Consider the following 57,671-nt stretch of genomic DNA (forward strand, 5'->3'; position numbering starts at 1 on the left):
TCCGTGCCGAGCAAGTCATCGACTACATCCGTTACTCCATCGACGACCTGATCAACCGAACCTTCTTCGCCTAGCAGACTTTCTGTGGTATCACCCAAATCAGCCTCACCGGTCAGCAGATCTTCAATATCATTCGTCAATTCGTCGACCGGTTCGTCAAGTGCTCCCAGATCCGTGCCGAGCAAGTCATCGACTACATCCGTTACTCCATCGACGACCTGATCAACCGAACCTTCTTCGCCTAGCAGACTTTCTGTGGTATCACCCAAATCAGCCTCACCGGTCAGCAGATCTTCAACATCGTTCGTCAATTCGTCGACCGGCTCGTCAAGTGCACCGAGATCGGTTCCCAAAGCACCGTCAACGATATCCGTTACATCATCGACAATGCCATCCACGACTCCGTCAGGCCCTAAGAGCGTCTGTTCTCCATCGCCGAGTAGTCCGTCAACAATCGAGGAGGCTTTTTCAGCCAGGGAACCTCGTCCCACAAGGGTTTCGGCCCCAATTCCACCTGTTTCGACCGGAAGCCGGTACCCTGAATCGACCGCACCGTCATACGCCAGACGATCAACAATTAAACCGGTTGCCGAGCCGCTACCGACGAGATCATCCTCACCGGCATTCGTAACATCAAGGTCATTAACATCCTCAATGTTCAATGCTCCCTGAGGCGTCATTTCGGCCACGTTTATATTTGCGATTTCAGGCACGGAAGAAGTAAAAAGATTATTTAAGTCCAGTTCAGCGTAGTTGCCGAGAGAAACGTTTTCTCCATTGGCCATCCCGAGAGTCAGACTTCCAAGCTGAGTTTGCAGAATTTCTCCGCTAAACACTTGGTCCCCGACGTTTAATGTTCTTAGCTCGCCTGTAACTGGGTTCAGGGCCTGAACCAGCCCTTCAACTGATGTGATTTCACCGACTTGTTGGTTCATTATGTCCTCCAACACATTTCATTGATTTTAAGATTGCAATCCAAACCCATTGCTACAGGCTTGACTTAACTAAGGTTAACGGCCAAAAACTTAGAGCCTTAAGACAAAAAACCAACAATTAACGAAAGGAAGAAAAATGAGGAAAAATAAGGAGTTATAGACAAAAAAATAGCCCCATAAAGGGGCTATTAAGCATCATGGATAATGAATATTTATTTATGGGTTATTGTTACCGTTATCACCTAAAAGGTTCAGGTTCAGGATATCCAGACCACTCAACAGACCTTCTCCGCCGGAACTTGGTGGAGGATTCGCAGCTGAATCCACACCATCAACAGCATTATCAACCGCATCTGTAGCCTGGTCTGCAAGCAGGTCTACCGCTTGAGTAATATCGTTAGCGCCAAGAATACCGTCCAGAGCATCAGTAACTTCAAAGACCACTTCGTCAACAGTATCGGTTAGCTGACCAACCTGTGTTACTTGATCCAAACCGTTAGTGACTTCATCAACAAGCTGATCAACAACATCAGTCAATGGCGCTGTATCGATACCAAGTGCATCGTTTGCAAACAGGTCAACCGCATCAGTTGCGCTGGTAACGAAAGTATCCAATTCACCTTCAAGACCTGGACCGCTATTGATCAACAGAGCATCAACCGCATCGGTGGTACTATCAACCAAAACAGTCAAAGGATCAGTGATTTGCTGCAATCCTAGTGCATCACCAAGACCGCCAACCAATTGGTCAACAAGCGTATCAACAGTATCAGTCAAACCGCCGCCTGCACCGTTAGGACCTGTAACAAGATCATCAACACCTTGAGTCAATTGCTCAACGGTATCATCAACCATTTGCGTCAAAGGAGTCGAATCGATACCAAGTCCGGCTGCAAGATAATCAACGCCATCGGTTACATCATCAACCAATTCGTCAGCAGTATCAGTCAACCCACTTCCGCTGTCACCTTCAGAAGGCACAGGATCAAGCGTTGTAGAACCACCACCTGCCAACAGGTCTCCTACAACAGGAATTTCACCAAGCAGACCACCAACGATAGGAATGCCTCCAAGTAGACTTCCTAGTCCTCCGGCGCTTCCGCCAAGCAAATCAGAAACCGCTGTAGTGACTTGATCAACGACATCATCCAATGGAGTCAAATCTGCACCACCAAGAAGGTCACCGAGCGTATCTGTCAAACCGTCAACAACCTGGTCGACAGATCCATTATCACCAAGAAGGTCAACAACGGTTGTTCCCAAATCATCCTGACCAGTTAGAAGTTCTTCAACATCAGTAGTCAGATGATCTACAGGCGTATCAATCGCACCAACATTGGTACCCAACAAGTCATCAACTGCAGTTGTCACACCGTCAACAACCTGGTCAGCCGAACCGACCGGACCTAGAAGGCTGGTAAGCGTTTCGCCAAGACCGGCTTGACCGGTTAGCAGATCTTGAACATCTGTAGTCAATTCGTCAACAGGCTGGTCAACTGCACCCAAGTCTGTTCCCAGCAAGTCATCGGCTACCGTTGTTACACCGTCGACAACCTGATCAACTGAACCGACAGGCCCTAGCAGGCTGGTAACGGTTTCGCCCAAATCCGCTTGCCCGGTCAACAAATCTTGAATATCTGTAGTCAACTCATCTTCAGGATTGTCTAAAGCACCAAGGTTGGTACCAAGCAGATCATCCACAACGGTTGTTACGCCATCCACAACCTGATCAACCGAACCGACTGGCCCTAGAAGAGTTGTGACAGTCTCACCCAGATCCGCATTACCGTTCAACAGATCATCAATAGCGGTTGTCAAATCATCGACAGGTGCGTCCAAAGCGCCGGTATTGGTACCAAGAAGATCATCGACCGTATCAGTCAATCCACCAACGACTTGGTCAACAGAACCGTTATCACCTAACAGGTTATCCACTGTACCGATCAAATCTTCTTTACCGGTTAACAGGTCTTCCAAATCAGTAGTCAATTGATCCGTAGGATCATCCAATGCACCCAAGTTCGTTCCTAGCAGATCGTCAACCAGTGTCGTTACGTTATCAATCAGCTCATCCGCATAACCGTAAGGACCAAGCAAAGTACGATCACCATCGGTCGGAGTAGTTGTAGGAGGAGTGACAGAACCAATCGTTCCGGTATCACCGCCTAAAGAATTACGGGCAACAATAAATTGTCCACCGATACCGCCATTTTCCGACAAACCGAAACCTGAAGTAACATTCCCTTCCGCACCGGTACGATCAATAACATAACCGTAACCTGCAGCGCTGCTTCCCGCTACACCGGCATCACCAGCCGCAGTCGCATCCAACTCATTAATATCCGTAGTTCCCAGCGCTTCACTCATGCTTTCAGTTCCAGCGGCAGCATCGGTCGGGTCCATCAATTTAGCAACGGAGGTTACATCTCCATCTAAACGCATTTTAGTGTTGCCTCCCAAGTTCAGCTCATCACCGTTAGCCATGCTGACTGTGACTTTACCGTCAAGAGTTTGCAACATTTCACCACTAAAAACCTGACTACCTACACCCAGTACTCTTACTTCACCGGTTGTAGGGTTTATAGCCTGTACAACGCCTTCAAGGCTTGTTACTTCTCCAACTGCAGTAGACATATCGTTCTCCAAATATTGTTAGGCTGTAAATTGAATCTTTTTAAATTTAACTTAAGTTTATCCAAGCGACCGAAGATGCACTAGTGTACCAATGGACAGTATTTACAATTTTTTTGAAAAAAATATACAAAAACAAATACTTTCCAATTCTGACTTCAAACCTTCAGAGACAAAAAAGGACACGCGAAGGTGTCCTTTTTTACTTTTAAAAAATCGCTTATTAAGCCCAACCTAAGCCAGACCTAATTCGATTAGCCTAGAAGGCCATCCAATAGACCGGTAACCGGAGCAAGGATACCTAGCAAACCTGCATCACCACTGCTTGAAGCAGAAGCAGACGCACCGCTATCGCCAGCAGAGGCGTCAGCAGAAGCAGAACCTTCCGCACCGTTTGGATCAATACCCAGAAGCGTATTCAATAGACCACCGATCAAACCGTCGTCAGCCAATAGATCTTGAATATCAAGTGCATTTGCACCGTTATCAATCAGTTCACCAACGATTGGAAGACCACCTAGAGGACTACCATCACCTAGTAATGCACCGCCAAGGCCGCTTTCACCCAATAATTGAGTTAGTACACCTTCGTCACCCAAAACAACGCCAACCAACTGACCAGCCAGACCTTCTGCACCTAGAAGACCGTCAACACCAGCAATTTGGTGAACGATGCCAGTTGTTCCTAGAATATCACCAACGATTGGCAGATCACCTAAAGAACCAAGAAGATCACCCACCACCGGCAAGCCGATCAATAGGCTGCCATTGTCATTACCTAGGAAGTCACCAACGACAGGAAGACCTGCCAAAAGGCTTCCGCCGCCTAGCAAGTCACCAACGATTGGAAGGTTACCAAGAAGACCGCCGACAAGACCGTCTTCAGCGAACAAAGCGCCGACGACTGGTAAGCTGCCAAGAATTGGAATAGAGCCACCATCGAAAATGCCATCAACAATGTATGAGATTTCTGTTAGAAGGTTACCTGCTGGAATGGTTTCATGTAGATAATCAGTTAGCTCGGTGATCAACGGACTTGCATCTCGCAACTCACCAATCAGTGGTTTGACAATTAGAGCAGAAACATCGCTAACAACAGGAATGGAATCCAAAAGAGTGAAAGTACCGGCAACGCCGTCACCTTGCAACAATCCACCTCCCAAGTGCAACATATCACCGAACATCAGACCTGCATCAACAAACTCTCCAACGACAGGAATGCTGCTTAGAGTTGTAATCATTGGCTCAATACCGGCACCGATTACTGGAATGTTATAACCAACTTCACGCAGGTCAGTAACTGTACCTGTTCCCATGAAAGGCTCTACAGCTGTATTCAGTTCTTGAATAATTGGTGAAGCCGCTAGCTTGTCTGCAATCGGCTGGATAATAGAAGCACCTGGAAGGGCCGCATGTAAAGTAGCTGTTAAGAATTGTGCATCTTCACCAAGATATGGAAGCATTGAAGAACCACCAACTAATAACTTAGCGTTATCAGGACCTAGTAGTGGCAGTTCACTTAGAAGATTCATGGTTGCCGCCATTCCATCATCTGGGTGAGCATTTGTATTAGGGTGAACATTTAAAAAACTTGTTAACATGATTCTGCTCCGATTTTTATATAATTTCTAAAAGATAGAATTTTTTACTAAAGGTTTTCCAATTTCTGCCGATATTTGTTCTTTATGGGCTTTTCATTGGTGTATTTTTCCACTTGTGATGCCATATTACCGAAGTCAAATCTGCATAACTACTGTACTGTGGTACAGTCTATATAGACCTTATATGTTTTAAGAGTCGAAAAAACCACATATATCGTTGATAAATAAAGACTAATGTACAAAATATTGTGTAAAATTTTTGTGCCAAAAATATTTCTAATACTCTATAAATAAAATCTTTCAGTCTTTATCTATTTTATTTATAGTAAAGCTCTCGGCCGTCTTACAGAGAACCATGCATAGCAAAGCGGCCTCTTGACGAAAATTTTTCCGACTTGGTAAAACCGCTCTCACATTTTTATACCTATCTACTTGAATAGGTTTGATTTTTCAATATAGATAAAATAAACTTATCTATACATAAGAAATTAAAAGTTTCTCCATACTTCTTCAATTTTTTGTAATTGACCGCCTATCTGGGCAGGAGTAAACTAAACCCGTGCTTAAATAATTCAGATTGAATTTCAGATTTATCTAAGTCGGACTTTTCTTATAGTCTATTTGTTTTCTTCCTCCCAAGAGGAAAACATTGCTCCTCAGCTTAAAAGCGTAGTAAGACCAAGTACTACGCTTTTTTTATTTCTACCTTTCGATTTGTTATCCTCAAATTTCTAATACCAAAGAAGGCTTTGCGATGTCTAACGAAAATCCAAATAACCGTCCCTATAAATTCGGCCGAGGCACCGACGAACAACATCGTCAGGATCAAGCCCTTTTCAGTACCCTGTTGGAACACCACCAGCAACTTAAACGTGAAACCGAAAAACTTCCAAACGGCATCCGCAGCTGTACCACCTCTGAGAATCCCGAACTGGCGCGAATCATCCAGGAACACGTTATAGGTATGGAAAAACGCTTTGCCGGGGGACGTGCAATCCGTTCGTGGGATCCTCTATTCGCCGCACTGTTTGAATATAAAGACCAGATCGACATGCAATACAATATGATTGACGGAGGTGTCGAAGCAGTTCTAACGAGCGATGATCCGAAATTGATCGAATTGATTCACTGCCATGACGATACCCTGCACGGCTTCGTAGAACGCGGCTTTGCCGCGGGCGGGGAAGAAAGTCCGAAACCGGGTTGGCTGGAATAAAACGCTCAGAAAAATCTTGGCCGCTTGAAAAACACCTGCACGACTCTATATACAAAATAAAATAGAGACAAGGAGATTGGTAAGATGATTACAATGTGTCCTCACTGCGGCGGCTTGAATCGAATTGCGGAGGGTCAAGAGACTTCCAAAGCCACCTGCGGAAAATGCAAGCAACCTTTGTTTACCGGCAAACCGGTTGAAATGAATGCCGAACAGTTCCAACGCGCTTTAAACAAAAGCGATCAACTGCTGGTCGTCGACTTTTGGGCGCCATGGTGCGGGCCATGCAAAGGGTTTGCTCCGGTATTTGCGCAAGCAGCTGCACAATTTGAACCCAAGGCCCGCTTTGTGAAGATCAATACCGAAAACGAACAGATGCTGGCTTCGCAGTACGGCATTCGCTCCATTCCGACCTTGGCGATTTTCCAAAATGGCAAAGAGATTACTCGCGTTTCCGGCGCAATGGATTTACAGAACTTCAGTCGCTGGCTACAGCCGTACTTGTAAAGCGGATAAATTGTTAGAAGGATTTAAAATATGGAAATCGGCTCGCAAGCCCACAAAGAATTGCTGCTCAAAAGCATTGTTAAAGTCGCGGTTAAAACCGCCTCAATTGGGCTTTTTATCGGTGGCTTGCTTCTGATTCCCGCAATTTTTCGCGAGAACGATTTTTCTACAGGGTTGGCCTATGCCGGGAGTGCGATTATTTTCGGTTCTCTGGGTTACTCGCTATGGATCGCCTACGGAAAATATCGCCGCTTGATCAAACCTTTCAAAGCCCATAACTGAGCGATAAAAAACCTCACGCGCTCAACAAGCAAATTCCACAAACCGGTTCTGCGGCACCACTTTTCGGCCAATAAACGCAAGTCTTCCATCCGATCTTGCGTTTTCTGTGCATAAAACACTCTGTTCAGAGCGGCATTTAATTCATCTAACTCCAGTGTTTTACCGGTGATTTTCTGCGTCAAGGCATACCACTGCATCAACGACAACTGAGTACAATCGACTTTTTCACCTGTCATGCGGCATGGCCAGGTTTTCAGCAAAGCCCACAAAGCCTCTGCTGATCCGGCCCGACCAATTCGATGCAAAAACCACTTTTTCTGCAGCCATAAATACAGACCGATCCACAACAATACAATCGCCAATATAGCGAACAATCCCAATAAAAAATCGATGACGAGCCAGCTCCAAAACGGCAACACCCAAAAACGTTGCTCTTCGGATGCAATGCGCTCCAGCTTACCGCTATCGGGATCAAAATAAGTTAAATACATCTGCGGTAGACTTTCGCTACCGGATTCTCGGAACCTTAACGGCCACTCGACCAGCAGACTGCCGACTCCATCACGATACTCACTGCGATAAGAGGGAGAAAACCACTCTATCGACTCCGTATTGCGTTGCGCATCCAGTTGCAACTGAAGCCCCTGCTGCAGGGTTTGCGGATCAATCTGCTGCGAGCTTAGCCTCCAGCGCAGATGCAAAAGATCGCCTTTTGTGACCAGGCGTCCTAAAGGTTCCCGATACCACTGCAGATCACCGATCCATACCGATGACGGCAGGAAACTCGGCAAGGGCTGAATCGATACCTTTCTTGGACGATCAAAAAATTTCCACGGCTGTATCGCCTGATGCAAAACCGCTAGTTGCGGTGAAAATAATTTAATCGACGGTTCAGAACCGGATTGCAAATCCTCGCGCCAATGATAGGCCGCACTGAAGACTGCCGCCTGACCAGAACCGACCAGGAAATTCTCCTGCGGCAATTGCACTTCGATCTGCGAAAGATTCACAAACTGCAGACCACCTTGATATGCAGCAAACTCAGCTCTGTAAGCCGGATTGAGTAATTTAACTTTGGCCTTCCATAATGCATTCTGTCCTTCATATACCCGCTCTGCCGGCGCTTGCCATTGAATATCCACTTCGGGATTCGGTCGCACAAAAATTTCGGTTTCCGGCAGATGAAAATTGGCAAACTTCTGTTCATGTAGCAACAGCGGACCAGCCCGGTAGGGATAGAGATGCAAACGCAAGACCTTCTCAGACTCGGACACCACCTCGACGGCAAACTGATCTTCGATCTCCTGCCAGTTGAAACGCTGAATCAGCGCCTGCAAGTGATCGCTTTTCAAAACCATTTTGACCGGTTCACCCATCATCAGATGATTCGGCTGAACACCCACTTCTGCGGCCTGAACCGACCAGGAAAGAACGCTAAACAGGCATAGAAACAACAGACGTCTTACCATGGCTGTACTCCGGGAATTTCGTGGGCAGTCTTCTGATCAGCGTGAAAACCGGCTTCACGTTCAAACAGACGTTTTAGCAGATAGCTTTGGTCATCCTGCAATTGGCGGATTTTCCCCGCGAATTGCTGTGCCTGCTTTAATTGCTGCTGTTGCAACTCGATTTTCTGCGCGACATTACCTTCTTGCGAAGAATTTAATGAAATCGTTTTTTGGACGCCGTTTAACCCATAATCGGTCATCTCACTCTCGTCAGGCAGAGGACCTTGCTTTCCGCTGCGCTCGCCCTCCGGCGCATCGCCGTCGGCACCGAAACCAGCCTCATCACTACTGGATTTCGGCTTCTGGCCACCATAAAAAGCCCCTTCCTGACTGCGACCCTTGCCTTTTTGATCTTCGCCCTTGGCATCGTCCCCAGCTTTAGGCGCTATCTGCTGGCGTTTCATCGCCTCGGCCACCGCCAGATTGTGCAACGCCTTGTCATAACCGGGTTGATAGAGCAATGCCTGGCGGTAAGATTCAACGGCCAGCGCACCTAAATTCGCCCGGTAATAACTGTTTCCAAGGTTATATAATGCCTTGGCACGGGCCTGATCGTCAGGTGCCTGCCATGCTGCTTGACGGAAATACAGCACAGCAGCCGCCAAATCTTCATTTTTGTAGGCCGCCGCCCCGGCACCGAACCAGCCGTTGTAGTCACCGGCACTTTCATATAAGGATTCTGCCTGTTCGTAGTCTTTCTGCTGATAGGCCTGAAAAGCTTGTCGAAGCTCCTCCGCGCCCTGCGCCATGGATTGCGGACTATAGGAAACCGTCGTCGCAAGCACAAAACCAACTCCGAAAAAAGCACTCTTAATCGCCAACACCCGCCTGCCACGCCAGGTACCATACAGATAAAACGCTATCAGCAAGTTCGCTAGAGCCAGAAGAATAAAGGGACGTTCATAACCGATCCAAATCTGTGACTGGGTATTCGATACCCGTTCAACGGCCGGCACCTGCAACGCTTGAAGTAGCGTTTGCATAAAACCGGCACTACCGTTCCCATGCAAATACACCCCGCCATGACTTTCGGCCCACTGGCGCAAGGACGATTCCTGCAGACGGGTTTTGACCAGAAGACCGTTAGCATGCAATTCACCACTCTTATCCTCTTTATCGACAATCGTTACCGGGGTGCTTCCACCAATGCCGACCACCACTAAACGGATCTTTCGACCTTGCTGCTGGTAGCGTTGTAATAAAGCTTCCGCCTCCGGATAGACCGGCGGCTTCCAGAAGGGCGGCGCACCATTGGTAAAGACCACCAAAACTTTCGCCCCTCCTTCGACACCCTCAAAAAACGCCATTGCCCGTGCCCACGCCAATTCCAGCCAGGTGCCTTTTAGCGGCAACATACCCGGCTGCAAAGCCTGCAACTGACTGGAAAGAAGCTGTCGATCAAAGCTCAAAGGCGCAACAATATGCGCATCACCGGCAAAAGCCATTAAACCCAGGCGATCTTTCTGCGGCAGCCCCTTGGCAAGCGATTCCAATAAGGTTTTGGCAAAACCGAAGCGACTCGGAAGTTCGTCATTCGCAGTCATGGATAACGACAGATCGATTGCAGAAAGAATATCCACCCCTGCCGTCTGTTCCGAGTTCTCCTGCCAATCAAAACTGCGCGGTCCGGCCAGAGCAATCATCAACGCCATCCAGGCAACTCCCAAAAAGCGCAAGGGAGTCCATTGCCACAACCAGACGCGAACGGATCCCGCAGGTGTTTGCGAGGCCTCCAGCCATGGCCACAAAGCTTCATCGGCATAACGGCGCCGTTGTACCCGGCGTCGCAGTCCTAACAACCCCGCGGCTACAAACGGCAACACGAGCCCCCACAACCATAAAGATTCACGCCATTGCAGACTTTCCCAGATCATGCCTGCGCCTCCGTAAAGTCTTGACGTTTAAGCAGCCACAGCAGCAGCGCGTAAACCGCAAATAACACGACAGCCATCAGCAATAACCAATGCGTTAAATCCTGCCAATGACGCTCTACTTCGGCTTGTGGAACGGCCACGCCTTCCAACTTATCGATTGATTGCAGTACCTGCTGCAAGCCTTCTCCGCTTTCAACCTTAAAGTAGCGGCCGCCGGTCTGCGCCGCTATCTGCTGCAACACTTCGGCCTGTAACGGCTGATACAGCAAACCTGAAAACTGGCGCAAATCCGCTGCCGATGAATTGGAGCCCACACCGACGGTATAGACCGGCACTTTTAACACTTGGGCATAATTGACCGCCTCGTCCATCGGCACTCGACTCGGCCGGTTCATTCCGTCACTGATCAGGACCACGACCCGCTTGCGCGCCGAATCCTGCAAATCACTCACCGTCTGCATATCGGCCCGCTGCTTATCGGCTTCGCGTAACGCCAGCCCAAGCGCCTCGCCGCTCGCCTCGTCGGTTCGACCGGCCAGATAAGGCTTCAGACGTTGAAGATAAGCTTGCGCCGCCTGCTGATCGGCCGTCAGAGGCATCAAGGTAAACGCTTGATCGGCATAGATCACCACTGCAAAACGGTTGCCGTCCAACGCCGCCATAAAATTCTGCAAGACGAGTTTTACCGCATCCATCCGCGTTTGATCATGTCCTTTAAAACGGTAATCCGGCAACAGAAACGAAGCAGAACTCTCGACCACAAACACCAGATCACGTACCGTTTTCGGGTTTGGCTGCGCTTCCGGCGGTAAAGGTTTTTGCGGCTGAGCCAGAGCGGCGGCTAAACAGATGATCAAGGCACCACGCAAACATTCCAATAGCAGCCAGGAAACGGAAAAACGCCATGTTCCTTGTGGTGTTTCTCCACCTTGACCGGCCTGTCTCTGCTGCATTCGCGAGACCAGAATGTGCCGCGCGGATAAACGCCCGCTCTGCGACAAAGCCTGACGATCATCCCAAACCGCCCGCCAACGTGACCAGACCCATAAAACCGGCCACAGAACAATCAACCAGAAAAACTCGGCATGCTGCCATTGAATTTCCGCCCAGGAAAACGACTGCCAAAGCGCCATCATGAGCGTTTCTCTCGCGAGGTAGTTCGTTTCGAAAACCGATTTAGCAAAGGAATAGAAAGATAGCTACTCACCGACAACGCCTTATCCAGCTGATTGAGATACAAGTGAAAAGTTTCACGTGAAACTTCCACCTTCTGAGCCGATGCCGCCTCGGCTAAACTTGTACCCAAGGCTCGCCATTGCGCCGTTTGATAGGCAGAGCTCTGTTTGAATTTTCGATCCAGACACTGCCAAATATCGAATGCCTGCCATAGATGCTGTTCATCCACCTCTTGCTCACGCAACCACTGCAAACGCTTGCGTAAACAAACTTTTGAACGGCGACGAAGTAGCCAGAAAAGCGCCGTTGCGGCCAGTACCAGTAGTAAAATCATACCGACAGAACTGAAACCCGCATCGGGTTTCGGTGGCACACTCGGCGCTTCGATATCCAACAACACCTGCGAAGAAGTTAAATTCTGTTGCGTCGTTTCAGGCATCTACAGCTCCAATTGGTGGAGTAACCGCGACATAAAGTCTTCGACTTCGTCGGTACTTTCGATAAAACTCATCTCAACCCCGGCTTGGCGCAAGCGGCACTCTCCGGCGGAGAAATACGCCTGAGCCCAAGCTTGATAAGCTTCCAGCTGCTGACGGTTTTGGATATGCAACGCTTTCGACCCGGCAGAGTGCAGACTCATTCCCGATATATCCGGCAAAGCATTTTCAACTGGGTCTCTCAGCCAAATGGCATGCAGATTTAAACATTCGGAAAGCGCATAAATCAGTTGAAGACTATGGTCGGAAAGGTCGTAAAAATCACTGAGAATCCACAGGCGGTCGCCGCCCCTGAATTGCGGTAACAGATGGTTCAACGCCGCTTCCAGGCCCGGCCAGTTAGCGCCCTCTTTCGGCGGGCAGGCTTGCGAGGAAAATTTCATGGTTTGCGAGAACAAATCTCGCCCGAAAAGCGTTGGTAAAGAGCTTAACTCCTCATCTAAACGCAACAAGTTAAGACGCAACCCTTCGCTCTGTGCCATCCATGCCAAGGCACCACTTAAACGTGCGGCTTGCGTGGCTTTCAAACGCTTACGGGTGCCAAAACGCATACTTTCACGACAATCGAGCAAAATCCACCACTGCGACTGACGCGTCTCTTCAAAGCGTTTACTGAAGGCCTCACCTGTCCGCGCCATCAGCCGCCAGTTTATATGTCGCAGCTCATCGCCGGGCAGATAAGGACGACTCTCCTCATATTCCATGCCGGAGCCGCGAAAACGGCTGGACTGCCGTCCCTGACGCATCGCCTGACTCAAGCGCTCTTTCCAGGCACCTTTAGAACGCCAGCTTTCCAGAGATTCCGCTAAAACGGCTATCTCCTCATCGGATAGCAAAGGCATGGCATCAGCACGCTTTGCTACCGCCCTAAAACGCTGCCTGACTGCCTGCCAACCGCTGACGAAATTCGACAACAACGCTTAAGCCTCGACCGGAACCGGCACCAGATCCAACAAACGCTGAATCACTCGGTCGGCGCTCCATTGTTGAGAACGCCCGACAAAACTCACCGCCAGACGATGACGCAAAATATCCGGCAACATCGCTTTAACATCTTCCGGCGTCACAAAATCCCGATTTTGCAGCCATGCCCAGGCACTCGTGGCATGCAATAACGCAATCGAAGCACGCGGCGAAGCGCCAATCTCCAAAACCTTTGCCATTTCAGGATCATACTTTTCCAGCTTTCGAGTCGCGGTTACCAGTGCCACCATATAACGCTCCACCGGTTCGGCAACATGCATCTCGGCGATTTGGCGACGTGCGGCCAATACCGTCTCAGGTGCCAAAGACCCTTTGACTTTCTCACGGTCTTCTCCGAAATGGTGACTACGGTCACGGCGTAAGATTTCCAACTCCTCGCTCTCATCCGGATAATCCAGCAACAGATGTAACATAAAACGGTCCAACTGCGCTTCCGGCAAAGGATAAGTCCCGCTCTGCTCCAACGGGTTCTGCGTCGCCAACACCAAAAACAACGCCGGAAGCGAACGCGTCTGGCCACCGGCCGTCACCTGTTTCTCCGCCATCGCTTCCAACAGCGCCGACTGCACCTTCGGCGGCGCACGATTGATTTCATCAGCCAACACTATCTCGTTAAAGATCGGCCCCTGAACAAAACTCAAACGTCCCGTCGTCGGATCAAGCACTTCCGAGCCCATCACATCCCCAGGCATCAGATCGGGAGTAAACTGAATACGTTGAAAGCTCGCGTGTACGCCATCGGCCAAAGCCTTAACCGCCGTTGTCTTCGCCAGACCAGGCGGGCCTTCCAAAAGAACATGCCCACCGGTCAGCAACGCCACCATCAATTTATCCAGCAACGCCTCTTGACCGACAATCACACCCTGTAAATACTGCTTTAAAAGCGCAAACTCACCACGCATCACCGACTCCCAGAAAAATCCAAGCTAATATTGTGACAGACATAAGCAACGCTTAATAAAAAAATACTTAATCCATGTATAAAACTAAAGGCCTAATCATCTAAGTCAGCGATTCAACAGCATGCCTCTTGATGTAACTTTTTCCACTGACACCATTACTATTAAGCTGCCTGTGCGGCAGTGAACTGCTTAACGGCTTGCGCTAGTTCTGGTTGGCCCTATTAGGCTGCCTGTGCGGCAGTGAACCGAGCCTTAATTACATCATCAATGACGTTTAACTTCTAAGCTGCCTGTGCGGCAGTGAACGTAAAAAAACAAGCTGAAGCAATTCAAGCATTCTTCTAAGCTGCCTGTGCGGCAGTGAACCGGTAAGGCCGAGCCGGTGGATATGGCCGTCTCTTCTAAGCTGCCTGTGCGGCAGTGAACCACGGCCTGAAACTCTTCCAGCGTGCTTGCCTCTTCTAAGCTGCCTGTGCGGCAGTGAACTCCAAGAAGAACTTTCCCTGCGAGGATTTAGCCTTCTAAGCTGCCTGTGCGGCAGTGAACAAGCTCTAATTCTGCTTCAAGGGCTTCAATTCCTTCTAAGCTGCCTGTGCGGCAGTGAACGACCGATTGTGTCGTCTTGCTCATCATCCGAACTTCTAAGCTGCCTGTGCGGCAGTGAACTCGGCATCAATGAGATCGCCGGGGTAGTGCATCTTCTAAGCTGCCTGTGCGGCAGTGAACGTTCCCTTAGATACTTTTGCTTGTTCCACAATCTTCTAAGCTGCCTGTGCGGCAGTGAACTACGTGCAGCGCAACGTGAAGCAGAAATTTTACTTCTAAGCTGCCTGTGCGGCAGTGAACACAGCTTGATGGGTTATATGCCGAAATTAACCCTTCTAAGCTGCCTGTGCGGCAGTGAACTTGAGTCGAAGTATTAAATCAATGTTAGACGACTTCTAAGCTGCCTGTGCGGCAGTGAACTGCGCTTATAACTGGAACAGAGCAAAGCAAGCCTTCTAAGCTGCCTGTGCGGCAGTGAACTGGTTCTGGTATGTAATTGCAGGCGCGGTTATCTTCTAAGCTGCCTGTGCGGCAGTGAACGCACTGATCAACCGATTAATTACATCGTCATCCTTCTAAGCTGCCTGTGCGGCAGTGAACTTCACTAGAGAGAATGAAATGCTGCTTACAATCTTCTAAGCTGCCTGTGCGGCAGTGAACAAAGCTGACAATATTGGACTTGACTATCTCAACTTCTAAGCTGCCTGTGCGGCAGTGAACGGACGCATGGAATTCGTCAGTTTCAATTTTTCCTTCTAAGCTGCCTGTGCGGCAGTGAACGGCAGTTTCCGTTTATTTCAATGTAGCGGTTCCTTCTAAGCTGCCTGTGCGGCAGTGAACTTTGTGACGCGCCGGAGTCGGAAAAAAGTGACCTTCTAAGCTGCCTGTGCGGCAGTGAACTGAGTAATAAATTGCATTTTTTACGAATTAAACTTCTAAGCTGCCTGTGCGGCAGTGAACAAAAGATGAATTAAGAACGAATGAAGGTCAGCCTTCTAAGCTGCCTGTGCGGCAGTGAACAAGACGAGCAGGACAGAATCGAAGAATTGGCCTTCTAAGCTGCCTGTGCGGCAGTGAACGGGCAGCCACGCAGATCAGTCCCATATCGCCACTTCTAAGCTGCCTGTGCGGCAGTGAACCATTGTTCGTCTGATCAAAAAATGCGACTGTTCTTCTAAGCTGCCTGTGCGGCAGTGAACCTATCTGCGATTAGTCCTGTCAACTCAGCAGACTTCTAAGCTGCCTGTGCGGCAGTGAACTTTGGAGGATTAGTAGCGCGCGATTTATTTTTCTTCTAAGCTGCCTGTGCGGCAGTGAACGCTCAACAACTGCAACGTATGTAGATCGGTATCTTCTAAGCTGCCTGTGCGGCAGTGAACTCCGGAAATGCCTGCCTGCTTCTCCAAGATATCTTCTAAGCTGCCTGTGCGGCAGTGAACAATACAGATCAAGACGGTGATCCATCACCCGACTTCTAAGCTGCCTGTGCGGCAGTGAACTCTGTTCCTAAATTTAGGTACAATAGAACACACTTCTAAGCTGCCTGTGCGGCAGTGAACTTCGGCATCCTCTGCATACAGCAGTGCAAACTCTTCTAAGCTGCCTGTGCGGCAGTGAACATAGTTTGCATCTTTTTCAATCTGATGGTTACCTTCTAAGCTGCCTGTGCGGCAGTGAACTTAGATCATCAATGACATTGTCTTCTGGATCGCTTCTAAGCTGCCTGTGCGGCAGTGAACCGCGTTTCCCAGCTGCCGCCGGTAATACCCGTCTTCTAAGCTGCCTGTGCGGCAGTGAACATCTGCGTGAAATTCTGACGGAATCAATTACCCTTCTAAGCTGCCTGTGCGGCAGTGAACAGCAAAACAACCCGGCCTGCTCAAACTGGACACTTCTAAGCTGCCTGTGCGGCAGTGAACGACACAACATGATCATCGCTGCAAAATTATCTCTTCTAAGCTGCCTGTGCGGCAGTGAACAAAAGGTTCGGATAGTGACGTTCTGCTTTTTTCTTCTAAGCTGCCTGTGCGGCAGTGAACCCGATGCTTTGGCGATGACCAGACCGCAATAACTTCTAAGCTGCCTGTGCGGCAGTGAACTCAGCTTGGCGTTCATAAAAGCGATGTCCGTCCTTCTAAGCTGCCTGTGCGGCAGTGAACCGTAGAGCAGGCGCTTGTAGTCATCTGACAGCCTTCTAAGCTGCCTGTGCGGCAGTGAACTCTTTCCGGCTCAATGATCAGCGCACCAGTTGCTTCTAAGCTGCCTGTGCGGCAGTGAACTGGTCACTTTAGCAAACAAGGAGCCTGGTAATCTTCTAAGCTGCCTGTGCGGCAGTGAACCAGGATCAACGTAAAGATCTACATCAAGATTACTTCTAAGCTGCCTGTGCGGCAGTGAACTTGACAGAACGGCCGAACCCATTCCCATTTGTCTTCTAAGCTGCCTGTGCGGCAGTGAACATCGTCAACAATTATATCGACGGATCACATGACTTCTAAGCTGCCTGTGCGGCAGTGAACGGTTGAAGACGGTCGCTTTGTCTCAAAGTATGCTTCTAAGCTGCCTGTGCGGCAGTGAACTGAAGAGCCGGGAATCGACGGCGGAACAAAATCTTCTAAGCTGCCTGTGCGGCAGTGAACATCGATGCCGCATTAAACAGCGACATTGATCCCTTCTAAGCTGCCTGTGCGGCAGTGAACATTTAGATATGGGTGTAATTGACTCACTGAAACTTCTAAGCTGCCTGTGCGGCAGTGAACGCAAACTCTTCTGCAATCGGCTTGGTAGTAAACTTCTAAGCTGCCTGTGCGGCAGTGAACCCAGACGGCAGCCTGCAGAATAGAATATCGTCCTTCTAAGCTGCCTGTGCGGCAGTGAACAACGGAATCCCTAAAGCAATTCTTACTTACGACTTCTAAGCTGCCTGTGCGGCAGTGAACTACTGGCTGCCTGGGTCTGCGTCGATTGGTACCTTCTAAGCTGCCTGTGCGGCAGTGAACTGGTCCAGTTCCTTAACGAATGCTGCATAACTCTTCTAAGCTGCCTGTGCGGCAGTGAACATCGCCCAGGGCCTTAGCGCTGGCGATCCGCACTTCTAAGCTGCCTGTGCGGCAGTGAACGCCGCCAATACCCCCTGCGGGTCTTTTTCTGGCTTCTAAGCTGCCTGTGCGGCAGTGAACGATAATGTCTCTAAAAAAGAGACTATGTATAACTTCTAAGCTGCCTGTGCGGCAGTGAACAGTGGGACGGCGGCGGCTTTCTGATTTACAACCTTCTAAGCTGCCTGTGCGGCAGTGAACTGAATTTTAAGACATAAAAAAACAGTTACAACAATAAGTTAGTGAAATTCGGATTAAAAAACCATCTATTCCTTCTAACGTTGTAACTGTTTGATTTTATTAAATTTAATTTTTAACTGAAAATTATTGGTTAAAACCAAGGTATTGTGGCTGTTTTACTTAAGCCAAAGTGATCAAACACACCATCAACTGGCTGACCTTGCAAATCCCCTATTGCAATATAGCGTCTGTGTTTATGGCCGTTGGAAGCACTTTCCAATTCTATGTAAGCTTCAGATAAACCTTGTGAATACATTTTTATTCTGTATTGTTTTGCTTCTTGTTCAGTAATTGAACCCCTTTTGGTTAGACGTTTCAACTTTGCATTGGTCATATTTTGCTGTTTTCTTGAAACAGTTCGATACTCCACAACATCAGGAATTTTCTGAATATCTGTTATAGCGCAATATCCAGAAAGACCACCTAGCCAATTTGCCGCATTAAGTTCCTGAAGTCTATTTTCAGAACCATGCAGCCGTATTTTATTGCCTAACAGCGTCTTATAATTCGGAAAACTAATACCAATATCGTTCGCGTTCATTTCAAATAAAGCTTTGTGGAATTTAGTAACAACTTTGTTTAGTAAAACATTGATACGAAACTCCGCATCAGGTTTTAATTGAATGTCAATGTAATAATCCATTTAGACCACTCCCTTATACTCTGATACTGGTGACATAAGCCAAGCCTTTTTTGCCTAAATAAAAGCTTGATACACCTGCATTATCGATCAAACTACTAAGTTCTTTAGCCGCCTCTTTAGAAATATCAAGAGTGATAATTAACTTTCCACGAGCCTTTTGAAGCATTGATGTTCTATTCCCCTCGCCCTTAATTCCTCTCTCTTTCATGATATACGGATTGCCCCAGACTTTTTTCATCACACCCGTAGTTGTAAATGATGACAAAAAACCCTTTGGAGTTAATCCATTGAAAGATATTCCAGATATCGCCCCTCTTGGAGTTGTGGCGGAACTCATATCAAATTGGTTTGTAAGCTTAGTGACTTGAAGATACAAAGCTGTACAGTAAAGAGATTCCCACTTAACTTTTCCGTTTTTGCCTATAGCATTAGATTTATCAAACTGAACTTTTAAAGACTCCGCTACTTCTATAGCTTGCTCTTCTAATTCAGGGACTTTGTATGCCTTTATATCTTGAAAAGCATTTAAAATTGCAAATGGTGTTAATTCAATTTTTTCATCTACGTGCTTTTTACCATTAAAAAAATCAAGTAACTCAGCAGGAGAAAGCTTGAGAACTCCCCATAGTTGTTGACTATAATCAGATTTCAACCTTGGATCATTCAACTTTAACGATCCCGTAAATGAATTTTGATCAAAGTTCCCTGACATATTTCTTAAATAGACAGTTTCATTCCAGTAATCAGCTTGATCTTCCCAAGAGGTTTTATCTTCTATTTCAAAGAAATAAAAGTTATCTGATGCTCTAGCCTGATAAAGCTTGCGCTGATCACCAATTAGACGGCTCAAGATACCTAAAACCGTATCAATCGTGATCTCTCTTTTAAGAAAATTTTTGCTGTCTTCTAATGCTCTACCTGAACCAATATACTTGCGCCCCTCTTTCGGCAATGGTTCATTATTTGAACCGTCCAAAAAAGAGTTACGCCAAGAAGATTCATATTCAATGATGATTTCCATTTGAAGCCTCTTTATTTAGCATCAAAATAGACTGCAAACTCAGTGTCTGGCTCCAGCGAGCATTCGCTTTCATCTCGCTTAATGCGCATCATTTTATTGCTATCGTTGTAGTCCACTTCGACTGAATCTACATACATGTAAGATTTCGCCTGACGAATCACTAGATTTTGAATCTTCTCAATCATGTGCTCGATCAAAACTTTTTGAGCCGCTTCATTTAATAGAATGCCTTGTTCACCCTCTTCAAAAATAGTTCCTCGGCGAACATAATTAGGGTGAAATATTGCTTTAACATTGTCGTCACCGCCAATCTCTTTTAAAAAGTCTTCAATCTGTTGTGCTACTTCTTCTCCTTGACCGTCACTAATATCCATTGAGCTACGATCAAATTTACGGTCGAGAGAAATAAACTGTAATTGCTCAATACTAATTGATCCATAAGAAAGGTACTCAGTATCGCCAAAGGTTGTTTTTGAGAAGAATGAGGAGCTATCTCGCTCACCTGCTTGACCAAATTGTTCAAAATTTCCATTACCCAATTGATCAACAAAATCTTCTAGCAATAATGGACTTGTTCTTTTTGACTGGCTTGATGGCACAACATAACCTCGCAACAACCCTGTCTCTGAAGCAAGAACTCTGGCAAGGTTTTTATTTGACGCATAGTGCAGATCAAAAGCCTGTTCACGGAATAAATGGTGACGAATGCAGTTTTGACTGATATATAAAGGGGTTTTAGTAAAATCAATATCTTGCGGTTCTTTGCGGTATTTGTAACCTGTATCTTTTACCTTGCCAGATAGATTGGTATAACCTCGAAGTTTGGGCATGGTGTGATTATCGACAGTTTTTCCATCCTCGCCTGTTAGATTTGTTGGTCCATTCCAGTTCACAACCCCATGACCTTTGGCAATAACCTTAAAATCAACACTTTTAATTCCAGTAACTTTTTCCATGATTTACTCTTCCTCTGTATTTTCTAATTTGTGAATGGCAATCGCGCCAATCGGTTGTTTAATGCCTTGTGCATAGTAAATTGCGGCAGCATGCGCCGTTTCGTTGCATAAAGCCAAATCTTGTTCGGTATAACTTAAAAATATTGGAGTTGAAGCATCAGTCGCTTCATTTTTTAACAAATAGGCTTTGTAGCGTTTAGCGTATTTTTCTCCTTTAAATTTTTGAATCTGATGATGTTTTTTGTACATGAAATTGATTAGGTTATTTTCTCCACTCTCGTCATAACCTTGAATTTCATCAATCGACATAGTGAATTGATTGCCTTCGATCTCTGTGTTACAAGTGTATTCGTCGGTAACATGCCATTCCCCATTTTCATCAAACTGAACCTCTGCCATTTGCACAAAACGACTGTCTCCACGCAAAGAAGAAGCTTTAATTTTGATGGCATCTTTTTTGACTGGTTTTGATTTAAAAGCAATCGGATCATGAAGCTTGTGATTCAATTGAACAGCACTCTTCTGTAATAACTTGTGCAATTCATCTGTCAGCTGTTCAGATTTTTCCTTGTAAAACGCTCGGTACTGTTGATACAACCAACTCAGCTTTATTGAATCCATCTCTTGCAATTTGTCATCAAGCCAGAGAAACCACTGATAAGCAGATTGAAATTCAAATTGCTTATTAAGAAAGTTACCGACATTATTTTTTTGTTTGCCGTATTCTTTAATGGCATTCGGCAGATAAGTCACATACACATTCTTCTCTGTACTCTGTCCAAATCGATCAAGCCTCCCCAATCGTTGCAACCAGTTTTCTGGGCTAGTGATTTCTGTATGCATTTCATCGCAGGTAATATTTAGAGAGGCTTGCACGATTGGGCCTGAACGCAGAATATCGAATTCTCTAGTGCCCTCTTTTTTAAAAGCGTTGTATACCTGTTCGAAAATTTCACGCTTATCTTTCTTGGTATAGCGTCCATGAAACAAAATGGCATTTTCTTCGGTTTGATGGCGGATAAAGCCTAATTGAGCTGCCTTAGCCGTATTGGAGATAACAAAGGTATTTGGTGGATATGTCTGACTTACGAGAGGTGAATCTTGAGTGGTTTCATCGTAGCCTTTAAATTGAATCTGATAGTCTGATTGATTAAATGTTTCAACACTGACAATATCATCTTTGTGAGTTTCCAAAACTTCCGTTACAAATAAAGGGTTAATGGTTGCCGAAACAAGCAGACAATTTGCTTGATGTTCTCGTAACGATTTTGCTTTCACCAACTCGGCGAATAGTAAATTCAGCGCGGGAATTTTGATTAATTCATGGAACTCATCAAACACAACATGAGAGTTTAAAAACTCGATCAAACCAGTGACTTGGCGATGAGTCGTGATGGTATTCATGACTTGATCAATGGTGGTTATCACTATTTGACCACCAAACTGTTCGCTATCTGGCGTTTCGTTTTCTTGTCCGTTGCTCCAAGTTTTTTTAAACTCCCCCGTCAGCAGTTCTATTTTAGTTTCTGGCAAATATTGATCGCTTTTGAGTTCATCATAAATACCTAAACAAACCTGAACACGTGGACACACCCAAATCAGTTTTTGAACATTTTTCTTAGCCGCCCATTCCAGTGCAATCTTGGTTTTACCACACCCAGCCGGGCCTTCTAATACGACAACACTTTCGACCTCTGTGAGTTGATCTGCCGCGATGGTTTGTTGTTCATTACGCTTCGCATTATCAGGTTTATTAAAACGATCTATACATCCTTCAATATCACCTTGTAAATGGCTGGATTGATCCAATATTTTTTCGACAACTGAGTTCAGGTTTTGCTCAGAAATTAATTCTGCCAATTCATCAGCATCTAAAGCCGAAATGGCACGATCAGCGGAAATAACTGCTGTGCGAATAATGTCTTTCTTTGCGTTTTCAGTAATATCTTTAGTAAAGTTTTCAAGCGCATTGTGCTTATCGGAGTAAAGCTTATATTCAGGCATCACCTGCTTTAAAATAGCGTCCACATCTTCAAAATCAATTGAATTCAGTTCTGAATCTTGCAAGGTTTCAAACGATTGATAAAGCTCTTTCATTAAGGATTTTGCAGTTAACGTTAACTGTTGACTGCTTGCCTCAGCTCCTAAACTTCCTGAGAGTTGCGACCAAATTTCAATCTGGTAGTTAAAATCACTTTTACGAATAGGCTTAGCGTGATGCCAATAAATCACGTGCTCAATTAAAGGTTTTAAGTTCCTAGCTTGGCCATCAGTAAGCAAGTTAAATAGAGCAAGAGAAATTTCATTATGGCGTGGGTGTTTTTCAAAACTAAATGTTCCTTTATCAATGTGAACCCCGTCTTCATCAATGGGTAATTGAGTCTTTCTCTTTAACTCTTTATTCAGCCATTCTTGGAATTTAGGATCAAGCTTACCAATGTCATGCCATAGACCGGCAATCAAGGCCACCTTCCGTAAATTAGGTACATCTGGATAAAGTTGATTAACCAGTGCTTGCGCCACCCAACCCACTGCATACAGATGATCTTTGAGCAGTTGTCCTTTGGTATTGGCGTAAATCGGGTTAATTGATTCGTCATATCTCACAAGAATATCCTTCGTGGTGTAGTTCACAGGCACATGTCCCTGCTCATTAAATTTTTGTTTACTGCCGACAATCCATTGCAAATCGATTCTGCTGCGACTTCGTAACCAATGACAGCTCACAGCAGTATTTTTAGTTGCCGTTTTTCTTAAGAGTCTTTTAACAGCTTCCAATCCATCTATTGTGATCACCGTTTGCCAAGTGTTATCACCGATGCGGTTCGCAAAACTGTCTAATACTCGCCGAGTTCTTGGCAAAGCTTTTTTCTCACATTGAGAAACAAACATCACCATCATGATGATGGTGCCTCTAATGCGGCTTTTTTGACGGTGTTAAACATAAAATCTAAAGACTTATGTTGAGTAAATTTAAGTAGACATTGCTGTCTAAAAGACTGTTCAGATTCCTTATCTTTAGCGGAAATAAATGCCCAAGGAAGAATTACGGCATCTTTGACTAAATCTGCGACATCAAAAACTAAAGCGCCTCGTCTTGTTTTGCCATGCATCACTGCAAATCCAAAAGGAATACCCAGTACCCAAAGTGTCGTCGCGCCTAGACCATAAGCGAGATAATTCCCATGATTCAAAAATGAATTTGCTTGATCACCGTCATATTGGCGGGTAAAACCGAGTAAACCTGTTTGTTTAGCGGAATATTTGTATAAGGCTTTCGTAAATTGTGCCTCCGCTCTCAATAACCAATTGACCGTTTCTGATACCAGTATTTCACTTCTAAAGGTTTCGAGTTCCAATCTTAAGTCTGCAAGATCAAATGCTTCGGCTTTTAAGTCTTTATCTTGCGTCCAAACTTTTTCAAAATATTCAATTCGTGCCATTTGAAACTGCTTGGCAACGTCCAGTCTATGTTCATCTTCAAACCAGAATCTCATCCAGCCTTGTAAATATTCGGTAGGCCTATATTCACTTTGTGGAGATAACCATTCGATATCCGTTGCTGCCAGAAGAGGTGTTGCACCACCTCCTGAAAAACCAATCATGACCCCCGCAGAGGAAAGCATTCTAACTGCTGGCTGAGTAATGGATGTGCCAGTCCCAAGTAACAAGGCTGTCGTATTTGCAATAGGTATATTCCAAAACCGTTGATCTTCATCCCGCTCAGCAAGATACAAAACACGTCCATCTTTTTGCATAACGCGGCACTTTTCTAGGTAATAAATATTGGCTCGCTTTGAATGAAGAATTGCTTTTAGATCAGTAAGAGCTTCCATACACACCTATCTCGGAACAATTAATTTCTTTACGCAAATATAACAAACCACCATCCAATTTTCGTATTAAAAATTTTCTATTTGAGAAAAGCGCCATGCCTGAGTTACACTCATAAACAGGTTTTAACAAGAGCGATAAAAAATCGTGAAATTCCTACGGGTATTCTTTTTGGCTTTGCTGTCTTTCAGCGTTTTACTCCGGCCGGTATTGGCGGAGGAATTCAACCTGCCTGTTTCACATGGAACCTCTCAGCTTGAAACCGTTAAAACCGGCAATGCTCCTGCCGTGCCGCACATGGATTGTTGCGAACACATGCAAAGCATGCAATCCGAACAGACGATGCCTTGCCATCATCATGTGCATCTTCCAAATCAACCTTGTCCCGAATGCGGCGACCACTGCGATTGCCACGGCGACCTGCATTTTTCTTTCTCCGCAACCACGGTTGGAACCTCCATTCTGCAAACCGCTTTGGTTGAACAGGACGGCACTCTTTCCGAAACCTCTCCTACTGCTGCCGGTATCCAGACCCTGCTCGAACGCCCTCCCCGTCTGATTTAAACCTTTATCGATCCATTTACTACGGAACTCTACCCGCTTGCCGATTCGTTGTTCGAAAGCGAGCTCGACTGTTATTCGTTAAAGAAGGTTTACATCCATGAAACGCCGACTTTTCTTAGGCTTATGCCTAACCCCTTTTCTGTCCCCGCTGGCTCGGGCAGAAGAGAAAAACGCCACCATTTACAAATACGTCTGCCCGATGCATCCGCAGATCATCCGCTCGCACGAAGGCACCTGCCCGATTTGCGGCATGGATTTAGTGAAACAGGCATTCGAACAGCAAAGCAATCAACTGCAGATTTCGTCACATCAGACGATGAACAGCAAGATGAAACAGGGCTTTGCGATCCGGACAACTCTGGTACAGAAAACCACCCTTTGGAAATACATTCCCACCTTCGGAAAAGTGGTGGCCGACGAAAGCAAGGTGATTCACATTCACCCCCGCGCCGCCGGATGGATCGACCATTTGAGCGTGCGCAATAATGGCGAGTTGGTCAAACGCGGCCAGTTGCTCTACAAAATCTACGCGCCGGAAATCGTTTCCGCCCAGCAGGACTTCCTCCTGGCAGTACAAAAATCGAAACTGCGTCCCAACCGATCCGACGCAGTGGTCGAAGCGATGCGTTCGCGGTTGCAATTCCTCGGTATCAGTTCAGGCACCATTAAATCTTTGGAAAAACGCCAGCGCCCTTATAACGAAATCCCGATCTATGCCGAGCAGAGTGGTATCGTCACCAATCTGATCGTACAGAACGGCATGTATGTCGAACCGAAAACCGAACTGATGAGTTTGCAGGATCTTTCGTCCGTATGGATCGAAGCGCAGGTTCTACCCTTACAACAGGCCTGGCTGGCGGAAGGTTTAAGCGCCAATATCACCTCCACGGCTTATCCCGATCGCCGCTGGGAAGGGGATATCAGTTACATCTACCCGGTTGCCGATGCCAAAACCCAGGCAACCTCGGTGCGCATTCCACTGCTTAACGACGATGGCGTTCTCAAACCGAATATGCTGGTCGATGTGGAAATCTTCGGTGGGCCGAAACAGAACGCTTTGGCGATTCCGCTGGAAGCGGTGATCGATAACGGCCAGCAGAAGCGGGTGGTAAAAAGCCTCGGCGACGGGAAATTCGATGTGGTGGAGATCAATACCGGCATGGAAACCAGCGGCATTGTCGAAGTGCTTTCCGGTTTGCAAACCGGTGACGAAATCGTGGTTTCCGGACAGTTCCTGATCGATTCGGAGAGCCAGATTCAAGCGAATCTGCGCCGCCTGTTGCAAAACGACGCGTCCGACGCGCAATAGGAGACCGGCATGTTGAATCGTTTGATCGAACTTTCGATCCGCAACCGGATTCTGGTATTGCTGATCAGCCTTGCCATTGCTCTCTGGGGCTGGCAGTCCCTGCAAAAAACGCCGTTGGATGCGATTCCCGATCTGTCGGACGTACAGGTCATCGTCAAAACCACCTATCAGGGGCAAACACCGCAGGTGGTCGAGGATCAGATCACCTATCCGATCTCCAGCCTGATGATGTCGGTACCGAAAGCCAAGGCGGTACGCGGCTATTCATTTTTCGGCGACTCTTACGTCTATATTCTGTTCGAAGACGGCACCGACCCTTACTGGGCGCGTTCGCGGGTATTGGAATACCTGTCGCAAGTCAAAAGCAGTCTGCCGCAAGGTGTACAACCCAATCTCGGGCCGGATGCTTCCGGCGTCGGCTGGGTGTACGAATACGCGCTGATTGACCGAACCGGTCAGCAGGATCTGGCACAACTGCGAACCCTTCAGGACTGGTTCCTCAAATACGAGCTGCAATCGGTTCCCGGCGTCTCCGAAGTCGCCTCCATCGGCGGCATGGTGCGTCAATACCAGGTCGAAATCGACCCGAATAAGCTACGTGCCTACGGCCTGACTTTGGCGCGCATTCAAAGTGCCATTCGCAACAGCAGCACCGAAATCGGTGCTTCGGTGATCGAACAGGGCGAAGCGGAATATATGGTGGCTTTTAAAGGTTACGCCAATGATCTCGACGCCCTGCGCAAGCTGCCGTTAGGCCTCAGTTCCAAGGACGATATTCCGATTCTGCTCGGCGACATTGCCAAAATCCAGTTCGGCCCTCAGCCGCGCCGCGGCATAGCGGAATTGGACGGCGACGGCGAAGTGGTCGGCGGCATCGTCGTTATGCGTTCAGGAGAAAACGCTCTGAAGGTGATCGAAAAGGTCAAAAGCAAACTCGAAGAACTGAAAAAAGGCCTGCCTGCCGGAGTCGAGCTGGTGGAAACCTATGACCGTTCCGGGCTGATTCAGCGCTCGGTCGACACTCTCAGCGAAAAACTGCTCGAAGAGATGATCGTTGTCGCACTGGTTTCATTGCTGTTTCTATTCCACCTGCGTTCCGCTCTGGTAGCGATTATCTCGTTACCGCTGGGTATTCTCGGCGCTTTTATCATTATGGAATGGTTCGGTATCAGCGCCAATATTATGAGTCTGGCAGGGATCGCCATTGCCATCGGAACCATGGTCGATGCGGCAATCGTGATGATCGAAAACACCCATAAACACATGGAAGCCTTTGAACACCAGCATCAACGGTTGCCGGAAGTCGGCGAACACTGGCAATTGGTATTGAAAGCCTCCAAAGAGGTCGGCGGCGCATTATTTTTGTCGCTACTGATTATCGCCATGAGCTTTGTGCCGGTGTTTGCCTTGCAGGAACAGGCCGGGCGTCTGTTTACTCCGTTGGCATTAACCAAAACCTTGTCGATGGCGGTGGCCGCCGGTCTGGCGATTACTCTGGTACCGGTTCTGTTGGGCTATTTTGTGCGCGGAAAACTGCCGAGCGAATCAAAAAACCCGCTCAACCGCGCCCTGATCGCCTTATATCATCCAGTGATGAAATTCCTGCTCAACTGGCCGAAAACCGTTATCCTCTTGGCGGTGGTCACCATGACGAGCATTGTCTATCCGTGGCAGCAGCTCGGCTCGGAATTTATGCCGGAACTCGAAGAAGGCGATCTGCTGTATATGCCGACCACCTTGCCGGGACTGTCGATCGGTAACGCCCAGGCACTGTTGCAACAGACCGACCGCCTGATCAAGCAGTTCCCGGAAGTCAAAAGCGTCTTCGGTAAGATCGGCCGCGCCGATACCGCTACCGATCCGGCGCCTTTGACCATGATCGAAACCACCATCCAGCTGAAAGACAAGTCCGACTGGCGTCCCGGCATGACGCTGAAAAAACTGATTCGGGAGCTGGACACCACCGTCAAATTGCCCGGCGTGACCAATGCCTGGGTACAACCGATCAAAACCCGCATCGATATGCTCTCCACCGGGATTAAAACCCCAATCGGCATCAAGATTGCCGGCGACGACCTGCAACAGATCGAATCCATCGGCAAACAGCTGGAAGCTGCGCTGGCCAAAGTGCCTGGCACCTTATCGGCCTATTCGGATCGCGCCGAAGGCGGACGCTATATCGAAATCCTGCCGAAACACAATCAGCTGGCACTCTACGAGCTGCCAATCGGTGAACTGGCAGACATTATCTCCACCGCAGTCGGCGGCAAAAATCTGCAGATTACTCTGGAAGGTCGCGAACGCTACGCCATGAATCTGCGCTACCCGCAGAGTTGGCGCGATTCGGTGCAGCAACTGCGCGAATTGCCGATTGTCACGGCATCCGGTCGCCAGTTGCAACTCGGCCAGGTCGCCGACGTCAAAATCAAAATGGGCCCGCCGATGATTAAATCGGAAAACGCCCGTCTCAACGGCTGGACCTTTGTCGACCTGCAACCGGGGATCGATCTGGTCGGCTATATCAAACAAGCCCAACAGGTCGTGACCGAACAGCTGACGCTGCCGCCCGGTTACAGCCTGACCTGGAGCGGGCAGTATGAATATCTGCTGAAAGCCCAGCAAAGCCTGCAACAGATCGTGCCTTTCGCTCTGCTGATTATCTTTCTGTTGCTGTACTTCATCTTCAAGGATGCCGTCGAGTCATTGATGATTATGCTGGTGGTGCCCTTCGCCCTGCTTGGCTCGGTGTGGTTTTTATGGTGGCTCGGTTTCCATTATTCGGTCGCAGTCGCGGTCGGGATGATCGCTCTGGCCGGGGTTGCCGCCGAATTCGGCGTGGTCATGCTGCTATACCTGAAACAGGCAATTCAGCAGGCGATCGACGAAGATCGCCTCAATACACCTCAGCAACTGCGCGAAGCCATTCTGCAGGGCGCGGTGCAGCGAGTACGCCCGAAAGCCATGACCGTCAGCGTTATCGTCATCGGCCTGCTGCCGATCATGTTCGGTTCCGGCACTGGTTCGGACGTGATGCAACGCATTGCCGCGCCGATGATCGGCGGCATGATTTCCGCCCCGCTGGTTTCGATGATCCTGTTACCGATTCTCACCTATCTGCTCATGCTGAGACGCATGAAAACCGGCCGTTTGCACCACGCCGAAACAGAATAAGGAGATTAAAATGTTTACCAAACACGCACTGTTCAAATCTATTTTTCCTAAACCGGTTTTACTGCACGTCAGTCTGATGCTGGCAGGGCTGTTATACGCTTTCGGCGTTTCGGCACAACCGCTCAAATTGCAGCAGCTATTCGATATCGCCACACAAAACAATCCGGAATTGTCGTATCTGCAGGCAAATCAGGACCTCTCTCTGGCGAAATACCAAGAGAGCGAAGCCCTGCTTAAACCACAGGTGCGCCTGATCAGCGAATTCAGCTACGCTTGGATGGAGATGAATAACTTTCCGCGCTTTGCCAATCAGGTCGCCGTCAGCTATCCGCTGTACGATCCGATGCTGCAGGACAGCAAGCTGATCGCGTCCACGCAATACGACATCGAGATCGATCTGCTCGAAGCCGGTCGTCAAAAAGCCTGGCTACAGGTTTCCCAGCAGTACTTCAATTACTGGAAACAGCAAGCCGCTTTACACTATCTTGAGCAGGAAAAAGACTATCTCTACGAGCTGCTGTTTCAGGTAGAGAGTCGTCTCGAACTGGGCATGCAAGACCTTGACGATATGGCTAAAGTTCAAAGCCGTATCGACCGCAACCGCAGCCAGCGCATCGAAGCGCAAAAACGTCTCGCCTTGCTGAAAAACAATCTGCGTGAAGTGCTTGGTATCAACGACCGACCGGATATCGAAGTCGAAGCCTTGGCGAAACCGGCCATTCCGCAGCAGGCACCGCTGTTCGTAACCGACCTGCTTGAAGACAGTCTGAGCAAGCAACAACTCGATGGCCTGATACAAAGTCAGGATCAACAATGGCAGAGACTGGTTCTCGGCAACCCTCTGGTTGAGGCATTGCAAAAACAGTGGCAAGCGGCGCAACAGAAAATCCATCAGAAACAGCAGGTACTCACTCCCAAAGTCGAAGCCTTCGGTGCGCTGGTGTATAACGAATCTGACCGAAACTTCTATGACGATATGCGCGGCTTCCGCGGCGGTGTACGTATCAATGCACCACTGTATCTCGGCGGACAGGCTTCGGCCGAAGTAGCCCAGGCTCGTGCCGAAGCGGACAAGATCGCCGCTTTACAGCGCAAGCAGGAAAACGCTCTTATCACCATGGCAATGAATGCCTGGCTGGAATTGCAGAGCGCCTACGAGAATTATGACGTCCAGCAACAAGCTCTGAAAACCGCGCGCTGTACATTGGAAGCGATTGAACAGGCGCTGATCAGCGGCAGCAGCGACATCATCGAACTGCTTGAAGCGCAGAAAGCGGTTTATCAGGCGCAAAGCGCCCTGCCGGATACCGAAGCCGAAATCGGCCTGCAACGCATCAAATTTTACTGGGCGATCGGGCGCTTAAACCCAGGCATTACTTAATAAATCCCTCCTCATAAATGCTGTCCCGCTATCAAAGTTCAAGAATTTTGATAGCGATTTTTCTCCGGAAACTTCCCGCACAGTACCTTACGGTTGATCAGAAAAATCGATAGGTATTTAAAGCTTTGAAGTCACTATCTTAACAGCCTAGTCCGAGCAAAAACCGCTTATATAATCCCTTCTAATTTCTTCGCTTTTCTATATTTCTTGATACAGATCAATTTTTTGTATGGAAAGGCATTAACTTCTCTAAAGAAATCAAGCTTGCGTCCGAAACAGCAGTCATAGGGTTCAAATCTTAAATAAAGCTTAAGTTTTCAACTTCTACCAGTTTCTCTTAAAACCAAACCACTTTCTTGGAGGGCTCCATGAACCATTTATCTCGAACCCCTTTAACTCTGGCCCTGCTCACTGCCATGTCAATGACTCTGCCGCTTGGCGGGTGCAATAGCTCAAGTTCGGCAACCGTTGCAACCGGTACCTTTGTCGATGCAGCCGTCGATGGCCTGACGTACAGAGGCAATATTAACGGTAAAACCAAAAACGGCGGTCACTACGACTTTGAAGTAGGCACCAATGTCGCCTTTTACCTTGGCGAACATATTCGTCTAGGCGTATTGAAAGGCAGTACCGATGATGTATCCCCGCTTGATTTCTTTCCCGGCGCCACCGTCGATGATCCGCGTGTCGTCAATATTCTGATTTTACTCCAGTCTCTGGATGATGACGGTGACCGTACCAACGGCATCAATATCACCGCGGAATCGATCGCTATTTTGGAAGAAAAGCTCAGCGATGCCGGTATCAACATTAATACCTTGGATTTTTCGGCAATGACGGCCGAAGAAGCGGATGCAATCACTGATCAAATTCTGGCGATCCTAGCCGAAGTCATTGCCGCCACTCCGGCTGCAGACGAAGTTGTCACCGAACAGGAAGCCGTAAGCCACTTTACCGAAACCATGAGCGGCGATATTACCGTACATAAAAACATCTCTAGAACTCCGGAAGCGGGAAGCGGTGGACACAGCATCACCAGCATGATGTTGAAGACCGCGAAAACCAGTACTGCCGGCGAAGTTGACGAAGCAGTTCTAGTACGTCCATTATTGGTCAGCTATACCGATGTTGTCACCGGCGATTTCCAAATGGGTACCGGTAGTTCGGAAATTCCGGACATTGATCACGTTGCCGATACGTTTGTGGCTCTTTCTTTGGACAGCGGCGAAAGCTGGAAACAGATCAATATTTCCAATACGGCAGATAAAACTTCGATTCAGGTCGACTTTGATGGCGACGGCAGCACAGAAGCCTACTACGGCCACTCTTTTAAGCCAGTTATCAAAACCGAAGGCAATAAAGTATTGGTCGCCTGGAATGACAAATACTGCCCGAGCGGCAACCCTTCCGAACTGGATGATCCGGACACGCAGGATCTTTATCTGGTCAACGGTCCTCAAGGCACCATTAACTATGAAGGAATTGAAACCTACGGCGATGAAATCATACCGGCGCATGAAGTTCCTTTCAGCTGCGTATGGACTGCTCGTGGTGTACTGAACGAAGAAACCCACGATATCGACTGGCGTGCACCTATGCAACTGACTTCCGGACGCCGCGATTCCAATAAGCTCACCATCTCGTCAAGCGAAGAAGGTTTCGTTCTGGCGTGGCAGGAAGACCCGACAGGTCTTCGTCCGGGCGGCGGCGCCGGTCCTGGTGAGGGATGGAGTGGCGCTTCCACCAACCACCGTAGCGATATCTGGTACAGCTATCTACCGATAGATGAATTTGAAGCAACCGAAGCGGCTGAAGACGATACGGTTAAACCGAAATCGACCTATAACCTATCTTATCCGGTGCCTATCAGTGATAACGCCGTTTGTAAGCAGGAAAACGTCGATACCGGTACCAGCGCTCTATACTGCGCGCAAATCTGTACCGATAACGGCTATCTAGATGATCCGACCAGTAACGACGATGGTAAATGTTACACCAGCGAGCTGGATCCGATCCGTGCAATTTACGATCCGGAAAGCACCGAAAAACAATTGTTGAACGGTGATACCGGCGCTTCAAGACCGGTTCTTGGAATCTACGGTAGCAAAGTTATCCTGGGTTACGAAGAAACCAAAGGGGAAGCGGAAAGCCTGCCTGGCGTTCCTAACACCGAAACGCTCGACTCTATTCCGGTTGAGGCGCAAGGTAAGATCGCCTATGTGCATTCGTTCGACATGACGGCTCCGACTCCGATTTCGGCCGGAACCATCGTCAACCCTCTACGCGTTCCGGAAGAAGCAACCGAGGACAATCCGGACCGCAGTCCGGTATTGGAAAACGTCCGTCGTTTAACACTGATCAGTCAGGTAGACACCAGCGAAGTGACCGATCCGGCTAATCAGCATCTATGGGGTATTCTGTATAAATCCGGTATCGAAACCCAGGGTGCTTCTTCAGATATGTATCTGCGCCTGGCAAAAGGCGGCTACGATGTCAGCAACTTGAACGATGCAGCCGATTTGCAGGTGATGATGAATAATGCCGAATGGACTTCCAACAGCTGGAACCTGAGCTCTCACACTGCTGATGCAGACGAGACCGTGGTCGGAACCTGGGATTCAACCAATCTGGATGATTCAACCTGGGAGAACAACTGGGAAAATACTTTCTCGCCTCGCGGTTACCTGAGCGGCAGCACGATTGTGATCGGTTATGAATATACTCCATCATGGCGTGTTGCTTCGGTCGGTCACCTGCCTAATAACTTCAATATCATCCGTTCATTTGATAATGGAGCGACTTGGCAAGCACCGGTGAATGTATCCAATATCACCAATAATGTTATCTCCACTCTGGACCCTCGCTTGATCCCGACTTCGGAACCGATTCCTGGAGTTGAGCAGCGCGATCCAAACACCATTTTCGTCACCTACGGAACGATGGATATGGAAACCGGTATCGAGTTGGATCTGTTCGTCACTCGCAGTGCGGATGGCGGTGAAACCTGGGATAAAGTCCCTGCAACCGTCGACGGCTCACCAATCAATGAAGCCATTGTTCAGTCTGAAGCCGAAGAGAAAGAAGTACAAAACATTGCCTCTCCTGACGGTAAAACCCTGTACTCGATCTGGTTGCAAGAACTTGATCCTGAAGAAGCCTCTGAAAGCGCTCCTGATTACCTGTTGGGAAGCGATATCTGGGCGCAACGCAAAGATTACACAGACGAAAGCGCTTCTGAGTAATCGGTAGATTCCCGGCAGAACGACCTTCTTCCGGGAAAATACATGATCCAATTTACGCCAAAACCGGGGCCGTTAATCGATGATTAGCGGCCTTTTTGTTTTACAGCCTTCCAACTCCTTCCGACACCTCTTTCTCTCGACTTAATAAAAGAATTATCAGATAAACCAAACACTTATTAAAGATCAACTTCTCTCTTTGCTAAGAGGCAAAAAAGCTGAAAAACCGTGGCATTGATGCCTATAATGAAACTCTCCGAACAAAGCAAAAGAGTGACGCTATGACAGCTTTGGCAACATCGACTAAAGACGATCTGATCGGAACCATTACCGAGGTTCATGGTCCGGTCGTGGTCATTGCCTGCCGTCAGCTTCCGCCACTCAATCAGGCTCTTTTCGCCCATCACAACGGCGATAAATGGATCTTCGAAGTCCACCAGCATCTGGATAAAGAACATGTGCGAGCTGTGGCTCTGCAACAGACCCGCGGTCTCTATCGCGGCATGGACGTCTTCGACAGCGGTTCTCCGCTGCATGTTCCAGTCGGTCAAGACTGTTTAGGGCGCGTGCTCAACTTGTTCGGCGAACCGCTTGATGGCGGCAATCCCTTCAAGGCCGAATCTTTTCGCAATATTCACGAACCGCCGCCCAATCTTTCCGAATCCACCTATAGCAACGAAATCCTCACTACCGGAATCAAAGTTATCGATCTGCTGTGTCCTTTCGTCAAAGGTGGCAAAACCGGCCTGTTCGGCGGTGCCGGTGTCGGCAAGACGGTTCTAACGATGGAGTTCATGCACGCAGTCGCGTCCCTGCATAAGGGTGCATCGGTGTTTGCCGGCGTCGGTGAACGCATGCGCGAGGCGCAGGAGATGTGGAAAGAGATGGAACGCGCCGGAATTCTACCGCAATCACTGCTGGTATTCGGGCAGATGGACGAAGCGCCGGGAGTGCGTTTCCGCCTCGGCTTGTCGGCGCTGACCTATGCCGAATATCTGCGCGATACCTTGCAAAAAGAGGTACTGTTCGTAATGGACAATACTTTCCGTTTTGTGCAGGCCGGCAGCGAAGTTTCCAGTCTGCTGGGACGCATGCCGGCGACGGTCGGCTACCAGCCGACTCTGACCACCGAAGTTGCCGAACTGGAAGACCGGATCACCTCGACCCGCAACGGCAATATCACTTCGGTGCAGGCAATCTATGTGCCCGCCGACGATATGGGTGATCCGGCGGTAAACGCCATCCTCAGCCATCTGGACACTTCGGTCATCCTGTCACGTAAACAGGCGGCCAAAGGCATCTATCCGGCCGTCGACCCGCTCAAGTCGAGCAGCAAAGCGATGGACACCTACACTCTTGGGGAGCGCCATTACCGGGTGGCGGAAACGGTACGCGAGCATCTCGCCCGCTATCATGAACTGGAAGACATTATCGCCATGCTCGGCGTCGAAGAGCTTTCCGCCGAAGACCAACTGATCGTCGCTCGCGCACGCCGCCTGCAACGCTATTTGACCCAGCCATTCTGGGTTACCGGCACACAGAGCACCTTGAAAGGCGCTTCGGTTCCCTTGGAAAAAACGTTGGACGACTGTGAAGCCTTCCTACGCGGTGATTACGATGAGCTTCCTGAAGAACAGTGCTATATGCGCGGCAGCATGAGCGAACCGAAATGAGTTTTGAGCTGCGCATACAAGACACCTTACAAAGTGAACGCTTCGAAGGTGTGACTTCTTTTATCGGTGAAGATGCCAGCGGCAGCTTCGGCATTCTTGCCGGTCATGTGCGCTTTATGACTTCGTTGAAAATGGGTTTGTCGCGTTTCAAGGATCAAAACGGCATCTGGAACTACATTGCCGCAGCGAATGCCCTGCTGTATTTTCGCGATGACCGGCTTGAACTGACGACCCGGCACTTTGTTATTGACCGGGACTATCATCGTATCAGCCGGATTTTACAAGAACAGATTTCCGAACAGGCACAACTGTTGGCTCAACAGACCCAAAGCTTGCGCCGGATGGAGGAAGCTGTTTTAAAACGCTTGTGGCAGCTCAACCGCGAGGACAATCCGTGATGAACGACAAGACTGAACTCAAAAAAGAGGTCGAACACCAGATCGATAAGATGGAAGCGGCAAAGGAGGCCAAACCGACTCTGCTGGCACAAACCGTCTATCTCGGTACCATCGGTCTGTTGCTGGTCATTCCGATCGTCGGCGGAGCTTATCTTGGTCACTGGCTGGACGAACGCGTGCAGGGCATTTACTCTATCAGTTGGAGTATCAACCTGATTCTGATCGGTGTCGCCGTCGGCGCCCTGAACGTTTACCTGTTTATTAAACGGACTTAAGCATGCAAGATTCGGGACTGAGTATTCAGAGCATTTTCCAGATCGGACCTTTGGCGATTACCAATACGGTCGTCACGACCTGGGTGATCGTTCTCGGCTTGAGCCTGTTTGTCTATCTGTACCGCAGCCGTTTTGCCGGAACATCGGGTAAATTGCAAACCGCGGTTGAAGCGGTGATTATCGCCATGGAGGATGCCATTGCCGGTGTCGCCCCCGAACATGCTAAACGCCTGCTGCCGTTTATCGGCAGTTTATGGATTTTTCTGCTGGTCTCCAATCTGATCGGCCTGATTCCCGGTGCCCATTCGCCGACCCGAGACTTTTCCGCCACCGCAGCTCTGGCAGGGCTGGTATTCGTGTCGGTACACTGGTTCGGCATCCGGATTTCCGGACTGAAAGCTTATTTACGCCACTATCTGTCGCCCAATCCGCTGTTGCTGCCATTCCACCTCATCAGCGAAGTGAGCCGAACCATCGCGCTGGCCGTACGTCTGTTCGGTAATATGATGAGCCTGGAAATGACCGCTTTACTGATTCTGATGGTCGCCGGATTTCTCGCACCGATTCCGATTCTGGTACTGCATATTATCGAAGCCTTGGTGCAAGCCTATATTTTCGGCATGTTGGCATTGGTGTATATCGCCAGCGGCATTCAGGCGCAATCGCTTCATCAACCTCAACCAAAAACCACGGAGTAATCTATGACCGATATGGCTAACTTTATTACCGACTCCACCGTCATCGCCGTGCTCGGCATTTCCATCGGCGTCATGTTTCCCGCTCTGGCAATGGGCTGGGCGATCAGCCGGGCGCTGGATGCCCTGTCGCGACAACCTGAAGCCGAAACTTCGATTATGCGTACCTTGTTTATCGGTCTGGCAATGATCGAATCCCTGGCGATTTATGTGCTGGTCATCGTGCTGATCGTGCTGTTCCGCAACCCTTTACTCGAATATCTGGTGAGCTGAACAGGCACCGAAGGAGAAGATTCGTGGAATTCAGTTGGTCGACTTTTATTTTCGAAATCATCAACTTTGTGGTGTTGATGTGGATTCTCAAGCATTTTCTCTATCACCCGGTGCTCAACGCTCTGGAAAAACGCCGCGAATCGGTCCGGCGCACTCTGGAAGAAGCGCAACAGAAAATTGCCCAGGCGGACGATTTAAAAGCGCGCTACGAACAGCGTCTGCAAGCCTGGGAAGAAGAAAAAAACCAACTGCGCCGAACCCTGCAGGAGGAACTGGACTCACTGCGCACCAATCAGCAGCAGCAACTTCAAGAAGAGCTGCAGACCCAAAAGCACAAAGCGGAAATCAACCAACGGCAAGAGTTGCAGGAAATCCTGCAGCACTACCAATCGATTGCCCATCGACAAGGCGCGGAATTTGCCTCCAAACTGCTGCGCGATCTCGCCGGAAAGGAAACTCAGACCCGTTTATTCGAGGCCCTGTTGGAACAGCTGCAATCGCTCGACGAAGAACAGATCAAACGCCTGCAGAAAACCTGTAACGGTTCCGTGGACAAGGTCAATGTCTGCAGCGCTTATCCTTTAACGGAAAAAAACCGCCGTCGTCTGCAAGCCAAGCTCAAAGAACTCTGTCCGCAAACGCTGAGTTTCGATTATCAGGAAGACCCGCAACTGATCAGCGGGCTGCGTGTACATCTTGGCGCCTGGAGTCTGAGAATGAATCTGCTCGACGAACTGAACCGTTTTATGGAACTGGACCGTGACCGACTCAACCAGCAATAATACAGCGCAGAATTCAGCTCAATCATCGCCTGAATTTCTCGAACGGATCGACAACTGGCTCGCAGACTATCGCTTCGATCTGAAATTAACCGAACGCGGTTATGTGGTTTCGGTCGGCGATGGTATCGTCTGGGTCAGCGGTCTGCCGACCGCCAGAATGGACGAAATCATCCTCTTTGAAGACGGCAGCCACGGTTTCGTGTTCGAACTGACCAAAGAGCTGATCGGCGTTATTTTATTGCATGAAACCCGCTTGATCACCGCCGGGCACAACGCCTATCTGTCGCAGCGTATCCTCGACATTCCGGTCGGCGACAGCCTACTAGGACGCATTATCGATCCACTCGGTTTTGCGCTCGACGGTCTGCCGGAAGCGGAAACCCAAAACCGTTTTCCATTGGAACGCAATTCTCCACCGATTATCGATCGCGACCCGGTCAATCAACCTTTGTACACGGGCAATAAGATCATCGACACCCTGATTCCGGTCGGCAAAGGTCAACGCCAGCTGTTAATCGGCGACGAAGGCCTTGGACGCAGTACTCTGGCGATCGATACCGTGATCAATCAGAAAGGCAAAGGCGTTCTATGCGTCTATGTCCTGATCGGACAAAAACGTTCTACTATCGTCAATACCATCGAGCTGTTGCGTCAGCACGGCGCGCTTGAATACACCACCGTGGTCACATCGCAGGCCAGCACCCTTCCGGGGCTGCAATATCTGGCACCCTTCGCCGGCTGCGCTCTGGCGGAGTACTGGATGCATGCCGGCAAGGATACTCTGGTAGTTTACGATGATCTGTCGACCCACGCCAAAATCTACCGCGAGCTGTCTCTGCTGTTGCGACGCCCGCCCGGTCGCGAAGCCTATCCCGGCGATATTTTCTATATCCATGCTCGCTTGCTGGAGCGCTCGACCAGTCTGAACATGCAGGCCGGGGGCGGCAGCATGACCGCCTTGCCGATTATCGAAACCGAACAGGGTGAAATCGCCGCTTTCATCCCGACCAACCTGATTTCGATTACCGACGGACAGATCTATCTCGATCGTGAACTGTTCGTGTCCGGTTTTCGCCCGGCAATCGATATTGCCAAATCGGTGTCGCGTATCGGCGGGCAAGCCCAGCATCCACGTATCAAAGAAGAAGCCGGGCATATGAAGCTGGACTATCTGCAGTTTCTTGAGCTGGAGGTTTTTACCCGTTTCGGTACCCGTCTGGAAGCGCGAATCGAAAAGGTGATTCGCCGCGGCCGAACTCTGCGCGAATTACTGAAACAAGGCCATCTGGTACCGAAATCGATTGAATTCCAAATTGCCTGGCTTATCGCCTTCAACGACAATCTGTTCGAAGACATTGAAATCAAGAAAATCCCGGAGATTCTAACGCGTCTTGAACAGCAAACAGCCACAAGCCGACTCACCATCGACAGTCCTCGCGAGCTTTGGTTGCAGGCATTGCAGGAGTGGCTGAAAACGTCACCATCGACGATGGATAACGATTAATGGCACGTTATCACGAACTCGGCCGTTACCGCGACAAGCTCGACGACATTCACGGCATTATGCACTCGATGAAAACGCTCGCGCAGATGGAAACCCATAAGCTGGCAAAAATCATTGAAGCTCAACACACCATACAACAGCAGATCAAAGCCGTAACCTGCGATTTTCTGCATTTTTACGGCAGTAACCTGCCTAAATGGCAGGGAAAGCGGCAAAGCGTGCTGCTTATTGGCACCGAACGCGGTTTTTGCGGCGACTTCAATCCGAAAATTATTGAAGCCTTCAAACAGCATTTTTCCAATGCCGACAATGAGATTCGCCTGATCGCCGTCGGTAATAAGCTGCAGCCTTTGCTTGAATCGGCCTCCCTTTCAACCAATACACCGCTGTTTCTGGCCGGTGCTAATGTCTGCGAAGAAGTCGGTAATCTGACCGAATTACTGGCGCAAACATGGGCAGAATCACAATCCACCGACGAACTCTATGCGATTTATCACGCTTTCCCGGAAGAAGAGATTCGCATTGAAAAACTGTTGCCGGCCTTCAATGACCACGAAGATTTACACTGCCCACAACAGGCGCAAACTCATGCCCCTTTGCTCAATCTGACGGCAGAGGCCTTTCTTCTCGAACTCACCGATCATGCGCTGCAACACAATCTACATCACCTTTTGTACGACTCCTTAATGGCGGAAAATCTGCAACGCGTTCGTCATTTGGAAAACGCGACCCGTCATCTGGAACAAAAAAGCGAGACTCTGGGAAAACGCATGAACGTTCTGCGCCAGGAAGAGATCATCGAAGAGATCGAGGTCATCCTTCTCAATCAGGTTGACCCGATATAGAGTTCTAAAGCGTCAGAGAACCGATAATCCTGGAACTTCATTTATTGGCGCCGTTATAATTTGCCGAAACATCACCTCGCCGCCGGACTGTCTACGGCGGTAAACCCGGGATAACCAAGCAATGACCAATAAATCCACAAAACCGCCCGCCGACCGTAATTTCGACAAACTGGTCGATAAATTCGAACGAAAGGTCTACGACACCGTCAAAGGCGAATGGCGTTTGAAACTGCTGACGGAAGATCTAGGTACATTGAGAAACGGTTCGCAACTGACTTTCTGGGATGCCGGATGCGGTTTTGCCCAGATCAGCCAATGGCTGGCTGAAGCCGGACATAGGGGCACCTTGTGCGATCTGTCACATCAAATGCTGATTCGCGCCAGAAACAACTTCGAAGAGGCCGGATTACAGGCGGAATTCTTTGAGGGACCGGCGCAGGAAATTGCTCAACAACTGCCGCAGTTCGATCTGGTTCTGTTCCATGCGGTGCTCGAATGGCTTGCCGAACCCCAAACCACCTTAAAAGCGGTTGCCGACAAAGTTAAACCGGGCGGAAAGCTTTCTTTACTGTTCTATAACCGCAATTCTGTGGTCATCCGCAATACCCTGCGCGGTGGCTGGCGCCTGCCTTACTTACTGGAAGACGCCTACCTAGGCAAAGGCAAAAAACTCACCCCGCCCAATCCGCAAATTCCGGAAGTCGTCTGCCAATGGCTTGAAGAATGGGGTTTTAAAATCGAAATCCATACCGGCATTCGTGTCTTCCACGACTATATGACCCACGAAGTACTGGAACAGAGCGATCTCGACGAGCTTCTGGCTCTGGAATACCGCTACTGCCGCCAACCCACCTACCGCAATATGGCGCGTTATATTCACCTTCTGGCAAGCCGTGCCGATTAAAACCTCCTAAAATCGACCGGAAATAAAAAACCCCGGCATGCCAGGGTTTTTATTCGATTGAAAACCCGAAGAAATCGGGCCGCAAATCGCTTACTTAGAATATGCTGCTAAGAACGATAAAGAAGATCGAGGCCATGATTGCCGCCGCAGGCAGCGTGATCACCCAGGCTGCGAAGATCGGCTTCAGCATTCCCCAGTTGGCATCGGCATTCACGACCCCCACACCCAGAACCGCACCGATCAGGATATGTGTACTGGAAACCGGAATACCGAAAGTCGAAGCAACCAGAACCACACCGGCCGCCGCCAATTCGGCAGAGAAACCGGAAGCAGGGTGCAGTTTGGTCAGGTTGTGACCGACCGTTTGAATAACTTCTTTACCGATAAACCACAGACCGGCAACCATCGCAATACCGAAGGCCAGCATGGCAATCGGCGGAACCGCTGCTTTGGCACTGATTTCACCGGTATGCAATACATCCAGAACCGCTGCAAAAGGCCCGATGGCGTTGGCGATATCGTTGGAACCGTGCGAGAAAGCGAAACCACAAGCGGTAAACACCTGCATCCAGCTGAATAGCAGGAAGGTCGAGCGATCCAGCGATTTTCCGGTCAAGGTACGCGAGAAGATATAGACGGTCAACCAGGTAACCGATCCGATCATCAGCATGATCAAAAGGTTATCCAGAGTCGAGAAACTGATATCGACATGCTTCAGCCCTTTGAACAATACCATCGAAGAGATAACCACTGCACCCAGTGCCGCAATCAGAGGCACATAGTTACGCAGTGCTTTATGCGCATCGATACCATGGACCTTGCTTTCGATCACTTCCATTTTCTTGTAGTAATCGGATTCAAGCTCGTCACTGTCGTAATCGCCGTCAATTTTCAGCTGGGCGTCGCGAGACAAACGCGCATTCTCTTTGATCAGGCTTGCTTCATCCATGGATTCAAGAGAGTTCTTGTACTCTTTACGCAGTGCCTTTTTCTCTTTTTTGATCTCGTTGAGCCGATCACCGGCCTCGTCGTTGTATTTGAATACCGTCTCTTTGATCGCTTTATACAGGATATAAGCGAACAGACCGCCCAGTACCGGAGAAAGTACCCAGGAAACGGCGATCATTCCGATTTTACCCCATTGGACCAAATCGAAGCCGTTACCACCGGTCACTGCATAGAAACCTAGCGTGATCGATGCACCGACAATCCCCCCGACGATCGAGTGAGTCGTCGAAACCGGCAGACCTTTTTTGGTGGCAAACAACAGCCACAGCGCCGCCGCCAATAGAGACGACATCATGACGTACACGAACAGCATCGGGTCGATTGACCCCATCGAGCTCAGGTCAACGATCCCTTTACGGATGGTTTTGGTTACTTCACCACCGGCGATTACTGCACCGCTAACCTCGAAAACCGCTGCAACCAGCAGTGCTTGCTTAACACTTAGCGTTCCGGCACCGACACTGGTTCCGAAAGAGTTGGCAACATCGTTACCACCGATGTTGAAGGCCATAAACAAACCGAACAGAGTTGCCAATGTCAGAATCAGCAGGTTGTTGCCGTTTGTGTAATCAAACGCCCACATTAAAAAATAAGCGGAAATAGCGAGAAAGATCGCCCCCACCGCCAAACTTGTTTTAGACACGCCGGTTTGGGCATTGTCCATGGTCATTGTTGTCATACAATCTTCCCCCGAAAAAGTTTTCAATAAAACCGTTTTCCGAGTCTAGATACCTTATGTAACACTTAACCTACAGGATTGTGAATTTTTTAAGTCATTGATAATCACTCGTCTAAGAAAATCATTCTTATTTGCAACACAGGCTACTTATTTGTAAGCATTAAATACCGGAGCCTTATTACTAACCGACTCCCTTCTTTAAGTCAAAATCGGCCTGTATTTAAACGCCGAACCGCTATAATAAAAACGCTGAAAATAACGAACCTGTAACCAATATGACTCCATCGCAAGCAAAACGCCTATTTCGCCCAATTACCGCCCTGCTTTTCAAGCGCCCGAAACTGTTGTTACTGATCCCTGTTCTCGGCGGTCTTTGGTATGGCTATGAGGTCGGAATTGCCCGTCCTGCACAGACGTTCATGGGCGTTCCGCAAGTCCAATCCGGCTTGGCGACAATGGGTTGGTCGCATATCCTGCGCAATAACGGTTTTATGCTTGAATACTCGGAAAGCCTGAAAAATCCGTTATGGGTCACCTATAAGGTGACCGACAAACGCTATGTACCGGGGCAACGCCCGAGCGGTTTTTCACAAGACTGGCGCAGCTGGTCGATGGTGACGCATCAGGATTACACCGGCAGCGGTTATGATCGCGGCCATATGGCGCCGAATTACCTGATCGCCAGCCGCTACGGCCGTGAAGCACAGAAACAAACCTTCCTGATGACCAATATCAGCCCGCAGAAAGGCTCTTTGAACCAAAAATCCTGGCAACGATTGGAAGAAGTGATCGCCAACGATTTCTCCGCAAAAGAGGGCGAATTCTGGGTGGTAACCGGGCCGATTTTTTCCAAGCTGCCGACCTACCTGAAAGGTGGAAAAGTCGCCATTCCACAGGCGTTTTATAAAATTCTGATCAAACCGCAAAGCGGTAACGAGCCTGCCAAAGCACTGGCATTTATCTTTCCGCAAAATGCCAAGGCGAATGCCAGCCTGTTGACGTTCGTCACCACCATTGACGATGTCGAAGCCCAGACCGGAATCGATTTCTTCTCCGAGCTGGACGACGATATCGAAATCCCGTTGGAAGCGACCGAAACCCCTGCGGCCTGGCAGCTGCAAAAAGTTGCTAACCGTCCGTCGCGTTACTGAGGCCAGACAAGATGAAAATTCCGAGCGAAAAAGACACTATCTACTCGATTGCGCATGAAGCGGTCGGCGCTTTCCAGTTCGACGAGTCGGTCGTGGCGGTTTTCCCGGATATGATTCAGCGTTCGGTTCCGGGTTATCAAACGATTTTGACCGGTATCGGCGAACTGACAAAACTGCATGCCCAGCCCGACAGTAATCTGTATGATCTCGGCTGCTCGCTCGGTGCGGCCAGCCTGACCATGCGCCGAGCCTTGCAGGTCAATGGCTGCCGGATTATCGGTGTCGACAATTCTGAGGCAATGATCAAACGTGCTAACGAATATCTGCACGCCTACCATTCGGATATACCTGTCGATCTGTTTTGCGCCGACATTAATGATCTCGAAATTTTGGATGCTTCGGTGGTGGTCATTAACTTTACTCTGCAGTTTATCGATCCCGATCAGCGTTTGCCGCTTCTGCACAGAATCTATCAGGGATTGAAACCAGGCGGCATTTTGATTTTATCGGAAAAAATCCATTTCCAAGATGTCGCTCTACAGCAGAGTATCGAGCACATGCACCTGCAATTCAAACGCGCCAACGGCTACTCCGAACTGGAAATCAGCCAGAAGCGTTCGTCACTGGACAATGTCCTGATCAGCGATACCGAAAACGAACACCTTCAGCGTTTGAAACAAGCCGGATTCGCTTCAGCCGGCATCTGGTTCCAGGCCTATAACTTTGCTTCCTTTCTGGCAATAAAATCACTTTAAGAACAAGCGTTTAGTTTTCTGAGAAAGAAGATATTTCGGCCCGAGAAGGTGACAAATCACCCGTCGAAACCGTATAATTTCGCCTCTTTAACTTTCCGGCAGCGCAACAAGAGGCAAGTTTCACGTGAAACGACATTACGATTCTTTCTGGTCACATCTTAACGACACGCGTCTACAGCACTGGAAAAGCGAATTACCGCCGCTGATCGACGAAGCGCTGCACCCGGAAGGCAACGGAAACTTGCCGCGTTGGCTGGATGCTTTACAAATCATTAACGCCTTCCCGAGCAATCAGACTTATGATCTGGAACAATCTGCGATTCGTGTCGGCGAAGCTCTTTCCCCGGAAGACACAGAGAAGCTGACAGCCGCCTTAAAAGCGTTGCATCCTTGGCGAAAAGGGCCGTTCAATATTCACGGAATCGAAATCGACACTGAATGGCGCTCGGATTGGAAATGGGATCGCGTCCATCCGCATTTGGCTTCGATGGAAGGCAAGCGCGTGCTGGATGTCGGTTGCGGCAGCGGCTACCACCTGTGGAGAATGGCAGCCGAAAAGCCGAAACTGGCGGTCGGCATCGATCCAAGTCTGCTGTTTTTAAGCCAGTTTCTGACTCTGAAACACTTTATCGGCGAAGAAGTTCCGGCTTACTTCCTGCCGTTGACCTTGGAACAACTGCCGGTTTCGCAGAAAGGCGGCGCTTTCGACACGGTCTTTTCGATGGGCGTGTTGTATCACCGCCGTTCGCCGATCGATCATATTCTGGAGTTAAAAAACCAGATGACGCCGGGCGGCGAGCTGGTGCTTGAAACATTGGTGGTTCCGGAAAGTTTCGGGCAGTTGCTGGTGCCGGAAGATCGTTATGCGCAGATGCGCAATGTCTGGTTCCTGCCGTCTGTGGAAGAACTCAGCATCTGGATGCGCCGCTGCGGTTTGCAGAATGTGCGTTGCGTCGACCTCAATCAGACGTCGATTGAAGAGCAGAGACCAACCGAATGGATGGAATGGAATTCGCTGGAATCCTTCCTCGATCCAAATGACCACAATCTGACCGTCGAAGGCTATCCGGCTCCACTAAGAGCCGTCATGGTTGCCAATAAACCGAAGTAAAACGCTTCATTTTTTATCGTTTGTCCCAACTACTAATTTGCTACTAATTTTTCAAAAATTAGTAGCAAATTAGTAACAAGACATTTTGTGATTAATTCAAAGACTCTATTCTTTCGTTTAAATCCACCGGTATAACGAAGATAAAACCTTTCCCTTGCTTATGCTTCTCAAGTAACTGGTACTTGTCGGCGAGACCCAACAGATCCGTTCGCGCAGTTTGATAACTAATTGCATGCTGACTTCGGTGACCTTCAATGGTGATAAACGTACCGTTCCCTTTTAAACCGCTTCGCAAAACGTCCAATTGCCGGTGATTCAATTGTCCCTGTAATTTTGAACCCTTTAAAAACTGCTCTGTTTGGATTAACTCTTCGGACTTTCTCTGTAAATAGGCAAAAAGCTCATCGATACTTTTTTGCAATACCTCCGTCTGGTGAATCAAAAAATAGGTTAAATCGTTATCATCACTTTCGGTAAGCAGGAACGCTTTAGAGTACTGAGCAGGAGCCAACTTTATGATTTTAGAAATAGAAACAAACTCGATTAACCAGTAACCACATTTCGCCATATACCAATAAAACAATGCCCTGGCAGTTCGACCATTACCATCAACAAACGGATGCTCGTAACCAATCATAAAATGCAAAATCATCGCCTTGATGACAGGATGGATAAATGCTTTCTCTCCATCATGGTTAGCAAAGTCGCATAAACACTGAATTCTCTCAGGCAAACTCTCAGCATCCGGCGGCACGTGAAGAACCTGTGCATCCCTATTATCAACCACCCTTACCAGATCTTCAGTCGATCTTAATTTTCCGGCCTTATCCGCCCGCTCCAGGGTTCTATCCGTTAAAACCGAGTGTAGATGACAAATCAATTGCGGCGTCAAAGCTTCATCTTTCAAATCACGGATTTCCTGCATTGCCCGATAATTATTGACAATCATCTGTTCGCTGATGTCTTGAGGGGCACGTTTCTGCTTCAGCATAGAACGTGCAACATCCCGGGTTGTCGAAGCACCTTCCAATTGGCTCGAATTGATGGCTTCTTCAATTAAAGACGACACAAGATAAGCGTCCCGAGTATGCTGATTAGCAATCGGCTGTGGCATAGACAGCTGCCCTGCAGCGTGCTGATCTAACCAATGCAGAGATTGCAACAAAGAATCGGTTAAGCAAAACTGCATTGGGGAACCCTGCTTATCGACAAGCGATACACTTCGGTAAAACTGCCTTCTGGCCTGTTTGGTAACAAACCAATACTCTTCGCTGCTTAAATCATAAGGCGGGGCTACAAACCGTAATTTATCCCAGTGCAGGTAACGCCCTTTCTCGTCACAAATCCCGGTTTCAGCATTCATCAATTTACTGAGACCTGCAATATCACCACGCTTTACCAGCTCATCTAATAGTGATTGATTATCCGGAGGATTAACTGGAAGTTTCATAATTGATTCAATACCTTGGATGAAAATACTCTTTAACTTACATCGAGTATAAAAACTTAACTACTAATTTGCTACTAATTTTTGAAAAATTAGTAGCAAATTAGTAACAAACATCCAAAGCCCTGTTGAACGCCAATTTTCAGGCAATAAAAAACCCCGCAGACCGAAGTGTGCGAGGTTTTTATCAGGCGGGGCGTTTTAGGAATTGATTTACCCAAGAACCGCTTTCAAAGCTGCCAGACAGAACAATACCTTCTCTTTCTTACAGGTTTCGCCCATCAGGCCGATACGCCAGACTTTACCGGCGAAATCGCCCAGACCGGCACCGATTTCAAGATTGTATTCGTTCAATAGCTTGCCGCGGACTTCCGCATCATCGACCCCTTCCGGAATCCAGACCGAGTTCAACTGCGGCAGACGCTGTTCTTCCGGTACGACGAAGTTGATTCCCATCGCTTGCAGACCGTCACGCAACATCGCATGATTTTCCGCATGGCGTTTCCAGGCATTTTCCAGCCCTTCCTCTTTCAGCATCACCAAAGATTCGTGCAATGCATATAAGGTATTGACCGGTGCTGTATGGTGATAAGCACGCTTGGCACCGCCGCCCCAGTATCCCATTACCAGGTTCAAATCCATAAACCAGCTTGGGACTTTCGTCGCGCGGTTACGAACTTTATCCAAAGCTTTTTCCGAGAAGCTGATCGGCGAAATCCCAGGCACACAGCTCAAACATTTTTGCGTACCGGAATAGATCGCATCGATACCCCACTCGTCAACGCGCAACTCGACACCACCCAGAGAAGTCACCGCATCAACAATAGTCAAGCAGTCGTGCTTGCGAGCGATTTCACAGATGGTTTTGGCATCCGAACGAGCGCCTGTCGAAGTTTCTGCATGCACGAAGGCAACGATTTTCGCATCCGGGTTGGCCGCGCAGGCTTCTTCGACTTTAGCAGGAGTCACTGCAGTACCCCAATCGTCAGCAACCACAACCGCTTCCCCACCGAAACGCTCGATATTCTCTTTCATACGCATACCGAAGACACCGTTAATACAAACGATGACTTTGTCGCCCGGCTCGACCAGGTTGACGAAACAGGTTTCCATCCCGGCAGAGCCCGGAGCCGAAACCGGCATCGTCAAAGCGTTTTCGGTCTGGAAAGCGTATTTCAGCAACTCTTTAACCTCATCCATCATGCCGACAAATGCCGGGTCCAAGTGACCGATGGTCGGACGGGCCATTGCCTGTAACACGCGAGGATGAATATCCGAAGGACCTGGCCCCATGAGCGTACGAATAGGTGGGTTAAACGATTGCATAGATTATCCTCTATATAATATTAAAATTTTTTAATCAAAAACAAATAGCTGTCAATTATAATGTCAGCCGATCAAGATATACAAGAGCAAAAAAGATGGATGTAATTCAGGCACTTGAAGAAGCCATTAGCAGAAAAAACGTGTTATCCAGCGAAGAAGAGTGTCGACCTTTCGAATGCGACGGTTTATCCGCCTATCGACAGAAACCTCTGGCGGTCGCTTTGCCCGAAGACATCGAACAGGTCAAACGCGTGCTGCGAATCTGCAAACAGTATCAGGTGCCGGTCATTACCCGCGGTTCCGGAACCGGTCTGGCCGGCGGAACCCTGCCGTTGCAGGATGGCATCGTCCTCGGATTATCCAAGCTCAACAAAATTCTTAAAATCGACCCGCTGCAAAGAACCGCACTGGTGCAACCCGGCGTGCGCAATATCGAAGTTTCGCAGGCCGTCGAAGAGTTCGGCCTGTATTACGCCCCGGACCCGTCATCGCAGATCGCCTGTTCGATCGGCGGTAATGTGGCGGAAAACTCCGGCGGCGTTCACTGCTTGAAATACGGCCTGACGGTGCATAACGTCACCATGGTCAAGGTACTGAATATGGATGGCGATGAGTTTGTTTTTGACGAAAAAGATGACGGTATCGATCTGCTTGCGCTGTTGAACGGTTCAGAAGGACTTCTCGGCGTGATTGTCGAGATCAAGATCAAGCTGTTGCCGAAACCGGACGCCGCCCAGCTGGTGATGGCCGGATTCGATTCGGTCAGCGCCTGCGCCGATGCGGTCACCGCCGTACTGGAACAGGGCATTATTCCGGCCGGGCTGGAGATGATGGACAAATTCTCCATCAAAGCCGCCGAGGAGTTTGCCCGTGTCGGCTATCCGCTGGATGTCGAAGCGCTGCTGCTATGCGAAGTCGACGGCAGCCACGATCAGGTGCAGGTCGATTCCAAACGCGTCGCCGATATTCTCCGCGACGGCGGTGCGACGACCATTACTATTTCGCAAAACGAAAAACAGCGTATCGCCTTGTGGCAGGGCCGCAAAAACGCCTTCCCGGCCGTCGGACGCTTTTCGCCGGATTACTACTGCATGGACGGCACCATTCCGCGTAAACGCCTCGCCTATGTACTCGAAGAAATCGAAGAGCTGTCGCACAAATACGGCCTGAAAGTTGCCAATGTATTCCACGCCGGAGACGGTAACCTGCACCCGTTGATTCTCTACGATGCGAATAAACCCGGCGAACTGCGGGAAACCGAAAAATTCGGTGCCGAAATCTTGAAGTTATGTGTCGATGTCGGCGGAACCATCACCGGAGAACATGGCGTCGGCGTCGAAAAACTCGATTCCATGTGCCATCAATATCATGGACCGGAACTGGAAATTTTCCACGGCATCAAGGAAGTGTTCGACGATACCGGTCTGCTGAATCCAGGCAAAGCCGTGCCGACACTGCATCGCTGTGCCGAAGTCGGCCAGATGCACGTGCATAACAATCAGCTGCCATTCCCGGAACTGGAGCGTTTTTAAAATGAGTATGGAATGTCAACATCAGCAACCGGAAACCGCCCACCTTGCCGATCAGATCAAACAGGCGGTAGCGGATAAAAAACTACTGCAAATTGTCGGTAACCAGAGCAAAGTGCCGCTGTACGACGATGCCGAACCGATTTCCATTGCCGATCACAGCGGTATTGTCGATTATGAACCGGCCGAACTGGTCATTACGGTAAAGGCAGGCACCAAACTGTCGGAACTGCAGGCGGTATTGGCGGAACGCAATCAGATGCTCGGCTTTGAACCGCCGGAATACGGCGATTCAACCATCGGCGGTACCTACGCCTGCGCCCTGACCGGACCCTCGCGCCCGTTCCGCGGCGCGCTGCGCGATTTCGTTCTCGGCACCAAAATGATCGACGGCCAAGGACGTCACTTGCAGTTCGGCGGCAAGATGATCAAGAACGTCGCCGGTTACGACGTCTCGCGCATGATGTGCGGTTCGAAGGGTTCCATGGCGCTGGTCACGGAGCTCAGTCTGAAAGTACTGCCGCTGGTCGAAGAGACGACTTACTGCATCGAAATGCCGGAAGGCGAAGCGATTCTGCTGATGAATCAGATGGCCGGCACGTCTCTGCCGTTGTCCGGCTGTGCTTACTATCAGGGTCGTTTCTACTATCGTGTTGCCGGCGAACATCCCGAGCAGACCAACCGTGTCGAGGTCAACGCCTGCACCAACGACATCTGGAAAATCCTCAATCCGTTCCGTCCACAATTGGAGCCGGGCGTGAAATTGTGGCGTCTGGATGTCGAGAGCACCAACCCGGCGATTGAAAAAACGATTGCTGTCGGGATGGGCGGTACCCGTCGCTGGATCGCCAGCGAAAAGAAACCGAAACACCCGTATACCACTCTATGGCAGTCGCGTTTCGCGCCGCGACATAACGATACACCGCAGGTGCAGAAGATCAAACAGGGCCTGAAAAAGGTGTTTGATCCGCATCATGTGTTTAAAGATTTATAGCTTTCATTTACAGTTTCCTATATGCAAACTCATTTACCTCAAGATTTACTCGCCACCGAACAGGGCAAACAAGCCGACAAGATTCTGCGCTCCTGCGTGCATTGCGGTTTCTGTTTGTCGGCCTGTCCGACTTACGGTCTGATCGGCGACGAACTCGACTCGCCGCGCGGGCGTATCTATCTGATTAAAAGCGTTCTGGAAGGCAATGAAGTCACCCAGAACACCTTGGGTCACCTTGATCGCTGCCTAACTTGCCGCTCCTGTGAAACCACCTGTCCTTCGGGTGTCGAATATGGCCATCTGCTGGATATCGGCCGTGAAATCAGCGAGCAGAAAAGCCCGCGTTCAATTGGACAAAGAATACTCCGCTATGCGGTGCGTAAAAGTCTGACCACGCCGTGGTTTTTCAATCTGGCCATCCGTTGCGCACCGTTTCTGCGTCATTCGGAAGCCGTGCAGTTCACGGTCGATGAATTGGCTCTGCAACAGCAACTTAAAGACCGCGAAGACGCTCTGCAGCATAGTGTGCTGCTGATCTCCGGTTGCGTGCAACCGGCGCTGGCACCGAATATCAATCAGTCGAGCATCCGCGTATTGAATAAACTCGGCTGGAATGTCATCGAAACCCCCCAGCAACAGTGCTGCGGTGCGGTCGAACATCATCTTTCCGGCCAGAAAGACGCCTTGAAACAGATCAAGGCCAATATCGATGCCTGGAGCCGCTATCTGGATCAGGGGGTCAAAGCGATTATTTCCAATGCCAGCGGCTGCGGCGTGATGATTAAGGATTATCCGTCACTGTTTCTTGACGAACCGGAGTATCTGCAAAAAGCGCGGCGCATCGCTGAGCACACCAAAGACATCTCCGAATTTCTGATTGCGCAGGATCTGTCGATCTTCACCCATTACGACAACCAGAAAATCACTTTCCACTCGCCCTGCACCCTGCAACACGGACAGAAACTGCAAGGCGTGGTCGAAGACGCTCTGCGCCGCTTAGGTTACAGAGTGAATCGCGTTAAGGACGCGCATCTGTGTTGCGGCTCCGCCGGAACCTATTCCATTTTTCAACCCAAGCTTTCCAAACAGCTGCGCCAGAACAAACTGGACAACCTGCTTGAAGAGAAGACCGAAATCATCGTAACCGCCAATATCGGTTGCTTGATGCACCTGCAGAAGGGGACCAAGGTGCCGGTCAAGCATTGGATTGAATTACTCAGAATATAGATAAGCATTCGGAAAACGGATGCAAGCCAACGAGGACTGAACCCTATGTCAGATATTGAAATCGCGCAAAATGCCAAGATGCGACCGATTAGCCAACTTGCCGAAGAACAGTACGGCATTCCCCACGAGCATCTTGACCCTTACGGGCACTATAAAGCCAAACTGTCGCTGGAATACGTCGACAGCCTGAGCCATAAAAGCGAAGAAGGCAAACTGATTCTGGTCACGGCGATCAGCCCGACTCCGGCCGGTGAAGGGAAAACTACGACCACTGTCGGACTGGGTGACGCCATGAATCGCCTCGGTAAAAAGACCATGATCTGCCTGCGCGAGCCATCGCTTGGCCCTTGTTTCGGGATGAAAGGCGGAGCGGCCGGCGGCGGTTATTCGCAGGTAGTACCGATGGAAGACATCAACCTGCACTTTACCGGCGATTTCCATGCCATCGGCGTGGCCCACAACCTGTTAGCGGCGATGATCGACAACCATATCAACCACGGTAACGCCCTGGGAATCGATCCGCGTCGCATTAAATGGAAACGCGTCGTCGATATGAACGACCGCGCCCTGCGAGAAATCACTATCGGTCAGGGCGGCCCGGCCAATGGCTACCTGCGTGAAGACGGTTTCGACATCGTCGTCGCTTCGGAAGTCATGGCGATCCTCTGTCTGGCTACCAACCGCGCCGATCTGAAAGAACGTCTGGGGCGTATTATTATCGGTTACAGAACCGACCGCGTCACTCCCGTATATGCCAGTGATCTGAAAGCACACGGAGCCATGGCGGCCCTGTTGAAAGATGCCATTAAACCGAATGTCGTGCAAACACTGGAGAACAATCTGGCCATCGTTCACGGCGGACCTTTTGCCAATATCGCTCACGGCTGCAACTCGGTTACCGCCACCAAAACCGCCATGAAGCTGGCCGACTATACCGTCACAGAAGCCGGTTTCGGTGCCGATCTGGGCGCGGAAAAATTTCTCAGCATCAAATGCCGTTCGGCCAAAATTGCGCCTTCGGCGGTCGTTCTAGTGGCCACTGTCCGCGCCCTGAAATTCCACGGCGGTATCGAACGTGACCACCTGAATCAGGAAAATTTGGCAGCATTGGAAAAAGGTTTTGCCAATCTGGAACGTCACTTGAAGAACGTCACCCAAACCTACGGTTTGCCGTGTGTAGTATGCATTAACCACTTCACCTACGATTCCGACGAGGAAACCGCCCTGTTGATTCAAAAATGCGAGGCGCTCGGCGTACGCTGCGTTGTTTCCAAACACTGGGCCGAAGGCGGCGCCGGAGCCGAAGAGCTGGCCGAAGCGGTTCTGGAAATCGTCGATCATCGCGATCCGGGCTTTGAATACGTCTACGACATCAACGCGCCGATCTGGGACAAGATCGAAACCATCGCCACCAAAGTGTACGGTGCTGGCGGCATTACCGCCGGAGCCAAGGTCAAAGAAGAGATTCAGCGTTTGCAGGAACATTACGGCGACCTGCCGATCTGTATGGCGAAAACCCAGATGTCTTTTTCGACCGATCCGCATGCCAAAGGCGCACCCAGCGGACATACCGTTGAAATCAGCGACATCAAACTGGAAAACGGCGCCGGTTTTATCGTCGCCATCGCCGGCAATATGATGACCATGCCGGGGCTGCCGAAAGTGCCGACCGCCGAACGCATCGATATCGACGACGAAGGTGTGATTACCGGTCTTTTCTAAAACGACACTTCTTGCTTCAATTCCATACTCAAATACCGGTTCAACCCGTATTTGAGTGGTTGGTTGCATTTGATTAAGGCTTCATAAAATAAAAGCGTTTTTATAAAGAGCCATTAAAACGCTTAATCTCAATCTTTCCTAAAAACTCCGCAAAACGGATTCAGTATAATGTCTGAATTTACAATGCAAACGGATCAAGAGCGTGTCGGACTCAAGCAATCACACCCTATCGCAGCGTTTTCAAAGTCTTCAGGCGCACATTAATCAGCACATTATCGGCCAGCCGCATCTGACCGAGCGCATGTTGATCGCCCTGCTGTCGGACGGCCATCTGCTGGTTGAAGGCCCGCCGGGTCTGGCGAAAACCAAAGCGATCAAAATCCTTTCCGACCTGCTTGAAGGCTCTTTTCACCGCATCCAGTTCACTCCCGATCTGCTACCTTCCGACATTACCGGAACCGATATCTACCGTCCGGAAAGCGGCATGTTCGAATTCCAGGCGGGACCGATCTTTCATAATCTGATCCTTGCGGATGAGATCAACCGTGCGCCGGCCAAAGTCCAGGCCGCTCTGTTGGAAGCCATGGCCGAAGGTCAGGTCAGTGTCGGCCAACGCAGTATGCCGATGGAACCGCTGTTTATGGTTATGGCAACCCAGAATCCGCTGGAGCAGGAAGGAACTTATCCCCTGCCGGAAGCGCAACTGGATCGCTTCATGCTCCACGTCAAGGTCGACTATCCGGATGCCGCTAGCGAACTGAAGATTCTTGAACTGGTTGAACAGGAAGCGCGTAACGAAGACAGCGAATCTTTCGAGCCGATATCGCAACTGGATCTGTTTGCCGCCCGTAATGAAATCCTCAATCTGCACATGGCGGATGCGGTTAAAACCTATCTGGTCGAACTGGTCATCGCCAGCCGTCAACCGCAAGCCTATCAGAGCGATCTGGCCAGTCTGATTGCCGTCGGCGTCAGCCCGCGAGCGACTATCGCCTTGTCACGCTGCGCAAGAGCTTATGCCTGGCTCCGAGGCCAGGAATACGTCACTCCCGAACATGTGCAGGCGGTGGTACACGATGTTTTCCGCCATCGTCTGATCCTCAATTTCGAAGCCCAGGCACAAGGCATCGACGCCGACGCCATTGTCGATCGACTGTTGCAGCTGGTGCCGATCACCTGAACGGGAGCTGGAAACCATGTCGACGCTCTATTCCGATATCGGCGAACTGAACGCTTTGCGGTTTCACGTGAAGCAGAAGAAACTCGTACCTTTACAACAGCTTCTGGCGAGCAATACCGGCGATCATCACGCTCTTCGCAAAGGCCGGGGCATGACCTTCAGCGAAGTACGCCAGTACCAGCCGGGCGACGATGTGCGCCATATCGACTGGCGCGTCACCGCACGCACGCAGAAGGTTCACACCAAAGTATTTACCGAAGAGCACGAAAGGCCGACCGTGCTGGTTGCCGAACAGTCGGCGGCACTGTTTTTCGGTTCCAAAGTGCGTTTAAAAAGCGCCCAGGCATTGAATATTGCCGCTCTGATCGGCTGGACCGCCTTGCAGCAGCACGAACGCATCGGCGGCCTGTGCTTTCGCGGCGACCGTCATCATTGGATCGCCCCGAACCGACCGCAACACACTCTGTTGCAGTTTCTCGAATCCGCCGTCGACCTGCAAAAGGGGCTCAAACGACCGGGAGCCTGTCCGAATGTATTCTGGCATCAGAGCCTGAAACAATTGACACAAACCGTCAAACCAGGCAGCCAGCTGTTTCTGATCGGCGATCTGCTCGACTTCGATACTCAGGCCTTCGAATGGGTTAAAAAACTGCGCAGCCACAATGAAATCACCGCGATTCATGTGTTCGATCCATTGGAAAAACAGCTGCCGTCAAGCGGATGGCTCAGTCTGGCGCGTTCGTTTATCAGCGACGATCTGCTGCGTCTCGACAGCTTTCGCGACCAGACTCGAAAAGAGTACTCTCAAGGTTATGAAACCCGCTGGCATAACTGCCAACAGGGATTCAGAGCCCTGGCGATTCCACTGATTGAAGTCGGCACCGACGAATCGCCATTGAAAAGTCTGATACAGCAAAACGTCATCCATTAAAGAGACAGATCAACACACTTATGCCGAATCCAATCGATCCACAACTGCTGAACCAACTGCACGACATCCAATTGCCGCAGGCAATCGGCTGGTGGCCGCTGGCGTTCAGCTGGTGGATTCTGATTTTGAGTATCACCTCGATCGTCATCGGCATCGCCTGGTATATCCGTGAGCAGCGTCGGCGCAATGCCTACCGCCGCAAGGCTTTGAAAAAACTGCTGTCGATCCAAAGCGGGGAGCTGCATCCGGCGGAAAAGATCGCCAAAATGAATGCTCTGATGAAGCAGGTTGCTCTGACCACTTACGGGCGCATGGAAGTCGCCGCTCTGCAGCAGCAGGCCTGGCTGGATTTTCTGCACCAGAAAGCCAGTTATATCAGTCAGCCGGACTGTCTGGCCGACTGTCTGCAAAAAGCCTATGCCGGGCCGGTCGGCGCCGATATCGAACACTTTCAGATCGAAAATTGCGCGCGCTATTTCGCGAAATGGATCAAGGGGCATCACCAATGACCCTGTTGCAGAATTTCAGCCAATTCGACCTGATCTGGCCGTGGATGCTGGCATTTTTGCCGGTGCCGTGGATCATTCGCCTGCTGGTTAAAAGCGCGGAAAAGCGTCAGTCACCTCTCTTGGCCCCGCAAATCGTCGCCCGCTTGGAGAACGACCTCAAAGCGACGCAATGGGTGCAGCCGGAAGTGCGTTCCAGACGTATTCCGTTTTTGTATGCACTCTTGTGGCTGCTGCTGATTCTCGCCGCCAGTCGTCCGGTCTGGTATCTGCAACCGGCACCCTTCACCTTCAGCGGCAAGGAGTTGATGCTGGCGGTCGACCTGTCGGGAAGCATGCGCAAAGGCGACATGTATCTGAACGGTCAGGACGTTAGCCGTCTGGTCGCCGTCAAGGCAGTGGTATCACGCTTCATCGAACAGCGAAAAGGCGACCGCATGGGGCTGGTGGTATTTGCCGACCAGGCTTTCCTTCTCAGCCCTTTAACCTATGATTTGCAGACCGTCAAAACCCTGCTTAACGAAAGCGAAATCGGCATGGCCGGCACCAACACCGCCATCGGTGATGCGATCGGCCTAACACTCAAACATCTACAACAGGCGCATCGCAGTAATGCGGTCATCATCCTGCTGACCGACGGC

45 protein-coding genes and 1 CRISPR repeat array (1 of these 46 running past the window's edge) are annotated in these 57,671 nt (G+C 49.4%); of the genes, 28 read left to right on the plus strand and 17 right to left on the minus strand.

Annotation, left to right across the window (positions count from 1 at the left end):
- The 3 genes from H8792_RS04980 to H8792_RS04990 form a co-directional block, all read right to left on the minus strand.
- On the minus strand, positions 1 to 935 hold a 935-nt coding region (locus H8792_RS04980; protein ID WP_228766957.1), incomplete at its 3' end, for a hypothetical protein.
- A gap of 216 nt (positions 936 to 1,151) precedes the next feature.
- Positions 1,152 to 3,569: a hypothetical protein gene (locus H8792_RS04985; RefSeq protein WP_185977838.1), complete on the minus strand. Its 2,418-nt coding sequence runs from the start codon at positions 3,567 to 3,569 to the stop codon at positions 1,152 to 1,154.
- 251 nt (positions 3,570 to 3,820) lie between these two features.
- Positions 3,821 to 5,110, minus strand: coding sequence for a hypothetical protein (locus H8792_RS04990; protein ID WP_194947647.1), 1,290 nt, complete (start codon positions 5,108 to 5,110; stop codon positions 3,821 to 3,823).
- Between the two features lie 811 nt (positions 5,111 to 5,921).
- Here H8792_RS04990 and H8792_RS04995 point away from each other — a divergent pair.
- The 3 genes from H8792_RS04995 to H8792_RS05005 all read left to right on the plus strand — a co-directional run bounded on the left by H8792_RS04995 (position 5,922) and on the right by H8792_RS05005 (position 7,172).
- The gene (locus tag H8792_RS04995) at positions 5,922 to 6,383 is read left to right on the plus strand and encodes a hypothetical protein (protein ID WP_185977840.1); all 462 of its coding nucleotides are present in this window, start codon (positions 5,922 to 5,924) and stop codon (positions 6,381 to 6,383) included.
- 84 nt (positions 6,384 to 6,467) lie between these two features.
- Positions 6,468 to 6,890 (plus strand): thioredoxin TrxC, encoded by a 423-nt coding sequence (gene trxC / locus H8792_RS05000; protein ID WP_185977841.1) that lies wholly within the window; start codon positions 6,468 to 6,470, stop codon positions 6,888 to 6,890.
- Between the two features lie 30 nt (positions 6,891 to 6,920).
- Positions 6,921 to 7,172 carry a hypothetical protein gene (locus tag H8792_RS05005; protein WP_185977842.1) on the plus strand — a complete coding sequence of 84 codons (252 nt, stop codon included), beginning with the start codon at positions 6,921 to 6,923 and terminating at the stop codon, positions 7,170 to 7,172.
- Here the strand turns inward: H8792_RS05005 and H8792_RS05010 are convergent.
- The 11 genes from H8792_RS05010 to cas1f form a co-directional block, all read right to left on the minus strand.
- A complete protein-coding gene (locus H8792_RS05010; protein ID WP_185977843.1) occupies positions 7,124 to 8,641 on the minus strand; it encodes a hypothetical protein in 1,518 nt (505 codons plus the stop codon). The genes H8792_RS05005 and H8792_RS05010 overlap by 49 nt on opposite strands.
- Entirely contained in the window at positions 8,635 to 10,554 is a 1,920-nt protein-coding gene (locus H8792_RS05015) for a VWA domain-containing protein (protein WP_185977844.1), read from the minus strand. The genes H8792_RS05010 and H8792_RS05015 overlap by 7 nt, the downstream gene beginning before the upstream one ends.
- Positions 10,551 to 11,690, minus strand: a complete 1,140-nt coding sequence (locus H8792_RS05020; RefSeq protein ID WP_185977845.1) for a vWA domain-containing protein — start codon at positions 11,688 to 11,690, stop codon at positions 10,551 to 10,553. The genes H8792_RS05015 and H8792_RS05020 overlap by 4 nt, the downstream gene beginning before the upstream one ends.
- Positions 11,687 to 12,169, minus strand: a complete 483-nt coding sequence (locus tag H8792_RS05025) for a hypothetical protein (protein WP_185977846.1) — start codon at positions 12,167 to 12,169, stop codon at positions 11,687 to 11,689. The genes H8792_RS05020 and H8792_RS05025 overlap by 4 nt, the downstream gene beginning before the upstream one ends.
- Positions 12,170 to 13,144: a DUF58 domain-containing protein gene (locus H8792_RS05030; protein ID WP_185977847.1), complete on the minus strand. Its 975-nt coding sequence runs from the start codon at positions 13,142 to 13,144 to the stop codon at positions 12,170 to 12,172.
- Positions 13,145 to 13,147: 3 nt separating this feature from the next.
- Complete coding sequence (locus tag H8792_RS05035; RefSeq protein WP_185977848.1) at positions 13,148 to 14,113, minus strand: AAA family ATPase; 966 nt, start codon at positions 14,111 to 14,113, stop codon at positions 13,148 to 13,150.
- 158 nt (positions 14,114 to 14,271) lie between these two features.
- Positions 14,272 to 17,958: a CRISPR direct-repeat array (repeat unit 28 nt; unit sequence CTTCTAAGCTGCCTGTGCGGCAGTGAAC).
- 130 nt (positions 17,959 to 18,088) lie between these two features.
- Positions 18,089 to 18,640, minus strand: coding sequence for a type I-F CRISPR-associated endoribonuclease Cas6/Csy4 (gene cas6f, locus H8792_RS05040; protein WP_185977849.1), 552 nt, complete (start codon positions 18,638 to 18,640; stop codon positions 18,089 to 18,091).
- 13 nt (positions 18,641 to 18,653) lie between these two features.
- The gene (gene cas5fv, locus H8792_RS05045; protein WP_185977850.1) at positions 18,654 to 19,661 is read right to left on the minus strand and encodes a type I-Fv CRISPR-associated protein Cas5fv; all 1,008 of its coding nucleotides are present in this window, start codon (positions 19,659 to 19,661) and stop codon (positions 18,654 to 18,656) included.
- Between the two features lie 11 nt (positions 19,662 to 19,672).
- Positions 19,673 to 20,617 carry a type I-Fv CRISPR-associated protein Cas7fv gene (gene cas7fv / locus H8792_RS05050; RefSeq protein WP_185977851.1) on the minus strand — a complete coding sequence of 315 codons (945 nt, stop codon included), beginning with the start codon at positions 20,615 to 20,617 and terminating at the stop codon, positions 19,673 to 19,675.
- Between the two features lie 3 nt (positions 20,618 to 20,620).
- Positions 20,621 to 23,518: a CRISPR-associated helicase Cas3' gene (gene cas3 / locus H8792_RS05055; protein ID WP_185977852.1), complete on the minus strand. Its 2,898-nt coding sequence runs from the start codon at positions 23,516 to 23,518 to the stop codon at positions 20,621 to 20,623.
- Positions 23,515 to 24,453 (minus strand): type I-F CRISPR-associated endonuclease Cas1f, encoded by a 939-nt coding sequence (gene cas1f, locus H8792_RS05060; RefSeq protein ID WP_185977853.1) that lies wholly within the window; start codon positions 24,451 to 24,453, stop codon positions 23,515 to 23,517. Before cas1f ends, cas3 begins: the two co-directional genes overlap by 4 nt.
- Positions 24,454 to 24,598: 145 nt before the next feature.
- Between cas1f and H8792_RS05065 the strand changes: the two genes are divergently transcribed.
- The 14 genes from H8792_RS05065 (at position 24,599) to H8792_RS05130 (ending at position 41,464) form a co-directional block, all read left to right on the plus strand.
- Complete coding sequence (locus H8792_RS05065; protein ID WP_185977854.1) at positions 24,599 to 25,015, plus strand: hypothetical protein; 417 nt, start codon at positions 24,599 to 24,601, stop codon at positions 25,013 to 25,015.
- A gap of 97 nt (positions 25,016 to 25,112) precedes the next feature.
- Complete coding sequence (locus H8792_RS05070; protein ID WP_185977855.1) at positions 25,113 to 26,324, plus strand: efflux RND transporter periplasmic adaptor subunit; 1,212 nt, start codon at positions 25,113 to 25,115, stop codon at positions 26,322 to 26,324.
- 9 nt (positions 26,325 to 26,333) lie between these two features.
- Positions 26,334 to 29,495 carry an efflux RND transporter permease subunit gene (locus tag H8792_RS05075; protein ID WP_185977856.1) on the plus strand — a complete coding sequence of 1,054 codons (3,162 nt, stop codon included), beginning with the start codon at positions 26,334 to 26,336 and terminating at the stop codon, positions 29,493 to 29,495.
- A 10-nt stretch (positions 29,496 to 29,505) separates the two neighbouring features.
- Complete coding sequence (locus H8792_RS05080; RefSeq protein ID WP_185977857.1) at positions 29,506 to 30,876, plus strand: TolC family protein; 1,371 nt, start codon at positions 29,506 to 29,508, stop codon at positions 30,874 to 30,876.
- 368 nt (positions 30,877 to 31,244) lie between these two features.
- Entirely contained in the window at positions 31,245 to 34,118 is a 2,874-nt protein-coding gene (locus H8792_RS05085; RefSeq protein ID WP_185977858.1) for a sialidase family protein, read from the plus strand.
- Positions 34,119 to 34,396: 278 nt separating this feature from the next.
- Positions 34,397 to 35,788: a F0F1 ATP synthase subunit beta gene (gene atpD, locus H8792_RS05090; protein ID WP_185977859.1), complete on the plus strand. Its 1,392-nt coding sequence runs from the start codon at positions 34,397 to 34,399 to the stop codon at positions 35,786 to 35,788.
- The gene (locus H8792_RS05095) at positions 35,785 to 36,186 is read left to right on the plus strand and encodes a F0F1 ATP synthase subunit epsilon (protein WP_185977860.1); all 402 of its coding nucleotides are present in this window, start codon (positions 35,785 to 35,787) and stop codon (positions 36,184 to 36,186) included. Before atpD ends, H8792_RS05095 begins: the two co-directional genes overlap by 4 nt.
- Entirely contained in the window at positions 36,186 to 36,461 is a 276-nt protein-coding gene (locus tag H8792_RS05100) for an AtpZ/AtpI family protein (protein WP_185977861.1), read from the plus strand. The genes H8792_RS05095 and H8792_RS05100 overlap by 1 nt, the downstream gene beginning before the upstream one ends.
- A 2-nt stretch (positions 36,462 to 36,463) precedes the next feature.
- The gene (locus tag H8792_RS05105; RefSeq protein ID WP_185977862.1) at positions 36,464 to 37,159 is read left to right on the plus strand and encodes a F0F1 ATP synthase subunit A; all 696 of its coding nucleotides are present in this window, start codon (positions 36,464 to 36,466) and stop codon (positions 37,157 to 37,159) included.
- A 3-nt stretch (positions 37,160 to 37,162) separates the two neighbouring features.
- Positions 37,163 to 37,429: an ATP synthase subunit c family protein gene (locus tag H8792_RS05110; RefSeq protein ID WP_185977863.1), complete on the plus strand. Its 267-nt coding sequence runs from the start codon at positions 37,163 to 37,165 to the stop codon at positions 37,427 to 37,429.
- Positions 37,430 to 37,452: 23 nt separating this feature from the next.
- Complete coding sequence (locus H8792_RS05115; protein ID WP_185977864.1) at positions 37,453 to 38,211, plus strand: F0F1 ATP synthase subunit delta; 759 nt, start codon at positions 37,453 to 37,455, stop codon at positions 38,209 to 38,211.
- Positions 38,189 to 39,715: a F0F1 ATP synthase subunit alpha gene (locus H8792_RS05120; protein ID WP_185977865.1), complete on the plus strand. Its 1,527-nt coding sequence runs from the start codon at positions 38,189 to 38,191 to the stop codon at positions 39,713 to 39,715. The genes H8792_RS05115 and H8792_RS05120 overlap by 23 nt, the downstream gene beginning before the upstream one ends.
- The gene (locus H8792_RS05125; protein ID WP_185977866.1) at positions 39,715 to 40,560 is read left to right on the plus strand and encodes a F0F1 ATP synthase subunit gamma; all 846 of its coding nucleotides are present in this window, start codon (positions 39,715 to 39,717) and stop codon (positions 40,558 to 40,560) included. The genes H8792_RS05120 and H8792_RS05125 overlap by 1 nt, the downstream gene beginning before the upstream one ends.
- Positions 40,561 to 40,681: 121 nt before the next feature.
- Complete coding sequence (locus H8792_RS05130) at positions 40,682 to 41,464, plus strand: methyltransferase domain-containing protein (RefSeq protein WP_185977867.1); 783 nt, start codon at positions 40,682 to 40,684, stop codon at positions 41,462 to 41,464.
- 94 nt (positions 41,465 to 41,558) lie between these two features.
- On the opposite strand, the gene H8792_RS05135 is transcribed toward H8792_RS05130, so the two are convergent.
- Positions 41,559 to 43,151, minus strand: a complete 1,593-nt coding sequence (locus H8792_RS05135; protein ID WP_228766958.1) for an inorganic phosphate transporter — start codon at positions 43,149 to 43,151, stop codon at positions 41,559 to 41,561.
- Between the two features lie 275 nt (positions 43,152 to 43,426).
- Here H8792_RS05135 and H8792_RS05140 point away from each other — a divergent pair, with 275 nt between their 5' ends.
- The 3 genes from H8792_RS05140 to cmoB all read left to right on the plus strand — a co-directional run bounded on the left by H8792_RS05140 (position 43,427) and on the right by cmoB (position 46,168).
- Positions 43,427 to 44,302: a DNA/RNA non-specific endonuclease gene (locus tag H8792_RS05140; RefSeq protein ID WP_185977868.1), complete on the plus strand. Its 876-nt coding sequence runs from the start codon at positions 43,427 to 43,429 to the stop codon at positions 44,300 to 44,302.
- An 11-nt stretch (positions 44,303 to 44,313) separates the two neighbouring features.
- Positions 44,314 to 45,057: a carboxy-S-adenosyl-L-methionine synthase CmoA gene (gene cmoA, locus H8792_RS05145; protein WP_185977869.1), complete on the plus strand. Its 744-nt coding sequence runs from the start codon at positions 44,314 to 44,316 to the stop codon at positions 45,055 to 45,057.
- A 124-nt stretch (positions 45,058 to 45,181) separates the two neighbouring features.
- Positions 45,182 to 46,168, plus strand: a complete 987-nt coding sequence (gene cmoB / locus H8792_RS05150) for a tRNA 5-methoxyuridine(34)/uridine 5-oxyacetic acid(34) synthase CmoB (RefSeq protein WP_185977870.1) — start codon at positions 45,182 to 45,184, stop codon at positions 46,166 to 46,168.
- Between the two features lie 91 nt (positions 46,169 to 46,259).
- Here the strand turns inward: cmoB and H8792_RS05155 are convergent, their stop codons facing one another.
- Together H8792_RS05155 and H8792_RS05160 are read right to left on the minus strand one after the other, a co-directional pair.
- Positions 46,260 to 47,618 (minus strand): Fic family protein, encoded by a 1,359-nt coding sequence (locus H8792_RS05155; protein ID WP_185977871.1) that lies wholly within the window; start codon positions 47,616 to 47,618, stop codon positions 46,260 to 46,262.
- A 210-nt stretch (positions 47,619 to 47,828) separates the two neighbouring features.
- Positions 47,829 to 48,941, minus strand: coding sequence for a pyridoxal-phosphate-dependent aminotransferase family protein (locus H8792_RS05160; RefSeq protein WP_185977872.1), 1,113 nt, complete (start codon positions 48,939 to 48,941; stop codon positions 47,829 to 47,831).
- Between the two features lie 95 nt (positions 48,942 to 49,036).
- Here H8792_RS05160 and H8792_RS05165 point away from each other — a divergent pair, with 95 nt between their 5' ends.
- The 8 genes from H8792_RS05165 to H8792_RS05200 all read left to right on the plus strand — a co-directional run.
- Positions 49,037 to 50,473 carry an FAD-linked oxidase C-terminal domain-containing protein gene (locus H8792_RS05165; protein WP_185977873.1) on the plus strand — a complete coding sequence of 479 codons (1,437 nt, stop codon included), beginning with the start codon at positions 49,037 to 49,039 and terminating at the stop codon, positions 50,471 to 50,473.
- 1 nt (position 50,474) lies between these two features.
- On the plus strand, positions 50,475 to 51,464 hold the full coding sequence (locus H8792_RS05170; protein WP_185977874.1) for an FAD-binding protein: 990 nt from the start codon (positions 50,475 to 50,477) through the stop codon (positions 51,462 to 51,464).
- 21 nt (positions 51,465 to 51,485) lie between these two features.
- On the plus strand, positions 51,486 to 52,691 hold the full coding sequence (glcF, locus tag H8792_RS05175) for a glycolate oxidase subunit GlcF (protein ID WP_185977875.1): 1,206 nt from the start codon (positions 51,486 to 51,488) through the stop codon (positions 52,689 to 52,691).
- A 45-nt stretch (positions 52,692 to 52,736) separates the two neighbouring features.
- A complete protein-coding gene (locus H8792_RS05180; RefSeq protein ID WP_185977876.1) occupies positions 52,737 to 54,413 on the plus strand; it encodes a formate--tetrahydrofolate ligase in 1,677 nt (558 codons plus the stop codon).
- Between the two features lie 202 nt (positions 54,414 to 54,615).
- Positions 54,616 to 55,593: an AAA family ATPase gene (locus tag H8792_RS05185; RefSeq protein ID WP_319558233.1), complete on the plus strand. Its 978-nt coding sequence runs from the start codon at positions 54,616 to 54,618 to the stop codon at positions 55,591 to 55,593.
- A 16-nt stretch (positions 55,594 to 55,609) separates the two neighbouring features.
- Positions 55,610 to 56,524 (plus strand): DUF58 domain-containing protein, encoded by a 915-nt coding sequence (locus H8792_RS05190; RefSeq protein ID WP_185977877.1) that lies wholly within the window; start codon positions 55,610 to 55,612, stop codon positions 56,522 to 56,524.
- Positions 56,525 to 56,544: 20 nt separating this feature from the next.
- Positions 56,545 to 57,033 (plus strand): DUF4381 domain-containing protein, encoded by a 489-nt coding sequence (locus tag H8792_RS05195; protein ID WP_185977878.1) that lies wholly within the window; start codon positions 56,545 to 56,547, stop codon positions 57,031 to 57,033.
- Positions 57,030 to 57,671, plus strand: partial view of a vWA domain-containing protein gene (locus tag H8792_RS05200; protein WP_185977879.1) — the 5' portion only. Its footprint extends 369 nt past the window's final position; only the first 642 of its 1,011 coding nucleotides appear in the window; its start codon is at positions 57,030 to 57,032; its stop codon lies beyond the right edge, outside the window. The genes H8792_RS05195 and H8792_RS05200 overlap by 4 nt, the downstream gene beginning before the upstream one ends.

The sequence above is a fragment of the Thiomicrorhabdus heinhorstiae genome (genome assembly GCF_013391765.2).
Taxonomy (GTDB): Bacteria; Pseudomonadota; Gammaproteobacteria; order Thiomicrospirales; family Thiomicrospiraceae; genus Thiomicrorhabdus; species Thiomicrorhabdus heinhorstiae.

Coding starts and splice junctions, on each gene's coding strand:
- H8792_RS04985 (WP_185977838.1), bottom strand. CDS start 3,569: ATGTCTACTGCAGTTGGAGAAGTAACAAGCCTTGAAGGCGTTGTACAG.
- H8792_RS04990 (WP_194947647.1), bottom strand. CDS start 5,110: ATGGCGGCAACCATGAATCTTCTAAGTGAACTGCCACTACTAGGTCCT.
- H8792_RS04995 (WP_185977840.1), top strand. CDS start 5,922: ATGTCTAACGAAAATCCAAATAACCGTCCCTATAAATTCGGCCGAGGC.
- trxC (WP_185977841.1), top strand. CDS start 6,468: ATGATTACAATGTGTCCTCACTGCGGCGGCTTGAATCGAATTGCGGAG.
- H8792_RS05005 (WP_185977842.1), top strand. CDS start 6,921: ATGGAAATCGGCTCGCAAGCCCACAAAGAATTGCTGCTCAAAAGCATT.
- H8792_RS05010 (WP_185977843.1), bottom strand. CDS start 8,641: ATGGTAAGACGTCTGTTGTTTCTATGCCTGTTTAGCGTTCTTTCCTGG.
- H8792_RS05015 (WP_185977844.1), bottom strand. CDS start 10,554: ATGATCTGGGAAAGTCTGCAATGGCGTGAATCTTTATGGTTGTGGGGG.
- H8792_RS05020 (WP_185977845.1), bottom strand. CDS start 11,690: ATGATGGCGCTTTGGCAGTCGTTTTCCTGGGCGGAAATTCAATGGCAG.
- H8792_RS05025 (WP_185977846.1), bottom strand. CDS start 12,169: ATGCCTGAAACGACGCAACAGAATTTAACTTCTTCGCAGGTGTTGTTG.
- H8792_RS05035 (WP_185977848.1), bottom strand. CDS start 14,113: ATGCGTGGTGAGTTTGCGCTTTTAAAGCAGTATTTACAGGGTGTGATT.
- cas6f (WP_185977849.1), bottom strand. CDS start 18,640: ATGGATTATTACATTGACATTCAATTAAAACCTGATGCGGAGTTTCGT.
- cas5fv (WP_185977850.1), bottom strand. CDS start 19,661: ATGGAAATCATCATTGAATATGAATCTTCTTGGCGTAACTCTTTTTTG.
- cas7fv (WP_185977851.1), bottom strand. CDS start 20,617: ATGGAAAAAGTTACTGGAATTAAAAGTGTTGATTTTAAGGTTATTGCC.
- cas3 (WP_185977852.1), bottom strand. CDS start 23,518: ATGATGGTGATGTTTGTTTCTCAATGTGAGAAAAAAGCTTTGCCAAGA.
- cas1f (WP_185977853.1), bottom strand. CDS start 24,453: ATGGAAGCTCTTACTGATCTAAAAGCAATTCTTCATTCAAAGCGAGCC.
- H8792_RS05070 (WP_185977855.1), top strand. CDS start 25,113: ATGAAACGCCGACTTTTCTTAGGCTTATGCCTAACCCCTTTTCTGTCC.
- H8792_RS05075 (WP_185977856.1), top strand. CDS start 26,334: ATGTTGAATCGTTTGATCGAACTTTCGATCCGCAACCGGATTCTGGTA.
- H8792_RS05080 (WP_185977857.1), top strand. CDS start 29,506: ATGTTTACCAAACACGCACTGTTCAAATCTATTTTTCCTAAACCGGTT.
- H8792_RS05085 (WP_185977858.1), top strand. CDS start 31,245: ATGAACCATTTATCTCGAACCCCTTTAACTCTGGCCCTGCTCACTGCC.
- atpD (WP_185977859.1), top strand. CDS start 34,397: ATGACAGCTTTGGCAACATCGACTAAAGACGATCTGATCGGAACCATT.
- H8792_RS05095 (WP_185977860.1), top strand. CDS start 35,785: ATGAGTTTTGAGCTGCGCATACAAGACACCTTACAAAGTGAACGCTTC.
- H8792_RS05100 (WP_185977861.1), top strand. CDS start 36,186: ATGAACGACAAGACTGAACTCAAAAAAGAGGTCGAACACCAGATCGAT.
- H8792_RS05105 (WP_185977862.1), top strand. CDS start 36,464: ATGCAAGATTCGGGACTGAGTATTCAGAGCATTTTCCAGATCGGACCT.
- H8792_RS05110 (WP_185977863.1), top strand. CDS start 37,163: ATGACCGATATGGCTAACTTTATTACCGACTCCACCGTCATCGCCGTG.
- H8792_RS05125 (WP_185977866.1), top strand. CDS start 39,715: ATGGCACGTTATCACGAACTCGGCCGTTACCGCGACAAGCTCGACGAC.
- H8792_RS05130 (WP_185977867.1), top strand. CDS start 40,682: ATGACCAATAAATCCACAAAACCGCCCGCCGACCGTAATTTCGACAAA.
- H8792_RS05135 (WP_228766958.1), bottom strand. CDS start 43,151: ATGACAACAATGACCATGGACAATGCCCAAACCGGCGTGTCTAAAACA.
- H8792_RS05140 (WP_185977868.1), top strand. CDS start 43,427: ATGACTCCATCGCAAGCAAAACGCCTATTTCGCCCAATTACCGCCCTG.
- cmoA (WP_185977869.1), top strand. CDS start 44,314: ATGAAAATTCCGAGCGAAAAAGACACTATCTACTCGATTGCGCATGAA.
- H8792_RS05155 (WP_185977871.1), bottom strand. CDS start 47,618: ATGAAACTTCCAGTTAATCCTCCGGATAATCAATCACTATTAGATGAG.
- H8792_RS05160 (WP_185977872.1), bottom strand. CDS start 48,941: ATGCAATCGTTTAACCCACCTATTCGTACGCTCATGGGGCCAGGTCCT.
- H8792_RS05165 (WP_185977873.1), top strand. CDS start 49,037: ATGGATGTAATTCAGGCACTTGAAGAAGCCATTAGCAGAAAAAACGTG.
- H8792_RS05170 (WP_185977874.1), top strand. CDS start 50,475: ATGAGTATGGAATGTCAACATCAGCAACCGGAAACCGCCCACCTTGCC.
- glcF (WP_185977875.1), top strand. CDS start 51,486: ATGCAAACTCATTTACCTCAAGATTTACTCGCCACCGAACAGGGCAAA.
- H8792_RS05180 (WP_185977876.1), top strand. CDS start 52,737: ATGTCAGATATTGAAATCGCGCAAAATGCCAAGATGCGACCGATTAGC.
- H8792_RS05190 (WP_185977877.1), top strand. CDS start 55,610: ATGTCGACGCTCTATTCCGATATCGGCGAACTGAACGCTTTGCGGTTT.
- H8792_RS05195 (WP_185977878.1), top strand. CDS start 56,545: ATGCCGAATCCAATCGATCCACAACTGCTGAACCAACTGCACGACATC.